This is a genomic window from Bartonella sp. AA1HLJMS (assembly GCF_042197445.1).
In the GTDB taxonomy this organism is placed as follows: Bacteria; Pseudomonadota; Alphaproteobacteria; order Rhizobiales; family Rhizobiaceae; genus Bartonella.
Map to the genome: position 1 here is coordinate 1 of NZ_JBHIRW010000010.1, position 57280 is coordinate 57280.

At 36.8% G+C, this 57280-nt stretch carries 40 protein-coding genes, 3 tRNA genes and 1 pseudogene; 23 read left to right on the plus strand and 21 right to left on the minus strand.

Translation table 11 applies throughout. From position 1 onward, the window contains the following. Positions 1–1160: 1160 nt before the first annotated feature. The 5 genes from ACFIQE_RS04350 to ACFIQE_RS04370 form a co-directional block, all read right to left on the minus strand. Positions 1161–1237: transfer RNA gene (locus tag ACFIQE_RS04350), tRNA-Arg, on the minus strand. A 39-nt stretch (positions 1238–1276) separates the two neighbouring features. Next, complete coding sequence (locus ACFIQE_RS04355; protein WP_375611556.1) at positions 1277–1582, minus strand: ETC complex I subunit; 306 nt, start codon at positions 1580–1582, stop codon at positions 1277–1279. An 89-nt stretch (positions 1583–1671) separates the two neighbouring features. After that, positions 1672–1748: transfer RNA gene (locus ACFIQE_RS04360), tRNA-Pro, on the minus strand. 710 nt (positions 1749–2458) lie between these two features. Continuing rightward, positions 2459–3148, minus strand: coding sequence for a DnaA regulatory inactivator HdaA (gene hdaA / locus ACFIQE_RS04365; protein WP_375707310.1), 690 nt, complete (start codon positions 3146–3148; stop codon positions 2459–2461). Continuing rightward, positions 3145–4356, minus strand: coding sequence for an AI-2E family transporter (locus tag ACFIQE_RS04370; protein WP_375621313.1), 1212 nt, complete (start codon positions 4354–4356; stop codon positions 3145–3147). Before ACFIQE_RS04370 ends, hdaA begins: the two co-directional genes overlap by 4 nt. Positions 4357–4514: 158 nt before the next feature. Between ACFIQE_RS04370 and purM the strand changes: the two genes are divergently transcribed. Next, a complete protein-coding gene (purM, locus tag ACFIQE_RS04375) occupies positions 4515–5606 on the plus strand; it encodes a phosphoribosylformylglycinamidine cyclo-ligase (protein ID WP_375621314.1) in 1092 nt (363 codons plus the stop codon). Next, positions 5603–6214, plus strand: a complete 612-nt coding sequence (purN, locus tag ACFIQE_RS04380; RefSeq protein ID WP_375707311.1) for a phosphoribosylglycinamide formyltransferase — start codon at positions 5603–5605, stop codon at positions 6212–6214. Before purM ends, purN begins: the two co-directional genes overlap by 4 nt. Positions 6215–6496: 282 nt before the next feature. Here the strand turns inward: purN and ACFIQE_RS04385 are convergent, their stop codons facing one another. After that, positions 6497–9031 (minus strand): response regulator, encoded by a 2535-nt coding sequence (locus ACFIQE_RS04385; protein WP_375707312.1) that lies wholly within the window; start codon positions 9029–9031, stop codon positions 6497–6499. A gap of 217 nt (positions 9032–9248) precedes the next feature. Between ACFIQE_RS04385 and ACFIQE_RS04390 the strand changes: the two genes are divergently transcribed. After that, the gene (locus ACFIQE_RS04390; RefSeq protein WP_375621317.1) at positions 9249–9725 is read left to right on the plus strand and encodes a hypothetical protein; all 477 of its coding nucleotides are present in this window, start codon (positions 9249–9251) and stop codon (positions 9723–9725) included. Between the two features lie 52 nt (positions 9726–9777). Here the strand turns inward: ACFIQE_RS04390 and dksA are convergent, their stop codons facing one another. After that, on the minus strand, positions 9778–10194 hold the full coding sequence (gene dksA, locus ACFIQE_RS04395) for an RNA polymerase-binding protein DksA (protein ID WP_015856486.1): 417 nt from the start codon (positions 10192–10194) through the stop codon (positions 9778–9780). 308 nt (positions 10195–10502) lie between these two features. Continuing rightward, positions 10503–11042 carry a flavin reductase gene (locus ACFIQE_RS04400; RefSeq protein ID WP_375611549.1) on the minus strand — a complete coding sequence of 180 codons (540 nt, stop codon included), beginning with the start codon at positions 11040–11042 and terminating at the stop codon, positions 10503–10505. 146 nt (positions 11043–11188) lie between these two features. On the opposite strand from ACFIQE_RS04400, the gene rpe reads away from it, so the two are divergent. The 10 genes from rpe (at position 11189) to ACFIQE_RS04450 (ending at position 20293) form a co-directional block, all read left to right on the plus strand. Then, on the plus strand, positions 11189–11875 hold the full coding sequence (gene rpe, locus ACFIQE_RS04405; RefSeq protein ID WP_375640409.1) for a ribulose-phosphate 3-epimerase: 687 nt from the start codon (positions 11189–11191) through the stop codon (positions 11873–11875). Beyond that, complete coding sequence (gene purB / locus ACFIQE_RS04410; protein ID WP_375613148.1) at positions 11875–13182, plus strand: adenylosuccinate lyase; 1308 nt, start codon at positions 11875–11877, stop codon at positions 13180–13182. The genes rpe and purB overlap by 1 nt, the downstream gene beginning before the upstream one ends. 68 nt (positions 13183–13250) lie before the next feature. After that, positions 13251–13799: an RBBP9/YdeN family alpha/beta hydrolase gene (locus tag ACFIQE_RS04415; protein WP_375611547.1), complete on the plus strand. Its 549-nt coding sequence runs from the start codon at positions 13251–13253 to the stop codon at positions 13797–13799. A 173-nt stretch (positions 13800–13972) separates the two neighbouring features. Beyond that, positions 13973–14737 (plus strand): phosphoribosylaminoimidazolesuccinocarboxamide synthase, encoded by a 765-nt coding sequence (purC, locus tag ACFIQE_RS04420; protein ID WP_273791179.1) that lies wholly within the window; start codon positions 13973–13975, stop codon positions 14735–14737. A 78-nt stretch (positions 14738–14815) separates the two neighbouring features. Beyond that, complete coding sequence (purS, locus tag ACFIQE_RS04425) at positions 14816–15055, plus strand: phosphoribosylformylglycinamidine synthase subunit PurS (RefSeq protein ID WP_375611546.1); 240 nt, start codon at positions 14816–14818, stop codon at positions 15053–15055. Between the two features lie 11 nt (positions 15056–15066). Further along, entirely contained in the window at positions 15067–15738 is a 672-nt protein-coding gene (gene purQ / locus ACFIQE_RS04430) for a phosphoribosylformylglycinamidine synthase subunit PurQ (RefSeq protein WP_375613086.1), read from the plus strand. A gap of 293 nt (positions 15739–16031) precedes the next feature. Then, a complete protein-coding gene (purL, locus tag ACFIQE_RS04435) occupies positions 16032–18242 on the plus strand; it encodes a phosphoribosylformylglycinamidine synthase subunit PurL (protein WP_375707313.1) in 2211 nt (736 codons plus the stop codon). A gap of 58 nt (positions 18243–18300) precedes the next feature. Continuing rightward, positions 18301–18534 (plus strand): BolA/IbaG family iron-sulfur metabolism protein, encoded by a 234-nt coding sequence (locus ACFIQE_RS04440; RefSeq protein ID WP_375611543.1) that lies wholly within the window; start codon positions 18301–18303, stop codon positions 18532–18534. 98 nt (positions 18535–18632) lie between these two features. Continuing rightward, positions 18633–18965 carry a Grx4 family monothiol glutaredoxin gene (gene grxD / locus ACFIQE_RS04445; RefSeq protein ID WP_375621320.1) on the plus strand — a complete coding sequence of 111 codons (333 nt, stop codon included), beginning with the start codon at positions 18633–18635 and terminating at the stop codon, positions 18963–18965. Positions 18966–19036: 71 nt separating this feature from the next. After that, positions 19037–20293 carry a multidrug effflux MFS transporter gene (locus tag ACFIQE_RS04450; RefSeq protein ID WP_375611542.1) on the plus strand — a complete coding sequence of 419 codons (1257 nt, stop codon included), beginning with the start codon at positions 19037–19039 and terminating at the stop codon, positions 20291–20293. Positions 20294–20760: 467 nt separating this feature from the next. On the opposite strand, the gene parC is transcribed toward ACFIQE_RS04450, so the two are convergent. Beyond that, entirely contained in the window at positions 20761–23010 is a 2250-nt protein-coding gene (gene parC / locus ACFIQE_RS04455) for a DNA topoisomerase IV subunit A (RefSeq protein ID WP_375621321.1), read from the minus strand. 777 nt (positions 23011–23787) lie between these two features. Beyond that, positions 23788–25581, minus strand: a complete 1794-nt coding sequence (gene aspS, locus ACFIQE_RS04460) for an aspartate--tRNA ligase (protein WP_375707314.1) — start codon at positions 25579–25581, stop codon at positions 23788–23790. A gap of 132 nt (positions 25582–25713) precedes the next feature. On the opposite strand from aspS, the gene rnd reads away from it, so the two are divergent. Both rnd and ACFIQE_RS04470 read left to right on the plus strand, forming a co-directional pair. Beyond that, positions 25714–26868, plus strand: a complete 1155-nt coding sequence (gene rnd, locus ACFIQE_RS04465) for a ribonuclease D (RefSeq protein ID WP_375613091.1) — start codon at positions 25714–25716, stop codon at positions 26866–26868. A gap of 645 nt (positions 26869–27513) precedes the next feature. Next, positions 27514–27698 (plus strand): annotated as a pseudogene (locus ACFIQE_RS04470) (DNA-binding protein). Between the two features lie 273 nt (positions 27699–27971). On the opposite strand, the gene ppx reads toward ACFIQE_RS04470, so the two are convergent. Together ppx and ACFIQE_RS04480 are read right to left on the minus strand one after the other, a co-directional pair. Further along, positions 27972–29489 (minus strand): exopolyphosphatase, encoded by a 1518-nt coding sequence (ppx, locus tag ACFIQE_RS04475; RefSeq protein ID WP_375707315.1) that lies wholly within the window; start codon positions 29487–29489, stop codon positions 27972–27974. A gap of 6 nt (positions 29490–29495) precedes the next feature. Continuing rightward, positions 29496–31676 carry an RNA degradosome polyphosphate kinase gene (locus ACFIQE_RS04480; RefSeq protein ID WP_375707316.1) on the minus strand — a complete coding sequence of 727 codons (2181 nt, stop codon included), beginning with the start codon at positions 31674–31676 and terminating at the stop codon, positions 29496–29498. 324 nt (positions 31677–32000) lie between these two features. On the opposite strand from ACFIQE_RS04480, the gene ACFIQE_RS04485 reads away from it, so the two are divergent. Beyond that, positions 32001–32249, plus strand: coding sequence for a zinc-finger domain-containing protein (locus ACFIQE_RS04485; protein ID WP_375611536.1), 249 nt, complete (start codon positions 32001–32003; stop codon positions 32247–32249). A 52-nt stretch (positions 32250–32301) separates the two neighbouring features. Continuing rightward, complete coding sequence (locus ACFIQE_RS04490; RefSeq protein WP_375630173.1) at positions 32302–33549, plus strand: FAD-binding protein; 1248 nt, start codon at positions 32302–32304, stop codon at positions 33547–33549. Between the two features lie 191 nt (positions 33550–33740). Here the strand turns inward: ACFIQE_RS04490 and dnaE are convergent, their stop codons facing one another. Then, the gene (gene dnaE / locus ACFIQE_RS04495; protein ID WP_375707320.1) at positions 33741–37208 is read right to left on the minus strand and encodes a DNA polymerase III subunit alpha; all 3468 of its coding nucleotides are present in this window, start codon (positions 37206–37208) and stop codon (positions 33741–33743) included. Between the two features lie 402 nt (positions 37209–37610). Between dnaE and recG the strand changes: the two genes are divergently transcribed. After that, positions 37611–39719 carry an ATP-dependent DNA helicase RecG gene (gene recG, locus ACFIQE_RS04500; RefSeq protein ID WP_375707317.1) on the plus strand — a complete coding sequence of 703 codons (2109 nt, stop codon included), beginning with the start codon at positions 37611–37613 and terminating at the stop codon, positions 39717–39719. A gap of 354 nt (positions 39720–40073) precedes the next feature. Here recG and glmS read toward each other — a convergent pair whose 3' ends face one another. The 5 genes from glmS to ACFIQE_RS04525 all read right to left on the minus strand — a co-directional run bounded on the left by glmS (position 40074) and on the right by ACFIQE_RS04525 (position 45619). Further along, positions 40074–41897 carry a glutamine--fructose-6-phosphate transaminase (isomerizing) gene (gene glmS / locus ACFIQE_RS04505; RefSeq protein WP_375621326.1) on the minus strand — a complete coding sequence of 608 codons (1824 nt, stop codon included), beginning with the start codon at positions 41895–41897 and terminating at the stop codon, positions 40074–40076. A gap of 173 nt (positions 41898–42070) precedes the next feature. Beyond that, a complete protein-coding gene (glmU, locus tag ACFIQE_RS04510) occupies positions 42071–43420 on the minus strand; it encodes a bifunctional UDP-N-acetylglucosamine diphosphorylase/glucosamine-1-phosphate N-acetyltransferase GlmU (protein WP_375610449.1) in 1350 nt (449 codons plus the stop codon). A gap of 14 nt (positions 43421–43434) precedes the next feature. Then, positions 43435–44223: a cytochrome c biogenesis CcdA family protein gene (locus ACFIQE_RS04515; protein ID WP_375610470.1), complete on the minus strand. Its 789-nt coding sequence runs from the start codon at positions 44221–44223 to the stop codon at positions 43435–43437. 43 nt (positions 44224–44266) lie between these two features. Next, complete coding sequence (locus tag ACFIQE_RS04520; protein ID WP_375645946.1) at positions 44267–45256, minus strand: carboxypeptidase regulatory-like domain-containing protein; 990 nt, start codon at positions 45254–45256, stop codon at positions 44267–44269. Between the two features lie 39 nt (positions 45257–45295). After that, complete coding sequence (locus tag ACFIQE_RS04525; RefSeq protein WP_273791197.1) at positions 45296–45619, minus strand: iron-sulfur cluster assembly accessory protein; 324 nt, start codon at positions 45617–45619, stop codon at positions 45296–45298. Between the two features lie 108 nt (positions 45620–45727). Here ACFIQE_RS04525 and ACFIQE_RS04530 point away from each other — a divergent pair, with 108 nt between their 5' ends. The 3 genes from ACFIQE_RS04530 (at position 45728) to ACFIQE_RS04540 (ending at position 51386) form a co-directional block, all read left to right on the plus strand. Beyond that, positions 45728–46930 carry a deoxyguanosinetriphosphate triphosphohydrolase gene (locus ACFIQE_RS04530; protein ID WP_375645792.1) on the plus strand — a complete coding sequence of 401 codons (1203 nt, stop codon included), beginning with the start codon at positions 45728–45730 and terminating at the stop codon, positions 46928–46930. 30 nt (positions 46931–46960) lie between these two features. Beyond that, the gene (gene argS / locus ACFIQE_RS04535; RefSeq protein ID WP_375707318.1) at positions 46961–48718 is read left to right on the plus strand and encodes an arginine--tRNA ligase; all 1758 of its coding nucleotides are present in this window, start codon (positions 46961–46963) and stop codon (positions 48716–48718) included. 151 nt (positions 48719–48869) lie between these two features. After that, complete coding sequence (locus ACFIQE_RS04540) at positions 48870–51386, plus strand: SPOR domain-containing protein (protein WP_375707319.1); 2517 nt, start codon at positions 48870–48872, stop codon at positions 51384–51386. Positions 51387–51566: 180 nt separating this feature from the next. Here the strand turns inward: ACFIQE_RS04540 and ACFIQE_RS04545 are convergent, their stop codons facing one another. Further along, on the minus strand, positions 51567–51842 hold the full coding sequence (locus ACFIQE_RS04545) for a hypothetical protein (protein ID WP_375630168.1): 276 nt from the start codon (positions 51840–51842) through the stop codon (positions 51567–51569). Positions 51843–52146: 304 nt separating this feature from the next. Between ACFIQE_RS04545 and ACFIQE_RS04550 the strand changes: the two genes are divergently transcribed. After that, complete coding sequence (locus ACFIQE_RS04550) at positions 52147–53253, plus strand: branched-chain amino acid aminotransferase (protein ID WP_375630167.1); 1107 nt, start codon at positions 52147–52149, stop codon at positions 53251–53253. Positions 53254–53358: 105 nt separating this feature from the next. Here the strand turns inward: ACFIQE_RS04550 and glpX are convergent, their stop codons facing one another. Next, the gene (glpX, locus tag ACFIQE_RS04555) at positions 53359–54345 is read right to left on the minus strand and encodes a class II fructose-bisphosphatase (RefSeq protein WP_375706703.1); all 987 of its coding nucleotides are present in this window, start codon (positions 54343–54345) and stop codon (positions 53359–53361) included. A 141-nt stretch (positions 54346–54486) separates the two neighbouring features. Continuing rightward, positions 54487–55803, minus strand: a complete 1317-nt coding sequence (locus tag ACFIQE_RS04560) for a homoserine dehydrogenase (protein ID WP_375621331.1) — start codon at positions 55801–55803, stop codon at positions 54487–54489. Positions 55804–57144: 1341 nt separating this feature from the next. On the opposite strand from ACFIQE_RS04560, the gene ACFIQE_RS04565 reads away from it, so the two are divergent. Beyond that, positions 57145–57219, plus strand: a tRNA-Glu gene (locus ACFIQE_RS04565). Positions 57220–57280: the final 61 nt, after the last annotated feature.

Sequence of the window (57280 nt, forward strand, 5' to 3'; positions counted from 1 at the left end):
CAAAAAAACTCAATAGAATCAAGATTCACCTATTCCCCCATATTAGACATAACTATTTTATTTTACTTGCTTTTTATATACCATTTATGAGCGCCAGCGTGAAGTGAGCTTTAAGAGATATCTCTTAAAACAAAGCCTGTAAAATGGCATTCTCCTCACACTGTATTCCTATTGAAATAATGATCACCTTGAACCGTGTGAGTTTAGATCTTCAGAGCTCATCTGCATAACATTTTAATGTGATTGTTATCCAATATTAAAATACTTTTCACATGATGTACAAACTATAAAGAAATAAGAAAAAACATTTGAAAATGTAAATATGAAATCTAAAAATTTAACTCTAAGATACAATCTATCTTCATTCATATAAATATACAGTATACATTCTTAAACCTATAAGACTAAGAAAACCTAAACATTGATGAAACCTATAACCCTACCTGAGAAACAGTGACAATCATGTTAAATCAAATTGTCCGCAAGTGTCTCTCATTGAAAAAAACAATATCTTATCTGGACGGCACATATAACATCTTTTTATACGAAAAAACTATAAAGAAGTAATTCGTTATGAATCACAGATTCCAAGACAAGAAGATATTTTCCACCTCTTGTGCCATCTGTAAATTCTCATCATAAACAGATATCGTTTTTATTCTTCAATGTTTCATAAACTGTTCTAAATCGAATCCATCATGCCTTGTATCTAATCAAAATCGATCTTACCAAAGATCATGCTAAAAAACCTAATAATATTATTCATAAAAAATAAAAAAAATCACAATAGATGTTTTTTGGCAATTTCACCAGCATTAACCGCAATGCTTAAATCTAATCTAAGAAATAAAATATTCATTTTCAGAAAGATGAAAAGAAGCTCATAAAAAAGAGTTTTTGTAATCTGTTTCCTAAAGCATGTGATATAGTAGCAACATGCGGCAAGAATATGCAATGCTAAAGTTTCAGCAATCAAAAGCAATTTTTACTGAAAAAAGAGAAAACAGCATCATTTTATACTAAAACAGTCAACAGAAAACGTGTAGCAACAAAATAAACCAAAAAACATCAAAAAGGTTCGGGATTATACAGAAAAATAAGCTAATAGAATAAAAGGAAAACTCTCTAACTTTTTATAGCCTATAAATATCATTTAAACATGGTGATCCCGACAGGATTCGAACCTGTGACCCACGGCTTAGAAGGCCGTTGCTCTATCCAGCTGAGCTACGGGACCCAACTGATTATTTTATCAATTCAAAATAGCATCTTCAATTCAATGTGTCCAAGAATGCTGCCGATCACTGCGAAAATTATCAGAATAAGAAATAGCACGTCGAATCGATGTATGTTTCTTTTCTACACGGTAAGAGATAGCATTCTTACGTGCAAAAGCAATCGCTTCTTCCTTCCTATTAAATCGAATCTTTACCTGATTATTCATATCAGACGTTGCCGTATAGCCCATAAGAGGTTCAAGCATTTTTGCTTTCATTGGCTCATACTCTAGAATCCAAAAACCTGTATTCCCCTTACCTGACTGCATAGCTGTCTTAGCAGGACTATAAATACGTGCGATCATGCCTTTTTCCTTCAGATTACACAACGCTTGAATGATAGTTTCTCACCACACGTACCCAATTGGGTCATTCTCACACACTCAATCAAATATGGTCGGAGCGATAGGATTCGAACCTACGACCCCCTGATCCCAAATCAGGTGCGCTACCAGGCTGCGCTACGCTCCGCCATTTACATTTACTTGATGCACATTTCCTAAAATTTTCATAACAGAAGTGCAAGAGAAAAACACACTTTTTTTAAATTTTGTTGCATTTCTTTACAAAAAAGCACATTTTTTAATTTTTTCCCCTACTCAATAACAAATTTATTGACAAATAGTAGAAAATAACCTCCGTAAAAAATCCAATCTATATTAAAAAAGAATGAATTTCTCTATAAGGACTTCATAATTTTTATCCTGTTTTAAGCAAGCTCTCACTGTATCAAAACGCATTTCACAGATACAGTTTTAGAAAAAAACGACTTAAATATCATAGATAAATTTTCCCAAAGAGAACATAAGCCAAAGAATTCAGCTGTATTAAGCTTTTTTCCCCTCTTTTTCTATCTTCCCAAAGACTCTTTTATTAAAAACTCTAGAATCTGCGACAATTCATATTCATAAACAACAAACATTTTTTCAAAGCACAAGGTTTTATTATAAATAAAATAAAGCGCTCTTTTTAGAAAAATTTTCAAATGCGAAGCTGAAAAGAATTCAACATCATACAATAAAATCTCAAAGTTATTTAAAATAAAAATACGACAAGAGTAAAAAAACACTATTTTTCTCTCTTATATAGATATCCCAAAAGAAGAAAATTTAAATGACTTGTCTTCCACATATTGAAACGATAATAGAAGAACAGAATAAGTAAGCCATGATAAGGAGTATTTACGGTTTTCTTCTATTTAAAACTTCAGCAATAACAGCACGTGTTATTTTTCTTTTTCTTTGTAATGCCAACTGATCAACAGAATCAATAACACGCTTCAATGAAAATAAAGAACGTTCACAACGGCTTACAAGATAATAAACCGTATCTGGATGTACAATAAGTTGCCTATCGGAAAAAAGCTTAAAAGCAACAGCTGTTAACAATGCATCATCAGGCTGATTAATTTCAACGAACATCACCGAATTAAGACGACTTTTTAGATCATTTAACGTTAAATTCCAAGCGGAAGGAAGTGTTCGTGCCGTCATCAATAAAGTAGCTTGTCGTGCATCAAGATTTATTTGCTTAATACTGTTAATTAAATGAAAAAGTTCTGTCTCATTGATTTCACCTGTATCAATATCCTCTATTAAAAATGATCTTCCTAAAGAAGCCATAGTAACAGCCTGACCAAGTTCATTGTACTGAATCCTGAAAGCATCTGCTTTTTGGAGCCATATATTAGAAAAGTGCGTTTTTCCAGATCCTTCTTTACCAACCAAAACTGCAATAGGTAAGCTCCAATTGGGCCAGTGATCAATAAGCTGAAAAGCCATACGATTACTTTCCGTTACCACTAAATCCTCAAATTGAAAAATCGGATCATAAGGAAAATTTAAAGATAATTGCGTTTCACGCCCATTCATTTTAGCGACTCCGAATTTCCGCTTCGCGAATACATCTGAGAACTCAGATAAGTATGAAGAGCAAAACGAACTAAAACGCCAACAGCCGCTGCCGCAGGAACAGCAACAAGCATACCAGTAAAACCAAAGAGTGAAGAAAAAGCAAAAAGTGAAAACATCAACCATACGGGATGTAATCCCACTGATGAACCCACAAGCTTGGGTTGAAGAATATAACCTTCAATAAATTGACCAATTAAAAAAAGTGCCATCACAACAATGATTCCCCCCCAATTATTGGGATAAAACTGGACCCATGCAATACCAACAGAAAGGACCAAACCACTCATTGTGCCGATATAAGGAACAAAGCTAATAAGACCAATAAACATACCAATCAAAAGACTAAAATTGAGTCCTGCAATCGTTAAACCAATAGCATAATAGCCTCCCAATATGAGACAAACTGTTCCTTGTCCACGAACAAAGCCTGCAATAGCTCTATCCATTTCATGAAAAATACTACGGACGGTTTCAAGATGATCACGCGGTATTAACGAATCGATTGCTGTTACCATACGTGGCCAATCTAATAACATATAAAATGCCACCACAGGTGCCACAACAAATAGGCTAACGATATTAACGATAGATTTTCCTGACTTTAAAAGTGAATTCAAAAGAGACGTAATAAAATCCGAACCTTCGCCCAAAAATCCTTTAATATTATTCCGTAATTCATTTGGATCACTTCCAAAATAGCGCCTTAACCAATCAAAATCATGCTCAACAAAAAAGGTTTGAATACGATTAATATAAACAGGTAAACCATCACTCATAAATTGCTGTATTTGCCAACTAATAACAGGAATCAAAATAACTAAAGCAGCAACAAAGGTAATAACAATAAATAAGGTAATAAGGACAGTCCCAAACACACGACGAATACCAAATTTTTCAAGTAATTGAACAATGGGATTGAGAAAATAAGCCAACACAATCCCTGCCACAAAAGGAAGCAAAATCGATCCAAAAACAAACATAAAAAGAATGAAAAAAATCAGCGTACCAAGCCAAAAAAAGATTTGTCTTTTCATATTATTCGGCAACGGTAATTGAGTATACGCTGGCACATAAGTCTTATAACGATCACGAGATGTATTCTCACTCACTTTCTTTCTCATAAGTTGCCAAGAAGACTGTCCGTGATTATCTGATATCTTGCTCATAAAATATCCTAAAAAAATCTTCACAAAAAATTATAAACAACTTCAAAATAAGCTACAAGAAAAGTTGCTTATTTTCTTATCAATATCTCTTGCAGAGAGAACTCTATCATGGCATTGCATAATATCAAAACCTGATTTTCCATTAAAGGAAGGCTCCAATGAGCAATCAAGATCTTATAAAGAATAAATCCAAAGTCGGCCTTACCTACGCAAAAGCCGGTGTAAACATCGATATGGGTAATGCCATGGTAGAAAAAATCAAACCCTTTATACGCGCTACAAAACGAGCCGGAGCAGATGCAGAAATTGGTGGGTTTGGTGGCCTTTTTGATTTAAAAGCCGCTGGCTTTACAGATCCTATCCTCGTAGCAGCCAATGATGGAGTGGGAACAAAATTAAAAATTGCTATCGAAGTAGGTCACCATAATACTGTAGGTATTGATCTCGTTGCTATGTGTGTCAATGATTTACTTGTACAAGGAGCTGAACCGCTCTTTTTTCTGGATTATTTTGCAACTGGAAAGCTCGACCCTGAACAAGGGGCTGCGATTGTTTCTGGTATTGCAGAAGGATGTAAACAAGCCGGTGCTGCTCTTATTGGAGGAGAAACTGCAGAAATGCCAGGAATGTATGCAGAGGGAGATTATGATCTAGCCGGTTTTGCTGTAGGAGCATGCGAACGTAGCAAGCTACTCCCTTCAAAAGATTTGATAGAAGGTGATGTTATATTAGGTCTAAGCTCCTCTGGAATTCATTCCAATGGCTTTTCGCTTGTTCGACGAATCATCCAGCAAAATTATCTCAAATGGAATGACCCTGCCCCTTTTTCCCCTGAAAACAGCCTTGGTATAGCACTTCTTACACCAACACGCATTTATGTAAAATCGCTTCTTCCTATCATGCGAAAATATGAAGGGATTAAAGCTCTTGCTCATATTACGGGTGGAGGCTTTCCTGAAAATATTCCACGTGTCCTTCCATCTTCTCTCTGCGCTGAAATTAATCTTTCTACCATCAATGTTCCAGCAGTATTTTCATGGATTGCCAAACAAGGTAAAATAGAAGAAAGAGAAATGTTAAGAACATTCAATTGTGGTATTGGCATGATCATTATCGTAGCACAGCATGCAGCTGAAACAATTACACAAGCTCTTGAAAGAAAAGGAGAAACTGTAACTCCCCTTGGTATTTTAACAAAATGCCAAGATCAAAATAAAGGAATACTTTATCAAGGGGTACTGCATTTATGAAAAAACAAATCGTCGTTTTCATTTCTGGTAATGGGTCCAATATGGTCGCCCTTGCTCAAGCTAGTCAACAAAAAGAATATCCTGCTGAAATTGTCGCGGTTATTTGCGATAATCCGCGTGCAAACGGTATTGAAAAGGCGCAAAACCATAACTTACCTATTCATATTGTTGATCGTAAAATTTACAAAACAAAAGAAGAGCATGAAGAAGATATTTTTACGATTTTAGATCAATATAAACCAGATTTTCTCTGCTTTGCAGGGTATATGCGTCTTATCTCACCACGTTTTGTAAAACTTTATGAAGGACGAATTTTAAACATTCATCCTTCTCTTTTGCCTTCATTTAAAGGCTTAAACACACATGAAAAAGCTTTACAAGCAGGTGTAAAAATCACGGGTTGCACTGTTCATCTTGTTACAGAAGACATGGATGCAGGAAAAATCCTTGCCCAAGCAGCCGTTCCAGTCTATCCCCATGATACTGCTGAGTGCTTAGCAGAAAGAGTTCTTAAAGTAGAGCATAAACTCTATCCTGAAGCTTTAAAAGCATTTATTGAAGGAAAGAGCAAAATGATAGATACGCAACAACAGCTTTTATCTTTTTGAGTGTATCAACAATCTATTAATCAGCATATTTCAATGCTTTACACATAGTTTCTGCTCAGTATCTACAATTGAAAATCTCTATGAAATGTTGACATAATAGAGCCCATCTCTTCATAAATTTTTGCACAAAACATGTGATTTTTTGAATTTTATTTCATTTTCAAAATTCTTCTTCTTTATTTAGTTCTATGACATTATCATAAGCTCTATTTATCAAAATGCTCTCGTCTTTAGCCTAAAAAATCTTAAAATACGCAATTTTTCTATTGCATAAATTTTTTCTCATGATGAAAGTGTTTCTTTAACTGTTACAGCTAACTGTTTGAGTGTAAAAGGTTTAGATAAAAAACCAAAAACAGCATCTTGTGGAAGATTTTTAGCAAAAGCATCTTTTGCATATCCAGAAACGAAAAGAAATTTGATACTAGGATAGTTTTTACGGACTTCCTTCAATAAAGTGGGCCCATCCATTTCTGGCATCACCACATCGGAAACAATAATATCAACATCTCCTTTTTGTTCCTCAAGAATAGAGAGTGCTTCCGCCCCACTTGCTGCCTCTAAAACCGTATATCCTCTCATTTGAAGAGCTCTTACCCCCCCCATTCTGACCGCATCTTCATCTTCAACCAATAAAACAGTCGCAGATCCTGTTAAGTCTATATTTTTATCTTTCTCTTCATCTTTTTCAATCTTTTGAGAAATTTCTCCTTTTATATTGGGGATATAACGGGGAAGAAAAATATGAAATGTTGCTCCTTCACCTTCTTTACTTTCACAATAAATATACGCACCGCTCTGCTTGATAATTCCATAAACCATTGATAAACCAAGTCCTGTTCCTTTTCCAACTTCTTTTGTTGTAAAAAATGGCTCAAACATTTTTTCTTGTATAGCAGCAGATATACCAGCCCCTGTATCTGAAATAGTCAATTGCACATACTCGCCAATTGCTAATCCAAGATGATTAAATTCAGCACTTTGTTGCTTTGTAATATTATTTGTTGCAATCGTAACAATACCTCCATCTAACATGGCATCACGCGCATTAATAACCAAATTCATAATAACACGCTGAAAAGATGCTTGATCAACTTCAACGCTCCACAAATCTCTTCCATGGATAATTTTTAACTGAATATTATTCCCCAAAAGTGGTAAAATAAGATTGCGGATATCTGATAAAAATTCAGTAAAATCGACTTCTTCAGGTCGAAGTGTTTGCTTTCTAGAAAAAGCTAATAATTGCTGGACAAGAGCAGCTGCACGATTAGCATTGTTTTTAATATTGATCAGATCAGCATGAGCAGGATCAGAACTACGATGCGTATTTAAAAGAAGATCACACGACATTAAAATTGCTGTTAAAACATTATTAAAATCATGAGCAATGCCGCCAGCCAATTGTCCTACAGCTTGCATCTTCTGACTTTGCATCATTTTATCTTCAAGAGTTTTTTGTTCGGTTGTTTCAATCACAGAGATAATAAGCAAATCTTGCAATGCATCACCGTGATAGGGCGGTACAGACATAATATGGAGCCGTAAATGGCATTCTTCATTTTTTTCTAAAACAGTTTCTAGAGAAACAAAATAATTTTTATTTGTCGCAATTCTCTGAAAAGAACGCTCTAACTGCACACAATCACGACGAGAAATAACATCATAAAAATTGACAGCTTTGTCCATACATCCCGTGAGTGATGAAAAAGCTTTATTCATATGAACCAATTGCCCTGCATGATCCACCACGGCTATTGCAAAAGGACTCGCATCAAAATATTCTCCTAATATACTGGGTAATTTTAATTGATCATCCTCTTCTTTTTGTATTTGTTGTGGAATGATCACAACACGATAAATGGCTTCCTCTTCTAAGAGAGAAGAAACAGATATAAGACAATGGAATATTTTCTCACAAGTCGTGTGTGAATTTAAACATAACGAAAACCTATAAGGTAAAGAGTAACCTGAACTTTGATATCTGTTGGTTTGTAAACAGATATCACTCCATGAGCTCTTAGCACCAACGCTATCAAATAACGAATCAAAATTATGTTGACCAATTGAGAAATTCGCTAAATCAATTGAAAACCATTCTGCAAAAGTCGCATTGGCATAAAGAATAGTTCCTTGTCTATTAACGGATACAAAACCAATAGAAGCTTGATCCAAGTGATTGATAGCCTCTTGAAGGTTCGAGAAAAAAACTTCTCGCGTTTGTTGTAAGTGCGAAATATCAGTAATACGCCAAAATAAAAGCTTTTTTTTCTGTTTTGTGATAGGTTGAATGGAAATATTATACCAAACAGATTTTTTTAATGTAGAATCGGTAAAAATTGGCTGTTCTACTCTTAATTCCTCTTGCGCTGCAAGATTATTACAGGCTGCAACCTTTAAGCGATACGAGAGTGCACCAGCTCCTGGTAGATCTGCAATAACCCTATAACAAGACACTTCAGGCTTATAGGTCAGAATTTTTCGATAGTTTTGATTAGAATAATAAACAAAACCAGAAAGATCAGAGATTACAATTGCATCATCGCTCCTATTAAAGATGCTAAAATCAAAATCTTCATGCGACCACACATGATATCTTAAAATTCCCATTCCACACAAAACGAGTGTTGCAACACCGATCATTGCTAGAATCAAAAAAGATATTGATATCGCCTGTTGCAAATAGTTTTGTGGATAAAAAAAACCTAAAATACCCACAATGAAAAGAAAACCTAATACAAAAACAACACCAAAAATCACAACTCTCCGGTGAAACGAAGACGCTGATCTTTCATTATTCTGAAAATCTTTATCCATCTCTCTTTGCCTTAGCTTATAGCTATTTCTTATGTCACAAACTTCCTTTATATTCGTTGTTATGTTGTTATAAAGTATATACTATGATATTATCTAAGATAAGCTCGCTTAATATTCAAAAGTTTATTTCTTACATTATAAGTGAATCTTTTGAGGGTATGTTTATAACTTTATCTCAATAAAAAATAATATTTCCATCCAAAATGGGAGAAAATCTATGTATATCTGGTTATCAGAGCAGATAGGTGTATCTGCTGCAAACATAACGATAAGCTTTTTGCTTTTTATAATAACAATCGCAGCTATTACCGTAATTATCGTGTTTTTACGTCGCTTAAGTACAGGAAGATACAGCATTAATAGAAAAAAAAGTCTATCACGATTAGCATTATGTGAAGTAATTTCTATAGATCGAGCACGCCGCCTTGTTTTAGTCCGTTGCGATAATAAAGAACATTTGCTCCTTATTGGCGGATTAACAGATGTAGTTGTAGAATCCGATATTACTGATACATCAAAAATACAAAAAAGAAAAATACACACACATCTAAATTCCGCCCCTCCAGAAAGAAACGATGTATCGGATAAAAGTCCCTCTCCTTTTACGAATCAAGCGGTAAAAGATTCAGCCATCACCGCCGAAATTGAGGGGCGGCAAGAACCATCTTTATTCATTCCTACCCATCAAAAATAAAAATATACAATTTTATCACCACGAATTTCGTTTGTTTATCATCTCAATAACCTTAATCATCGCGATAAACTCTTTCACGTCGTTCGTGACGTTCTTGCGCTTCCAATGACAAAACGGCTATCGGCCGAGCCTCAAGACGCTTGATACTAATGGGTTCGCCGGTTTCTTCACAAAAACCGTATGTCCCATTATCAATGCGCTCTAAAGCAGCATCTATTTTTGAAATAAGTTTCCTCTGACGATCACGAGCACGTAATTCGATTGTACGATCAGTTTCACAAGAAGCCCGATCAGTCAAATCGGGCTGACCAACATTCTCTTCCTGCAAATTTTCCAAAGTCTCACGAGCTTCTTTTAATATATCATTCTTCCAAGAAACCAATTTAGCACGAAAATACGCCTTTTGCCGCTCATTCATAAAAGGCTCATCTTCACTAGGGCGATATTGACCATCAATCTCTTCGCTCATGCAATAAAAAACCTCCACATATGCTATGTGCGGTCTATATATTGTGCAATACCCATCAACACAAGAGTAAAATGTTTTTTCATAACAATCGACGAATATATCTAAATGCACTGTTTAGGTTTGATCGCTTTTTTATGTAGATTGAATTCTTGATCAAATCTCATCCAGAATCATTTTTCTCGCTTATTGAAAAACTTTAAAAAGAAGGAAATCAGATATCAGAGCCATCCCTCCCCTACTCCCTACATTGTTAAAAATCTAAATGAAGCAACAATAAATCATTTCATCAATGCAAAAAAATAAAATCTTTATAAAGGCAAAGTGTGATATTCACGTTTCAAATACATCAAAGCATCTTTTTCTTTATTACAGTTGATTGCAACAACCTCACCAATCAAAACACAATGGGTTGCGTGTTCGTGCCAACAAATCAAACGACAATCAAACGACGCTAGAGCGTCTGAAAGACTAGGCGCCCCCGTTTGCAAAGCTCCCCATTGAGCAACATCAAAACGCTCATTTTGTGTAGAATTGCAACGCCTCGAAAAAACATCCGCTAATGAGCGATGTTTTCCTGCCAAGCTATTAACACAAAAATTTCCATTCTCCATAAACACCTGATTCTTTAAATTATGACGCATGAGACAAACAAGAAGGGTTGGAGGATCATCAGATAAAGAACAACACGCCGAAACAGTCACCCCACGTCTTCCCTTAATACCATTTGTTGTCACAATATGCACAGCTCCTGCAAAAAGACTCATGGCATCTCGATATTCTTGGGAAGAAACCGCAATAGTATGTTTATGTTGAAGTTCAGGCATCAAATATGTTTTATGATTCGACATATCTTTCACTTATAAAGCTTTAAAATTTCAAGCAATCTTTCCATAAAAAGACCTATAATACATATTTTTTCTTTTCCGTCATAACACAAAAAATATTTGTGTATACACAGTGATATGATAAAAACTGCCAATCTAAGGAGATTTTAATGCCCCATTCTCATCTCATTTCGCCTTCTCTCTTGGCTTCTGATTTTTCTAAACTTGGACAAGAAATGTTAGATGTTGTTGATGCTGGTGCAGATTGGCTTCATCTTGATATTATGGATGGGCACTTTGTTCCTAACATCACCTTTGGTCCTGAAATCATCAAAGCTCTGCGCCCATTAACAAAAGCAATATTTGATGTCCACCTGATGATCGCACCAGTAGACCCTTATTTAGAAGCTTTTGCAAAAGCAGGTTCAGATATTATAACTATTCATGCTGAAGCAGGTCCACATCTTCATCGTTCATTACAAACAATCAAAAAAATGGGGAAAAAAGCAGGAATCGCACTCAATCCAAGCACCCCTGAACATGTACTTGAATATTTGCTTGATCAATTAGATCTCATTCTCATCATGACGGTCAATCCCGGTTTTGGTGGACAAAGTTTTATTCCAGAAATAAAAGATAAAATTAAGCGCGTTAAAAGCATGATTGCAAACCGCCCTATTGATCTTGAAGTTGATGGTGGTATCACCGTTGATACAATTGGGATAGCTGCAAAAGCTGGTGCAAATGTATTTGTCGCAGGCTCTGCAATTTATAAAGATGGCAATAAAGAGCTTTACAAAACACGTATTAGTGCATTGCGCCAAGCCGCAATCCTCTCACAACAAGGAAAAAAATGATGATCGCACGTTATTCCCGCCCTGCAATGGTAACAATTTGGTCTCCTGAAACAAAATATCGTATTTGGTTTGAAATTGAAGCCCATGCCTGTGATGCTCTTGCTCACTTAGGGATTATTCCGAAAGAAGCCGCCAAAGTCATTTGGGAAAAAGGGGCAGCAGCTAAATTTGATGTCAATCGTATTGATGAAATTGAAGCAATTACCAAACATGATGTTATCGCATTTCTAACCCACCTAGCTGAATTCATTGGACCAGAAGCACGTTTTATCCACCAAGGTATGACATCATCTGATGTTCTCGATACAACGCTGAACATTCAATTGATGCGTGCGAGTGATATTTTGCTAGAGGATATAGATCAACTTCTTGAAGCATTAAAAAGACGTGCTTTTGAGCATAAAGAGACAATCACCATTGGGCGGAGTCATGGCATTCATGCTGAACCGACAACATTTGGAATCAAGTTTGCTCTTGCATACGCTGAATTTTCTCGTTGTCGCAAACGTCTTCTTGCTGCACGAGAAGAAATTTCTACTTGCGCGATTTCAGGAGCTGTAGGAACTTTTGCTAATATCGATCCACGCGTTGAAGAACATGTAGCAAAAGCCTTGAAAATGCGTACTGAACCGGTTTCCACCCAAGTAATACCAAGAGATCGTCATGCTATGTTTTTTGCAACACTTGGTGTTATTGCTTCCTCTATTGAAAGGCTAGCAATAGAAATACGCCATTTACAACGAACAGAAGTTCTTGAAGCAGAGGAACATTTCTCACCTGGGCAAAAAGGTTCATCGGCAATGCCTCATAAACGTAATCCAGTTTTAACAGAAAATTTAACTGGATTAGCCCGTATGGTACGTGCATTTGCACTCCCAGCCATGGAAAATGTAGCTCTTTGGCATGAACGTGATATTTCCCATTCATCTGTTGAGCGTTATATTGCTCCAGATGCGACTATTACACTTGATTTTGCTCTTTCTCGCCTCACATCTGTCATTGAAAATCTCATTGTCTATCCAGAAAATATGCAAAAAAATCTCAATAAATTCCGCGGTCTTGTTCACTCACAACGGGTTCTTTTAGCACTCACACAAGCAGGGATTAGTCGTGAAGATTCTTATCGGATTGTACAACGAAATGCGATGAAAGTTTGGGAACAAGGAAAAGATTTTTTAGAAGAACTCCTCAACGACAAAGATGTTACCAAAGCTTTAAGTGAAGAAGAACTTCGCGAAAAATTTGATCTTTCTTACCACACCAAACATATCAATACGATTTTTAAACGTGTTTTTGAAGAACAATAAAGCGACATAGAAAACCAAAATCCATTCAACCTATGATCAAAAATCTGTTGTAACAAAGAAAACAATTCATGAAAGCAAATCAACTCGATATTCTTATTGTTCCTGGCTACAAAGGATCTGGTCCAGATCATTGGCAAACACGCTGGGAAAAAAAATTGTCGACAGCCAGCCGCATTGAACAACTCCATTGGTCAAAGCCTGTTTGTGAAGAGTGGGTTAACAAAGTTAAAACCGCCATCGCAAAAGCTCAAAGGCCTGTTATGCTTATTGCTCATTCATTAGGAGTTCCCAGTGTTATTCATGCAACTGTACAAAATACAGAAAAAATTTGTGGCGCTTTCTTTGTTGCACCTCCAGATGTCGCCAATGAAAAAATACGTCCCAAACATTTAATGACATTTGGCCCCTATCATCGCCAAAAGCTTCCTTTTCCTTCTATTGTCATAGCCAGTCGCAACGATGAGTTTTGTCAATTTTCAGTAGCAGAAAAAATTGCCAATGATTGGGGATCACTCTTTGTTGATGCTGGGTATTCTGGCCATATTAACGCAGAATCCGGACACGGACCTTGGCCTGAAGGGCTTATGGTCCTCTCTCACTTTCTTGCAAAAATTTGATCCAAAAGAGGTGATCTTCTTTCTCATCGCTTATGTATCTTCACCTTTGGGTAAACGTGTAATGATAAAAATTATAAAAGTATCATAGCAATATCATTGAGAAATTCTATCAATTAGGATAGTATCATTTATCAATGTTATTAAAAACCTCTCAAGATAAACAGAGAATCATGATGAATCGTCGCCACCGTATTTATGAAGGCAAGGCTAAAATTTTATATGAAGGACCTGAACCAGGGACTTATATTCAATTTTTTAAAGATGATGCAACTGCCTTTAATGCAAAAAAACATGAAATTATCGACGGAAAGGGCGTTTTAAACAACCGAATTTCGGAACATATTTTTAGCCATCTTGGACGTTTGGGCATCCCAACACATTTTATCAAACGTATAAACATGCGCGAACAGCTTATTAAAGCGGTGGAAATCATTCCGTTGGAAGTTGTTGTTCGCAATGTTGCTGCCGGCTCTCTTGCTAAGCGTTTAGGACTGGAAGAAGGAACCCCGCTTCCGCAATCCATCATTGAATTCTACTATAAAAATGATTCTCTCGATGATCCTATGGTAACGGAAGAACATATCACAGCTTTTGGATGGGCTGTCCCACAAGAGATAGAAGATATCATGCAACTTTCAATTCGTATTAATGATTTTCTTTCTGGGCTTTTTGCCGGTGTTAACATCCAATTAATTGATTTTAAAATGGAATTTGGTCGCCTGTGGGAAGATGAAACAATGCGCATTGTTCTTGCTGATGAAATCTCTCCTGATTCTGCACGACTATGGGATATGCACACACAAGAAAAAATGGATAAAGACCGTTTTCGTCGTGATATGGGAGGGCTTATTAATGCCTATCAAGAAGTTGCCAAACGTCTTGGTATTATGAATGAAAACGAACCAACACGACCAAGTGGTCCCGTTCTCGTAAAGTAAAAACAAGGTAAAAAACATCACCTTATACAAACACCCCTCTTCAAAGGAGAGGTTCTTTTAACAAGCAGGAAGCAAAAAATGAAAGCACGCATTACGGTTACTTTAAGAGAAAGCGTTCTTGATCCACAAGGAGAAGCAATTGTCGGTGCTTTAAAAAGTTTGGCTTTCGAAGGCATTCAATCTATTCGTCAAGGAAAGGTTTTTGATATTGTTCTTGATGATTTACCTTCTGAAACTGCAAAGAAAAAACTTGAACAAATGTGTGAAGAGTTACTCGCAAATACTGTCATCGAAAATTATACAATCGAACTTCTGTAAGTGAAACGCTCATGAAAACTGCCATCATTCAACTTCCTGGATTAAATCGTGATCGAGATATGGTTGCAGCATTACATCATATAACGGGAGTTGAGCCACTAAAAATTTGGCAAACAGAAACAACAATTCCAGATGTAGATGTTATTATTATTCCTGGTGGTTTTTCCTATGGCGACTACTTAAGATGTGGTGCGATTGGAGCGCGAACTCCCGTCTTAAAAGCCATTCGTGAAAAAGCACAAGAAGGTACGACAATTATAGGTATCTGTAATGGATTTCAAATTTTGTTGGAAGCAGGATTATTACCCGGTACTTTAATGCGTAACGCTTCTTTAAAATTTGTTTGTCGTGAAATCAAGCTTGAAGTCGTCAACGCCAAGACAAAATTTTCTCGATATTATTCTAAAGGACAAATTATTCGTTGTCCTGTTGCCCATCATGACGGAAATTATTTTGTTGATAGTGAAACATTGAAACAAATGGAAGACAATGAACAAATTGTTTTTCGCTATGCAGAAAATACAAACCCGAACGGCTCAATGAAAGATATTGCTGGTATTGTTAATAAAGCTGGTAATATTCTTGGTATGATGCCCCATCCTGAAAACTTTATTGAACCCGCCCACGGAGGTACTGACGGTCGTTTACTTTTTCAAAGTGCTTTAGAGTTAGTAAATGGATAATGCTGCAAAAATACTCGCGCTCCATAATTTAAAAAAATAAGGATTTATACCATTTCTTGCTTCATAAAGCTATAAACAAAGCTCTTCACAAACAACAATGGATATTATTTTCTAAACACATAATTATTTAAGACCATTTTTAGTCTTAAATCCCACCAAACAAACGGACAAAATCTTCAGCTTACTGTCTATAAATATTTTTATTATTAAACAACATGATTGTTTATAATATAAGCTGCTAGGTTAAAAAAATAAAAATACTAAATTTCGATTAATTTGACGGATAAATACTCATGAAGCCTTGCAATAACATCACTATTACATCAGAACTCATTGCACAACACGGGCTAAAAGAAGATGAATATCAACGTATCCTAACGTTAATTGGTAGAGAACCAACATTTACTGAACTAGGAATTTTTTCTGCGATGTGGAACGAACATTGTTCCTATAAATCATCTAAAAAATGGCTAAAAACTCTTCCGACAGAAGGAAAATGTGTCATCCAAGGACCTGGTGAAAATGCTGGTGTTGTCGATATTGGCGAAGGACAATGTGTTGTTTTCAAAATGGAAAGCCATAACCACCCTTCTTATATTGAACCTTATCAAGGTGCAGCGACAGGTGTTGGTGGTATTTTACGTGATGTCTTTACAATGGGAGCCCGTCCTGTTGCTGCTATGAATGCATTGCGATTTGGTGCTCCTGATCACCCACGAACACGCCATCTTGTTTCTGGTGTTGTTTCTGGAATAGGTGGTTACAGCAATTCTTTTGGTGTTCCAACGGTTGGTGGAGAAGTAAATTTTGATGAGCGTTATAATGGCAATATCCTTGTTAACGCTTTTGTCGCCGGTATTGCAAAGACAGACGCCCTTTTTTATTCTAAAGCACAAGGTATTGGACTCCCTGTTGTTTATCTGGGTGCAAAAACAGGACGTGATGGTGTCGGTGGAGCAACAATGGCTTCTGCTGAATTTGATTCTTCAATCAGTGAAAAACGTCCAACCGTTCAAGTCGGTGATCCTTTTACAGAAAAATGTCTCCTTGAAGCATGTTTAGAGCTCATGGAACTTGGAGCCGTGGTTGCTATTCAAGATATGGGGGCAGCAGGACTCACCTCTTCTGCCGTTGAAATGGGAGCAAAAGGAAATCTGGGGATACAGCTTAATCTTGATACAGTTCCTGTTCGAGAAGAAAACATGACAGCCTATGAAATGATGCTTTCTGAAAGTCAAGAGCGTATGCTCATGGTCCTTAAACCAGAACTAGAAAAGCAAGCAGAAGCAATTTTTCATAAGTGGGGACTACATTTTTCTATCATTGGAAAAACAACCGATGATTTACGTTTTCGTGTATTTCATCAAGGGGAAGAAGTTGTCAATCTTCCCATCAAAGAGCTTGGTGATGAAGCGCCTGTTTATGATCGTCCTTGGAGTGAGCCGGCAAAAAAAACACCCTTGAAAGCAGAAGACGTCAAAAAAGTTGAAAATCTTGGTGATGCGCTTCTGTGCTTATTGAATTCTGCTGATCAAAGTTCTCGGCGATGGGTTTATGAACAATATGATACCCTTATCCAAGGAAATAGCCTTGTTTGTCCAGGAGGTGATGCAGGCGTTATCCGTGTAGGAAACAACAGCAAACGTGCTCTTGCTTTTTCTTCTGATGTAACACCTCGCTATTGTGAAGCAGACCCTTATGAAGGGGGGAAACAAGCTGTCGCAGAATGCTGGCGAAACATTAGTACGACAGGTGCAACACCACTGGCTGCTACAGATAATCTCAATTTTGGTAACCCTGAAAAACCTGAAATTATGGGACAGCTGGTTTTTGCTATTAAAGGTATAGGAGAAGCTTGTAGAATCCTTGATTTTCCTATCGTTTCAGGCAATGTTTCTCTTTACAACGAAACAAATGGGGAAGCCATTCTTCCAACCCCCACAATTGCTGGTGTAGGCCTTCTTAATGATTGGTCTAAAATGGTAACAATAAGTGGTATGCAAAATGGAGATATTCTTGTTTTAGTAGGAAATTGCGGCTCCCATTTAGGACAATCAATCTATGCACGTAACATTTTAAATATTGATGCAGGCGCCCCCCCACCTGTAGATTTACAACTTGAAAAAAAGCATGGTCAATTTGTTCGAGATGTCATACATCGTGGTTTTATTCACGCCGCCCATGACCTTTCTGACGGAGGATTAGCGATAGCACTTGCTGAAATGGTGATTAAAGCAGGTAAAGGAATCAAAGTAAAGTTAAGCAATAAATCACCCCATCATGCAGAACTTTTTGGAGAAGACCAAGGACGTTATCTTTTAGCCGTCAAACCTCACTCTCTTAATAGTCTTAAAGAGCTCGCACAAATCAATACAGTTTCTTTAACAAAGCTAGGTCAAGTTGCAGGTGATGCACTTGATATAGATGGAATACTAAAACTTTCTATAGACAAACTCACAAAAGCCTATGAAAACTGGTTTCCACAATTTATGGGTGAAGAGTAAAAATTGTTTTTTCTCTTAAACAGCCTTTATAAAAAATGAACAACATAGGAGAATAATGATGGCAATGAGTGCCCATGCAATTGAAACGCTTATTCGTGAAGGCATTCCTGATGCTACAGTAAGAATTCGTGATCTTGCTGGAGATGGGGAACATTATGCTGCAGAAGTTATTTCTGAAAGTTTTCGTGGTAAAACCCGTGTTCAACAACATAAAATGGTCTATGATGCCCTTAAAGGCAATATGGGAAATGACCTTCACGCCTTAATGTTGCAAACAAATGTCCCAAAATAATCTAAAATTTCTTCTTGCATTCACACATTTAATACGATTAAAAGCAGTATGAGTATAAATTACACACTGATAAAAATCTGAAATATCGAGGGATAAAAATGACCACTGTTCATGATTTTATTGACAACGAAATTAAAACAAACGACGTCATTTTATTCATGAAAGGAACACCTGACGCTCCGCAATGCGGGTTTTCGGGACAAGTTGTTCAAATTCTTGATTATTTAGGATTGAATTATAAAGGGATTAATATCTTAACTTCTAACGAATTGCGTCAAGGGATTAAAGATTACTCAAATTGGCCAACAATTCCACAGCTTTATATCAAAGGTGAATTTATCGGAGGCTGTGATATTGTTAAAGAGATGTTTCAAAACAATGAGTTACAGGAACTTTTGAAAGAAAAAAATATTTCATGTAATCAATCATAGGTATCTTTCATTTTATTCAGACTCTTAAAAAGAGCTGTTTTCAGACGAAATTTTTATTTCAAGGATGCCATATGTCATATTCAGTCGATGAACAAACGCATAGAGATGCGATTAGAAACAAAATTGGCTATAAAGAATTTGTTATTCTTATTGCTTCGCTCATGGCTATTAACGCTATAGCTGTTGATATTATGCTGCCAGCTATGCCCGATATTTTAGACGGCTTAAATGTTCTCAATGAAAATGATCAACATTATATCATTTCGAGTTATCTTATTAGCTATGGTATTGCTCAAATATTTTTCGGTCCAATAAGCGATAGGTATGGACGACGTAAACTTATTCTTCTCGGGCTCGCTTTTTATTCATTTACGGCGATTGGCTGTGCCTTTGTAACTGATTTTTCTCTCTTACTTATTTTACGTATCTTGCAAGGTATTGGAGGGGCTGCTATGCGAGTTCTTACAGTTTCCGTCGTACGTGATCTTTACAGTGGTCGAAAAATGGCAGAAGTTATGTCTATTGTTATGATGGTTTTTCTTGTTGCACCAATGGTTGGTCCCGCAACAGGACAGATCATTTTACTTCTTGGACATTGGCAATATATTTTTATTTTCATGGCAATGATTGGTTTAGGACTGATGATTTGGATTCAACTACGCTTGCCTGAAACTCTTTATGCGCAACGCTCTCTTTCCTTTTCTTCAGTTAAACACAACTTATGGATTGTAATAACCAATCGCACAACACTTTGCTATACACTTGCAACTTCCATTATTTTAGGCTGTATCTTTACCGCCGTTAATACATCACAACAAACATATGAAGGGATCTATAATCTAGGACTTTGGTTCCCTATTGCTTTTGCAGTTGGTGCTGCATTTCAAGCTCTATCATCATTCTTTAACTCTCAACTCGTTGGACGCCTTGGAATGCGGCGTATTGCTCATACTATGCTTTTGCTCTTTTGTGCCACTTCATGCATTTGGTTTATTGGGTCCATCTTAGCAGGTGGTGTTATCCCTTTTCCTTTTTATATGACGTTATATTGTATATTAATGTTTACCTGCGGTGGTATTATGGCCAATTTCAATACACTCGCTCTTGAACCTGTAGGAGAAATAGCTGGAACAGCTTCTTCTGTATCCGGCTTTCTTCAAACATCTATCGGTGCAGGACTTAGCTTTTTTATTGCCCAACAATTCGATGAAACAACCATCCCAAACTCAGCAGGATTTTTCTTTCTGAGTCTCACTGCCATACTTCTCGTCTTATGGGCTGAACGTGGTCATCTTTTTAGGCAATATCATAGTAATCCTAACGAATAAATATTATTACGAAAGATTAATAACATCTCTCTTGAACAATAAGAAAATAAACCTGTCAGACAAAATAAAACATCTCCAAATAGAACACTCTTGTGTTAAACATTCACATTGTTTGTTTAAAGGTACAGCTCTCGAAATATCAAATCATTTCACGACAGCACCCATAAATGGTATAATGTAAAAAAACAAACATACCTATTGTTGCAACAACTCTTGTCTGTGAAACGGTTTATTAAAAAATATTTTGATTCTTTTCTTCAATAGTTTTTATGAAGACGGGCTGGTCTCTCATCTCATGACAGGCAAACAAACAGTTTTGATTGGTTTAACCTAAACAAGATCGAAATAAGAGAAAAACTTACGCTTTAGGTCTTTCGTTCAATATAAAAAATAATAAATTATCTTTATAAATTAATATCTTACACAATCATAAAACCATAGGGAACTTTCCCATTTATAAAATACATTTAATTGATAAATTTTCCTGATTTTGGAAATCCTCTTGGAACCAAACGCCCGACGCCCGCACGCATTCCCATCCATTCAATGAGATCATCAGCTTGACGGTTAAAGATTCGTTCAGCTGTATCTTGCCAACTTAAGCCTTCTGATAAATTAAAAGTCTTGGCATCAACAACACCACCTTCTTTATAACGCTGTAAACGAACACCTTTACCGCGATTCATTTCTGGTATTTGTTCAATAGAAAAAATAAGCATTTTACGGTTTTCACCGACTACAGCAACATGATCACCATTTACCGGAACACAAAGCTTTACCTTATCAGGAGCTTTCACATTCATCACTTGCTTTCCTTTTCGTGTATTGGCGATCACTTCTGCAGAAGAAACAATAAAACCATTACCGTGAGATGAAACCAAGAGCAATTTTTCCTCGGCGTGATGCACAAACGCTGTGAGAACATCGTGCTCATCATCCATATCAACTAAGAGACGAATAGGTTCACCATGTCCCCGCCCTCCAGGTAAATTATTTGCACCAATAGCAAAAAACTTCCCCCCCGTACTGATCAGCACAATCTTGTCGGTCGTAAATGCTGGAAAGGCTAACTTTAAACTGTCTCCTTCTTTAAAAGAAAGTGCTTTATAATCGTTCAAGTGTCCCTTCAAAGCACGCATCCACCCCTTTTCAGAAATAACAATAGTAATCGGTTCTTTTTCGATCATTGCTTGTTGAATATCATCAAGATCATGTCTTGGTGCCTCTTCAAACGTCGTACGTCTTTTCCCCAAGAGTGTTTCAGGACCAAAAGTGTTTCGAACTTTTTTGATTTCTTCTGAAATTATTTTCCACTGTTTTATAGGAGAAGCTAATAAATTCTGTAGTTTTTCTTTTTCAGCTTTCAAACTTTCAAATTCTTTACGAATTTCAAATTCCTCAAGTTTACGCAAAGAACGCAAGCGCATATTAAGAATAGCTTCAGCTTGATTTTCTGTTAATTCAAACCGATTAATCAGCTTCTTTTTCGGTTCATCCTCTTCACGAATAATCTGAATGACCTCATCGAGATTTAAATAGGCAATAAGATATCCATGAAGAATTTCCAATCGGCTATCAATTTGATCAAGCCGATAATAAGAGCGACGAATAAGCACTTCTTGACGATGTTCAAGCCATTGCTGCAAACTTTCTCGCAAAGAAAGAACATTGGGTATTTTTCCCAAAGACAAAACATTCAGATTAAGGGGAAATCTTACTTCAAAGTCAGTCAATTTAAAAAGAGACTCCATAAGGAGCTCCGGATCAACCGACCGATTTTTAGGAACAAGCACGATTCTGATATCTTCTGCTGATTCATCTTGAATATCCTCAAGCATTGGCAACCGACGTGCAAGCAACAATTCCGCAGTTTTTTCAATAAGGCGTGACTTTTGAACTTGGTAGGGAATTTCAGTTACAACGATCACGTAAGAACCACGGCTACCAGGTTCCTGATGCCAACGTGAACGCAAGCGAAAGAATCCACGCCCAACACGATAGGATTCCTCAATACTTTTTTTAGGTTCAACTAAAATTCCCCCCGTCGGAAAATCAGGACCAAGAACGAATTGATTTAATTCCTCATCATTTACATCGGGATGCGCAATCAAATGGAGCGCTGCATCACAAAGCTCAGCAACATTATGGGGTGGAATAGATGTTGCCATACCAACAGCAATACCAGAAGAACCATTTGCTAAAAGATTAGGGAAAGCTCCTGGTAAAACAACCGGCTCTTCATCTTCCTCATTATAGGTTAAACGAAAATCAATAGCATTCTCATTAATTCCTTCAAGTAACAATGCAGCCACTTCAGTCATACGTGCTTCCGTATAACGCATGGCAGCAGCATTATCACCATCAATATTACCAAAATTGCCTTGCCCATCAACCAACGGATAACGAACAGCAAAACTTTGAGCCAAGCGCACCAAGGCATCATAAATAGACGCATCCCCATGAGGATGAAATTTTCCCATGACATCACCAACAATCCGCGCACATTTCGCATAAGACTGTCCAGGATTTAGTTTGAGAAGACGCATCGCATGAACAATCCGCCGGTGGACCGGCTTCAATCCATCACGTACATCAGGCAATGCACGGTGTGTAATCGTAGAAAGTGCATAAGCCAAATAACGTTCCTGTAAAGCAGAACGTAATTCTATTGGTTCAATATGTTCTTTATCAAAAGGTAAATTCATTTTATCAGACATAGATTAAAACAACAATTCCCACAATAATAAGAAATTATTTTATAGGATTTATTTAATGAAATCTTCTATGAGTCGACTTTTTTATTAAAAGTCAATTACATAAAAACAAACGCTGCAATTAGAACATGAACAGAAAATTATATCAATTTGAAAAATTTATACATGTCCTTCCCCCCTTGTCCTAAGTAATTTATTGAAAGCTTTGTCAAATTCGACGATAATTTAACTGCCCACAAAGAGTTATTTCATCTTTTTCTGAAATGACAAAAGCACCTTTCAAACATCATCTTTTATTATAAAGATAAATTGTATAACAACCCCATTCAGTTTTTCTACGAAAAACCAAAAAAATGTTCAAAGCTTATGAAATTTAAACTTTTCAGAGTAAGTCCATAGAATGGAAAACCACATTATTCTCATAAAAACGAAGAGACACAATTCTCTGCTACAACGTTGTAAAAACTTCAATAAAAAATAAATAATATATTGACACATAAAGATAATTCATTTTTTTCAACTAAAATGAGGCTCCCGAATATTATAGAATTCTTTCATTTCTAATTTATTCATGATCAAGCAATTGTAATTATTTCCTCACCTATCACAAGGGGAAAAGCCACTATAGAAACAAGGAATAAAAATGCCTCGTAAAGAATCAACACAATAGTGTTTTGCCTATCTAAATTTCACAAACAGTACACGCACACACCGTTGACTCTTGAAAGGCATCAAAACTTCACTCTACGTAGAAAAGATGAAACCAATCCATTATCAACTTTATGAGCTATTTTTGTGAGTAGGAGCCATGCGGATTCCTAAATCACGTAATTGTGTAGGAGAAACATCAGACGGAGCGCTCATTAAAAGATCAAGCGCCTGTTGGTTCATAGGGAATAAAGCAACTTCACGCAAATTTTTAACACCTTGTAACAGCATAATAATGCGGTCAATTCCCGCAGCCATGCCACCATGTGGCGGAGCCCCATAATGGAATGCACGATAAAGACCACCGAAACGATCTTTCACAACTTCCTTAGAAAGTCCTACAAGTTCAAAAACTTTAAGCATCATTTCTGGTAAGTGATTACGAATTCCACCTGATGCAATTTCATAACCATTGCAAACAAGATCATATTGAAAAGCTTTAATAGTAAGAGGATCTTGGCAGGCAAGGGCATTTTCTCCCCCTTGAGGCATGGAAAAAGGATTATGTCCAAAATCAATCTTTTTTTCATCTTCATTCCATTCAAAAAATGGAAAATCAACAATCCACGCCAAAGAGAAACTATCTCTATCAAGAAGATCTAATTCTTCCCCTATCCTTGTGCGTGCTGCTCCGGCAAAAGATGAAAACTTTTTTGGATCGCCAGCTACAAAAAAACAGGCATCCCCACTTTCAAGACCAAGCTGTATACGGATTGCTTCAGTCCTCTGTTCACCAATATTTTTGGCGATAGGCCCTGCTCCTTCAAATTTTCCTTCTTCTTCACGCCAGAAAATATAGCCGAGCCCTGGTTGCCCCTCGCCTTGTGCCCATACATTCATACGATCACAAAAAGCACGACTTCCACCCGTTTTAGCTGGAATAGCCCACACTTGTGCATTCTCATCATTCGCTAAAATTTGAGCAAAGACTTTGAAACCAGAATTATAAAAATGCTGAGAAACATCTTCCATAATGATCGGATTACGCAGATCAGGCTTATCAGAACCATATTTTCGCATTGCTTCATCATAGGAAATGCGAGGAAAGCTTTGTGTCACAGTCTTTCCATCTGCAAATTCTTCAAAAATAGAACGCATAATAGGTTCCATAGTTGCTAAAACATCTTCTTGCTCAACAAAACTCATTTCAACATCTAATTGATAAAATTCACCAGGAAGACGGTCGGCCCTTGGATCTTCATCTCTAAAACATGGAGCAATCTGAAAATAACGATCAAAACCTGACATCATCAACAACTGTTTATATTGCTGTGGCGCTTGCGGTAACGCATAAAATTTTCCCTGATGAACACGACTTGGAACCAAAAAATCACGTGCGCCTTCCGGCGATGAAGCTGTCAAAAGTGGCGTCGTAAATTCCGTAAAACCATTATTTTGCATAGCCCGTCTCATAGCCGCAATAATTTCAGTCCGACGCATGATATTTTTGTGCATAGTCTCCCGACGCAAATCAAGAAAACGATATTTTAATCGAATATCTTCTGGATAATCAGGCTCACCAAAAACCGGTAAAGGAAGCTCATCAGATTTTGAAAGAATTTCTACCTCTTGTGCAAAAATTTCAATCTCACCTGTTGGAAGCGCTGCATTAATAACCTCATCAGCACGTGCACATACCTCCCCATCCACACGAATAACCCATTCAGAACGCACTTTTTCAATCACTTTAAATGCTGATGAAGCAGGATCTGCAACAATTTGTGTGATTCCAAAATGATCACGTAAATCCACAAAAAGAATCCCTCCATGATCACGAACACGATGAACCCACCCCGAAAGACGAACTTGTGTTCCTACATCACATCTACGAAGAGCCGCACAATGATGACTGCGATAACGGTGCATGTTTTTTGCCTTTGATTATAATATTCACATGCGCTACAAACGCTTTTTAATAACCATTTGTCAAGATATGAGAATAAAAACTTAAAAATAAAGTCACCAAAGGACAAATTTAATTTATCGAATTATAATAAAATGATGAATCTTATTACACAAACAACAGATCTTGAAATTGCACTTAACGCTCTACGTACCTCTGATTTTGTAACAGTCGATACTGAGTTTATCCGCGAAACAACTTTTTGGCCTCAACTGTGTTTAATACAGCTTGCATCACCAGATGTTACAGTTTTGATTGATCCCATAGCACCAGATATTGATTTACAACCATTTTTTGACCTTATGGTTGATAAAAAAGTTGTAAAAGTTTTTCATGCTGCGCGCCAAGATATTGAAACAATTTATCACCTTGGAGGTGTTATTCCTTCCCCTCTCTTTGATACACAAATAGCAGGATCCATTTGTGGATTTGGTGATTCTATCTCCTATGATCAAATTGTACAACGCTGTACAGGGCATCATCTTGATAAATCCTCCCGCTTTACAGACTGGAGTTACCGCCCTTTGTCGGAAAAACAACTGCTCTATGCACTTTCCGATGTAACTTACTTAAGAGATGTTTACTTGTTATTGAAAAAAAGGTTAGAGAAAAATCAACGAGCTCACTGGATGGATGATGAAATAACAATCCTTTTAAATCCTAAAACCTATGATATGCCAGAAGATGAAGCATGGAAAAAAGTGAAAGGAAAAATTAAAAAGCCACGTGAACTTGCTGTATTACAAAAGATAGCAGCTTGGCGGGAACGTGAAGCACGAAAATACAATATGCCACGTCGTCATATCATAAAAGATGAATGTCTTATAGAAATAGCAACCCAACAACCAAAAGATGAATCTGCATTAAAACGGTTGCGCAGTCTTAATAAGAACTGGGATAAACTCTCAATTGCTCAATCATTAATCAAAGCTGTCCACGAAGGATTAGAGGTGGATCTTTCTACTTTACCCCCCATTCCTAAACATAATCCACTCAATGATACGACAGCCGCTGTTATCGATCTGCTCAAAGTGTTATTAAAAATTGTTGCAAATGAAAACAGCATTGCCCCTAAAATTATTGCAACATCTAATGATTTAGAAAAAATTGCCAATGGAGGAATAAAGAAAAATATTCCCGCTATGAATGGCTGGCGCTATGAAATATTTGGACAAAAAGCCGAACAACTTCTAAAGGGCCAGATAGGGTTTTACTTTAACGATGGAAAAATAAGCACAAAACAGCTTTAATTTACATTTTCATTTTGAAAAATCCATTACACTACTCATTATCTACATCAATTGGTATGCCTTATAGGCCAACGCAAACAGGATAAATAAAGCCTACTTCTGACAAAGTTAAAAAATTAAATAGTAAACTCTTATTAAAATGATAGCTAAATCTTTATCAGGTCAATCAAATAGCAATCCCATTAAAAATAATCTAAAAAAACAAACAGCTCCTTATTTAAAAGTTTTGAAAAGAAAAAGTTCTGATAATAAAAGCGCATTCATTACAAAAATAGCAGCCTAGAAATAGGAACAAACAAAGATATAATGCCTCACGTCACCATATCGTATTAAAAAACTACCAAGATTGCAATCTAACAATCAAAAACGAGCCAGCATAACAACTAAAATACCTAACAAAAGCAATATATTGATTTTTAACGATAATCTAGCGTTATTTATATTGAATTAGACCTCCGAATATCGTAAGATCCTCTCATTCCATCTCAATAAGACTCATAAAGTTTCACATAAGAAATTATATGATAAAGCGCTGTTTTTTATAAATTAAACACCTTTCAAAGGATTCAAAAATCATGGTTAATAAATAGTTGTGATTTATTTCTATTTTTTATAGTGAAAGGATTTTATAATGACTGAAATGATATTCTTTTGACAGACCGTGAAAGTGCAAAACTGTTTCATATGAGTATTTCAACATTCCAGCGTCATGTAACCAATAGATCTCTCCCAAAATCTTTAAAACTTGTTTTTTATCGCGTTGGTTACAATCGAATCTTATCAAGATAATCGAGCAAGCTAAACAGAAACGTTATAACGACGCAGCATAAAAAGAAAACCCTTTCACGTAAAAATGGACAAAACTTTTCATTTTCACATGAAGCTTATGAAGTGAAAAATCCATCCTGTGATGCAAGTAACAGAATAAAAAATTATGTTTTCTTTTATGAATGCTCAGGCATTACAAATGCTTTGCGTGGTGTCTAACATGGGCGTTATGGAACAAGTCCTATTATCCAGCTCATGATGATAGGCTACCTAGTTTATCCCTCGTCAATGGCCCTATTATTAAGACATAAAACACGAATAAATTAGGAAAAAAATCAAAAAATTTCAAAAGCGAGAGGTTGTTTTATTATTTTTGATAACTTCTGTAATCGTCCAAGAGGACGTTCTCCTAATAACCCAGCGTAATTCTTTGGGATCTGCAGGATAATATGATCTGCTTTTTTATGCCACAATAAATGAGGTAAAATTCCTGCAACAGAAGCACTAAAAAGATGAGCAATACGCATAGTTTCGCCAAGAATACGTGCTTTTTCAATTATATTTTGAGTTGCTAATTGAAAAATGGGAAGAGATTCTTTATCAACCAATAAACTCGTATTGCGAAAAAAAACAGCAAGTGCCGCATAAAGGCGCCCTTCATGAGAAATTCCTGGATAAGATCCTAAAGCTATTTGATTTGCTGCTTCATTGCCTCGATAATCTGGATGTATACGCCAACCAATATCCGCAAGAAGACAAGCGGCTTGACGATAACGGCATTCATTTTCGGTTTCTGAAATTCCAAAAACTTCAAAAGCATTCGTCGTAAAATCAATGAGTTCTTCTGCTTGTTTTGGTGAACGTGCCCGTAAAATAGCCATTTCTGTGCATGCTGCAATGAGAGGGTCTGAAAGTCGAATCGCCTGCGGCAATCGTGAATAAAGAAAACCTTCACGAACGCCAGCACCAGAAAAGATTATCTTTTCAAACTCCATACACTGAATGAGTTCAATAAGAACTATTGCCCCATAAGATAAAAGTTTTCGACGATTCTGAGAAACCGCTGCAATCCCTCTCATATTATCAATATTGCCACGTGCTACAAGACGTAAAAAGTTCTCCATTTCAACGGCATCAACTTCATAGCCATGCATAACAGGGAGCCGATAGTGTTTCATTGCCATATGGAGTTTTGCCAAATTACGCCATGTCCCCCCTACTGCATAAAAATAACGTGCTATACCTTTACGAGCACGAACAACAGACGATTTATAAAATTGCTCATGTACAATTTTTGTAGCTACAGCACTATCATTATTTGACATATACTGTAGCCTTAAACCACCCAATGGGAGCGTTATCCCTTCACCAACATCAGAATGATCAATATCAATCAGCTCAAGACTTCCACCACCAAGATCCCCAGAAATACCTTTTGGTTGATAAAAAGTAGACACAACTCCATATGCTGAATACATAGCTTCTTCACTTCCTGAAAGAAGATATATTTTATTTTGCAAAATATCTTCAGCATGCTGAATAAATGCTACGCCATTCTGTGCATCTCGTGCTGCTGCTGTTGCTAAAGTATAGACCTCATCTGCCCCAATCTGTCGACAAAGCGTACGAAACCGTTTCAGTGTTTGCAACGCCATTTTCATCGATTTTTCTTCTAAAAATCCTGTTTTCGCCACACCATGACCGAGACCACAAAGAATCTTTTCATTAAACAAAACTGTTGGTGATCGAACAAGCCCCTCATAAATAACCAACCGAACAGAATTTGAGCCAATGTCAATAACAGCAACAGGCTTACACCCTTTTAACCGACCTTGAGCATCTCTATATGTCATTGGATTTCAGTCTTTATGTATTTCGGCTTGTTGCCGATGCAACGCAACCAAGCGCGAAACAGAAGACTCAAAAGACTCATTTTCCCCCGCAAAACTTGTATTGGCCATAAAATACTCCTGCGCATTAAATAGACTTTCACCTATCTGCGGTGTAATACGTTTTGATGTTCCATCCTTAAGTATATCAAAGCTTTGTTGATTATCAATGATATTAGCTAACATAATCTGTAAAAGAATTTTGTGACGCACTATTTTATTAAAAACCGGAACTAATATTTCAATACGATAGTCCAAATTACGAGGCATCATATCAGCAGAGCCTAAGTAAACGAGTGCATTTTCATTAGGCAAATCTTGACCATTCCCAAAACAAAAAATGCGACTATGTTCAAGAAAACGCCCAACAATTGATTTTACACGAATATTATCCGAAATTCCTAGAATACCAGGCCGTAAACAACATATCCCCCGCACAACCAAATCAATTTGCACCCCTGCTTGACTGGCACGATATAAAGCATCAATAATTTCAGGATCAACCAATGCATTAACTTTCATCCAAATAGCAGCAAACCTTCCCTGTTGTGCATGAACAATTTCTCCCTCAATATGCTCTAAGATACGACCACGCAATGTTAAGGGTGAAAAAGCAATCTTCATTGTTTCATTTGGACGCTCATATTGCGCAATATAATTGAATAATAACGCAACATCATGAGCGATATCATCATCCGTGGAAAAAAAAGAAAGATCGGTATAAGTTTTAGCATTAATGGGATGATAATTTCCTGTTCCAAGATGAACATAAGAGCGAAGACGTTTTCCCTCACGTCTTACAACCAATGACATCTTAGCATGCGTTTTTAATGCAATAAAACCAAAAATAACTTGAACCCCAGCACATTCAAGATCCCGGGCCCAACGAATATTTGCTTCCTCATCAAAACGTGCTTTAAGTTCTACCAAAGCAGTTACAGACTTTCCCTGTTCAGCTGCTTCAATCAAAGCGCCAACAATTGGACTATCATTTGATGTACGATAAAGTGTTTGTTTTATTTCTACAACATCAGGATCGCAAGCAGCTTGACGTAAAAATTGGACAACAACATCAAATGTCTCATAAGGGTGATGAATCACAATATCATTTTCACGAATAGCCGCAAAACAATCCCCTTTATGTTTACGAATACATTCTGGAACAAGAGAAATATAAGGAATAAATTTAAGATCATCGCGGGGAATAGAAACAATTTCTGATACCGTATTAAGCGCTAAAAATCCGTCAAGGACATTAATACAATTATCAGGAACAGCGAGACTATTCGCTATAAATTGGCGTAAACTCTCTGGCATTTTTGCGTCAAACTCAACTCGAATAACCTGCCCACGGCGCCGCCTTTTGAGAGCAGTTTCAAAAAAATGAACAAGATCCTCAGCTTCTTCTTTTACTTCAATATCGCTATCTCGGATTATTCTAAATGTACCAATTCCTTTAACCTCATAGTTAGGAAATACATGTTTAATAAAAAGGCAAATAACATTTTCAGATGCGATAAAACGAAAATGATTACCTTCTTGAGGAAGAAGAACGAAACGCCTTAAAAGCATTGAAATAGACAACAACACTGTGTGTGAATTCTGATCAGTTTCTCCAGACAATTGAAGCCCAATAGAAAGCCCTAAATTAGGAATAAATGGAAAAGGATGAGTAGAATCAACAGGTAAAGGTTTTAAAACAGGAAAAATTGTCTCAAGAAAATATTTTTCAAGCCATGATTTTTCAATTTCTGAAAGATCATCAGAACAAATAATCTCAATATCATTCTTTTTTAATTCATCACGTAAAACATTCAATTCTCGTAGTTGGTGAGCCTGCAGCTTTGAAATCTCAGCTAATACAATATCAAGTTGTTCCTGTGGAGTGTGCCCATCTGCACTGCACGCTGTAACGCGAGCACGAATTTGAGCTGCTAGTCCTGCAACACGAACCATAAAAAACTCATCAAGATTTGCAGCTGAAATAGAAAGAAATTGTAGACGTTCTAATAAAGGATGTTTCGAATTAGCCGCTTCCATCAAAACACGATTATTAAATTGTAGCCATGAAAACTCTCGATTAATAAACCGTACCGGATTTTTCATTGTTATATTCGATATAGAAATTTTATCTACCACCCTCTGTTCCATATATCCTAATAATTTTCTTTTATATTTTCTAAAATCCTTGACGAAATATCTCACATGACATTTGATATTATGTTATCATCATAATAATATATCAATGCCTAACTTCCCTCATCATTTTTCTATTTAATATTTAAAAATACTTGGAATTATTGCTATGCGCAAAGCACTAAAAGTAAGACAACTATTCTAATATAGCATAAAAGAGTAAAAATTTGTCTTAAAAAGCAGCTTGCATTATTATACGCTTTATTACAAACTCACGCCTATAAAATAGAAGAGCCCAATCATAGCTGATGAGAAAATTTATTCTGGAGTTTGTATGCCATGGCTGATCACAATATTCCTCATTTCCAAAATGACCTTGGATATAAAACAATCGAAATTGGTGTGAAAGAATTTATGTGTGTAGGCGCTACACACCCATTCGATCATCCTCATATCTTTATCGATATGGGAGCAGCAGATGAGAAAATTTGCCCTTACTGCTCAACCCTTTATCGTTATGTTCCCTCGCTATCATACGATCAAACAAACCCAACAGGATGCTTATATCATCCAGAAAAGCTATTATAATTGCGTTTTTTGGCTTTCTTAATAACCCCTCTTTTAATTCTGCTTGTTTAATATGAAATCATTTGTGGAACAATCACCCATCATCGTTGGAGGAGGAATTGCTGGTTTAAGCACTGCTTTAGCACTCGCTCATAAAGGAATTGCAAGCACCATTATCGAAAAGTGTAAGCAACTTGAAACGATAGGCGCTGGTATTCAACTGACACCAAATGCAACATCTATTCTTGCTCGCTGGAAACTTCTTAACAAACTCACTGAAGTCGCGACAATCCCATATTTTTTTGAGTTAAAAGATGGATTATCTTTAAAAATACATCTACGGGCTCATCTTATTAATCTAACAGAAAAATATTGGAAAGCCCCTTATATGACGATTCACCGCGCGGCTTTACAAAAAATTTTATATAATGCAGTGATTGAAAATCCTTTGATCAAATACAAAGCAGGCGAAACGATTGTATCTTCTACCCAATCGGCAACCAACATTAAAATCACGACAATAAAAATAGATACGGCAACAGAACAGCTTTATTCAACGCCCCTCCTGATCGGATGTGATGGCGTTTGGTCAACATTACGGCAACAATCTCCTTTTCATGAAAAAGCAAATTTTAGTGGCTTTATTGCTTGGCGTGCAACAACAACATCTGATAATCTTCCTCAAAACTTTCGTTCTTCATTGCAAAATATGAAGACAATTACGGCTTGGATGGGACCCAAAAATCATCTTGTTGTCTACCCCATTCAATCGTCAGAAAAAATTTTTAATTTTGTCGCCATTACGCATGGAGAAAATTCAAAAGAAGGATGGGCCCATAAAGGAGATAAAGAAAAACTCAAATCTCTTTTTAAAGATTGGAATTCAAAAATCTTACAAATCTTCGATCATATTGATGAATGGAGTTATTGGCCACTTTTTCAAATGAAACAAAATCGTTTTATCGGTTTAGAGAGACAAGTATTTGTTGGCGATTGCGCACATGCTGCCTTACCTTTTGCAGCACAAGGCGCCGCTATGGCAATCGAAGATGCCGCCACATTAGCAAAAGCACTTTCATTGAAAGATTTTTCATTAACGAAAGCACTTTCGCTTTACGAAACAACACGCACCCCGCGTATTGCAGCAGTAAAAAAACGCGGAGATTTCAATAGATTAGCCTATCACGCAACCGGTCCCATAGCAATTGCACGCAATCTCATGATGAAAATTCGTACACCAGAGAGCATTATGTCAGATCTCAATTGGCTTTACATGTATGATGCGATGAATTCTATAAAAAATAATGATAAAAACTTATAAAATTCTTCCGGCACTTTGAATATTACGAAAGAACGAGATTTTTTTAATTTTATGACACTAAAAAATATCATAATTTACTCTAATAAAAGCAATACTTTTCGAAACCTACAATCTAATTTTAAAAGCTTAATTTTTAGCTCTCCTAAAAGCAAAAACACCACTCAAAATCAGCTCCCATCTTTAATCTTTCTTTAACTCAATTCTACATCAACAACACCCTGAATTAATTTCATAGCATTTGCGACATGTGAATTTACCTTATATCGCTTAGGAAGCGCAATTTCGACTTCTCGCAATCCATCCTCTTGAATTAAAATAAGCCCAACCTCTCCATTCCCCCCAAGATTTAAATTTTGTTCAATTTGTGGAAGCATATCAACTGTTTTTATAAAGAGACGCATCATTTTATGCTGTTGTAATGATTCATTTTCCAAAGACTGAATTGTTTCAATTCGCAAACTAACTCCTTCAGAACGATTTTCTGCGCTCACCGTAATAATAAAAGATTTTCCGGGTTCTAGCATCTCTTCATAATCCGAGAGTGCCTCAGAAAAGAGAACTGCTTCATATTGTCCACTTGTATCAGAAAAATGAATAATTCCCATTTTTTTACCAGATTTTGTTTTGCGCACGTTTTTTGCCACAACAGTTCCAGCAAGCCGTGCAGCCGTTGCTCCCCCTTTAACGGCATTAGCAAAATTACCCCAAGTCTGAATGCGTTTTTTGTTTAGAATAGCTTGATACTCCTCCAAAGGATGCGCAGAAAAGTAAAAACCTATAGCTTGAAATTCTCGATAAAGTTTCTCAGCCGGTAACCAAGGGGTTGTTTGCGATAAAATCAATGGTTCTTTTAATCCGCCTGCCATTCCAAATATATCAACCTGCCCGCTAGAATTGTCATCGAGAATACGAAGTGCACGCGCATGAAGGGTTCCAAGATTGGCTAATAAAACCTCACGTGCAATGTTAAAACAATCAAAAGCACCAGCACAAACTAAACTTTCCATCGCACGCTTATTAACAATACGAGGATCAACACGCGCACAAAAATCTTCCAAATCCTTAAAAACCTTATTCCCACGACAAGAAACAATATGATCTACAACAGTTTCTCCCACACCTTTAATGGCAGCAAGAGAATAATAAATACAGTTATCACCAACCTCAAAAACACGATGAGATGTTTGTATAGAAGGTGCAATAACTTCAATACCCAACCTTAATGCTTCACGCCGAAAATCATTGAGCTTATCTGTATTCGTCATATCATATGTCATTGAAGCAGCTAAAAACTCAACGGGATAGTTTGCTTTCATATAAGCTGTTTGGTAAGAAACAATTGCATAAGCAGCAGCGTGCGATTTATTAAAACCATAATCGGCAAATTTTGCTAAAAGATCAAAGATAATATCAGCTTGATCTTTATCCACACCACCTGCAACGGCTCCATTAACAAAACGCGTACGCTGTTTTTGCATTTCAGCATGAATTTTTTTCCCCATAGCACGACGTAATAAATCGGCTTCCCCAAGCGAATAGCCAGCAAGCACCTGAGCAATCTGCATCACCTGTTCTTGATAAACAATAACACCTTGTGTTTCTTTGATCAGATGATCTATTTTAGGATGAATAGAAGCAATTTCCTCTTCCCCATGTTTGCGTGCATTATAGGTTGGAATATTCTCCATTGGACCTGGACGATAAAGTGCAACCAGCGCAATAATATCTTCAATACGGTCTGGCTTCATTCCAATCAACGCCTTGCGCATACCAGAACTTTCCACCTGAAACACGCCAACCGTTTCACCACGTGCCATCATAGCGTAGGTTGCTTCATCATTCAGAGGAATATTTGATAAATCTATTTTAATCCCCTTTCTGGCAACAAAATCGACTGCCATTTTCAAAACAGTAAGCGTTTTTAATCCAAGAAAATCAAATTTTACCAGCCCCGCTTGTTCAACATATTTCATGTTAAATTGTGTAACAGGCATATCAGAACGAGGATCACGATACATCGGGACAAGCTCCCAAAGTGGACGATCTCCGATAACAATCCCAGCAGCATGAGTTGAAGCATGACGATAAAGTCCCTCCAACTGAAGCGCTATATCTAATGCGCGTCCAACAACGGGATCTTTTTTCTTTTCTTCTTCAAATTTAGGTTCATCCTTAATAGCATCTGCTAATTCTACCTGACTTCCTGGGGTGGCAGGAATTAATTTTGTAAGATAATCCACCTGACGATAAGGAACTTCTAAAACACGCCCCACATCACGCAAAACTGCACGTGCCTGTAACTTACCAAAAGTAATAATTTGAGCAACTTGATCACGTCCATATTTTTTTTGAACATATTGAATAACTTCTTCGCGCCGCTCTTGACAAAAGTCGATATCAAAATCTGGCATCGAAACACGATCTGGATTCAGAAAACGTTCAAAGAGAAGAGAAAACCGCAAGGGATCCACATCAGTAATCGTCAATGCATAAGCAACAAGTGAACCAGCACCAGAACCCCGGCCTGGTCCAACGGGAATGTCATGAACCTTTGCCCATTTTATGAAATCTGAAACGATAAGAAAATATCCAGAAAATTGCATACGCGTAATAACTGAAATTTCATAATCAAGCCGCTGTTCATAATCTGCAATCGTATACCCTTCAGCCAACCCTATTGTTTCAAGCCGAATCTTCAAACCATCTTTAGCCTGATTTAATAACTCACTATCTTCTATTTCTAAAGTAGTTTCTGAATTAACAGATTGTTCTATAAAACGAGGCAATATCGGTTTTCGAAGAGGCGAGGCAATATGACAACGCAATGCAATTTCAACACTATTTTCCAAAGCTTCTGGAAGATCAGAAAACAGTGTAACCATTTCATCTTGTGACTTCAAATAATGATCTGGTGTCACACGTTTGCGATCTGGATTAGAGACAATTTGTCCTTCTGAAACAGCCATCAGCGCATCATGCGCTTCATATCCTTCTCTTTTCAGAAAAAAGGCTTCATTCGTTGCTACAAGAGGAATTTCATGCGCATAAGCCAATTCAATAAGATCAGCTTCTACTCTCCGGTCATAAGAGCCATGCCGTTGTAACTCCACATAAAGACGATCAGCAAAAGATTTTTTCAAATAAATTAAGCGCTCAACAGCATGTTCTTTTTTCTCTTCTGCCAAAGAAAGATTAATAGGTCCTCCCTTTCCACCCGTTAAAGCGATTATGCCTTCACTGTGTTCTGACAACCAATCAGCTTTAATATGAGGAGGATCAGTATCACACTTATCAAGATAAGCACGGCTCACAAGACGAACCAAATGAGCATAACCGGTTTCGCTAGCAGCCAAAAGAACAATAGAGCAAAAATCTGAAGGATTACGCCATTTAGCCAAACGTGAATGATCATTTTCATCACAAAAATCAACAGTAAGCTGACAACCAATAATAGGTTGGACCCCATGAGAAAGACAATGCTGTGAAAATTCCAAAGCACCAAATAAATTATTGGTATCGGTAATAGCAACCGCTGGTGCATGATCTGAAATCGTCTGTTGAATAATTTGGGGGATTTTTAAAGCCCCTTCGAGCAAGGAATAAGCTGAATGCACTCTCAAATGAATAAAGCGAGGAAGAGAATTTTTGTTCTCTTGCATTTGCATTTTATTTTTTACCACTCTCACAATTTCCCACTACAAAATAAATGCTAAACAGCACCCCTTATAAAAGAAAAAACTTCTGTTTATCATCAAACTTTAAAGCTATAAATTCATCATCCTACATAGGAGCAATATCCCAATTTTATTAATATTTATAAGAGAGTTCTATCAAGAAAATGCTTCTATTCACAGCAAATAAACACCTAAAATAAAAAGAAAAACAATATACCTCATCTAAGCACTTTAATTTTTGACCATTTAATTGTATTTTTCTTTAAATATTAATTTCTCTTCCTAAAGTTCAATGTGTAAATAAAGCAACCTCCTCTTTATGACTTTATCCCCAAAAAGCTCTTCTAAAGGTCTAGAAAAAACAAAAAGGGCAGGTTAAATTTGCTCATGCCTCCAAGTCTTCTTACCCCACTTTTTAATTCTATCCGAACTCTTTCTGGTATTACACCTAAAGTCTATGGTTTATTGACCAAACTCTTAGATGTTAATCCCACACAACGCGAAGCAACCCTTATTGACCTTCTTCAATTAATGCCCCATTCCGTTATAGACCGCAGAATGCGTCCCAACATTGCTTCTGCAAAAGAAGGAGATACTGTTACGCTCGAAATTATCATCGATCAACATCAACCACCACCCCGTGGTCACAACCGAATTCCCTATCGTGTTATTGCCCATGATCACACAGGAAAAATAAATTTAGTCTTTTTTCATGCTCAACCTCTTTGGCTAAAAAAACAACTCCCCGAAGGAAAAAAAGTCATTATATCAGGAAAAGTTGAATGGTTTAATGGACAGCTTTCAATGGCGCATCCAGACTATATTGCCCCAAGCGAACAATCAAATCAGATACCTCTGATCGAACCTGTCTATCCCTCTACTGCCGGACTAACTGTAAAGACACTAAGACGCGCCATACAAAACGCTCTTGATTTTATTCCTCTTCTACCAGAATGGATAGATGAAAATGTAAAAAAGCAGCAAAATTTTCCTTCTTTTTCCGTTGCTTTACGCCGTATCCATGCACCCATTAACCCCAATGATCTATCCTTAGAAAGTACAGCACGCAAACGTCTTGCCTATGATGAATTGCTCGCTTGTCAATTGGCACTAGGACTCGTGCGTTTGAAAACTAAATCTCTTGTTGGCACTTCTCGACCATCAACAGGAATTTATACTAAAAAATTACTCAATATCCTCCCCTTTCAACTCACAACCGGACAAAAAAAAGCAGTAGAAGATATCGCAAATGATCTTGCTTCACCAGAACCGATGCTAAGACTACTTCAAGGTGATGTAGGCACAGGAAAAACTGTTGTTGCATTGATGGCAATGGCACAAATTGCTGAAAATTCAGGACAATCAGCTTTAATGGCACCAACTGAAGTGCTTGCTAGGCAACATTTTGCCACCATCGCTCCTCTTGCCGAAAAGGTCGGATTACAAACAACGCTTTTAACAGGACGAGAAAAAGGGAAATTGCGGACAAATATCGTGAATGATATTCTGTCAGGTCAAGTTTCTATTGTCATCGGAACCCATGCTCTCATACAAAACAGTGTTACTTATAATAATCTCGCTTTAACCATTATCGATGAACAACACCGTTTTGGTGTCCATCAACGTATCGCTCTTACAGAAAAAGGCAATAAAGCTGATATGCTGGTTATGACCGCCACGCCCATTCCGCGCACACTTGTCTTAACAGCTTTTGGTGATATGGATGTCTCTAAAATTACCGAAAAACCAATGGGACGACAACCCATTACAACAGCAACGCTTTCTTTGAAACGTCTTCATGAGCTTATAGCGAGAATCGCAATTGCATTAGAAAAAGGAGAAAAGCTCTATTGGATTTGTCCTTTAGTAGAGGAATCGACAGCTCTTGATCTCACTTCAATTGAAAACCGCTTTGCATTTCTCCATGAGCGCTTTGGAGCACACGTTGGTATGATCCATGGAAAAATGTCTACAGCAGAAAAAGAAGCCGCTATGGCATCTTTTAAATGTGGAAATACACGTATTTTAGTTGCAACCACAGTCATTGAAGTGGGAGTAGATATTCCAGATGCTTCGATCATTATCATCGAACACGCGGAACATTTTGGCCTTTCACAATTGCACCAATTACGTGGACGTGTAGGACGAGGCGATAAAAAGTCTTCCTGCATTTTGCTCTATAAAGATCCACTGACTAAAACAGCAGCAACACGCCTTAATATTATCCGCAATACAGAAGATGGTTTTGAAATCGCTGAAGAAGATTGGCGCCTACGAGGCGAAGGAGAGCTTTTAGGTACAAAACAATCTGGAGTCCCTGAATTTCATATAGCAAACCTTGCAGTTCATAGCGATCTTTTGTCAATGGCAAGAAAAGATGCTCGTTTATTTTTACAACGCGATCCTCATCTTTCTTCTGAGCAAGGACAAGCTTTACGGTTGCTCCTTTATCTTTTCGGACACAACGATGCTGCACGCCTCTTACGAGCAGGATAACAAAGACCCTCTAATAAAAAACTTAAATATCTCTCTGTTCAAATATGGTTTTTTCTTAGAATTACCCATAAATGATCTACGCAGTCTCTTACCATCTTTATGCTTCATGAACGAATAACAAATCAACTGCATTAAAACAGTAGAAGCAATATTGCGTCTTTTTTACCATTATGTTCACATAGCTGATCCATTTTTTGATAGGTAAGAAGATATTTTTCGTTTTATCGTAAAGGATTGAGAAAGAAAAAAACTGTCTACAGCATTCTCGTTCAACAGAGAAAATGAAAAAATAAGTTTCATTATAAATCAATTTCTTACACTTGATTATTCTCCAAAAGATTCAGAAATATACTTTTATTCAACCGTGACTGATTTTGCTAAATTACGGGGTTGATCAACATCTGTTCCTAATAAAACAGCCGTATGATAAGCGATTAACTGAACAGGGAGTGCATAAATAATAGGAGAAATAAATTCTGGAACATCTGGCAAAGTGATCGTTGATAAAGTCTTAAGACAAGCCACCTCTGCTCCTTTTTTATCGGTTATTAAAATAATACGACCATTACGCGCTACCACTTCTTGCATATTAGAAAAAGTTTTTTCAAACCACCGATCATAAGGTGCAACAACAATAACGGGTATTGTCTCATCCACCAGAGCAATTGGTCCATGCTTTAATTCACCTGCCGCATAACCTTCAGCATGAATATAAGAAAGCTCTTTCAGTTTAAGAGCTCCCTCCAAAGCAATCGGATAAGAAGTTCCACGTCCCAGATAAAGAACACTTTTTGCATTCACCAAATCACGACAAATACATTCAATTTTTCTCTCTAATTTTAAGACCTCATTTAAAATACGTGGAACTTCTGCCAACTGTTGAACCAATTGCTTTTCTATTTGAGCCGAGAGATAGCCACGTTGTTTAGCCGCACTAAGAGCGAGTGAAGCAAGCGTTGCCAATTGACAGGTAAAAGCTTTTGTTGAAGCAACACCTATTTCCGGTCCAGCAAGTGTTGGGAGAATAAAATCAGCCTCCCTTGCCATTGTTGATTGCTCTACATTCACAATTGTTGCTGTTTTTACACCCCGCTCACGACAATAACGCAAAGAAGCCAATGTATCAGCTGTCTCACCAGATTGAGAAACAAACAGCGATAACACATCAGACGTTATAGGAGGTTCACGATAACGAAACTCCGAAGCAACATCATTATCAACACTTAAAGCGGCAAATTTCTCAAACCAATAGCGCGCAACTAAGGTTGAATAATATGCCGTTCCACAACTCGCAAAAAGAAGCCGATGAATATTTTTCCAATCAATCAAATTCTTAAGCGGTCGAACGACATAATTTCCAAGATCAAGATAATGTGCCAAATTATGAGAAATCACTTCAGGTTGTTCAAACATTTCCTTGTGCATAAAATGACGATGATTACCCTTAGAAATCAATAAAGCCCCTTCAAGTAATGTCGTCACAGGACGTTTGACCGGTTGGTTATTAGCATCATAAATTGTAACACCTTCCCGTGTGAGAACAGCCCAATCCCCATCTTCCATATAGCTAATATAATCAACGAATGGTGCCAAAGCTATGGCATCTGACCCCACAAAAAATTCATCTTTTCCATAACCAATTGCCAGAGGTGGACCAGAACAAGCCGCAATCATAAGGTTATCTTCACCTTCGAAAATAAGAGCAATAGCAAAAGCCCCCTGCAGCCTTTTCCAACTGGTACGTATGGCTTCTTGCGGAGAAAGACCATCTTTTAATGCACGCGTTATTAAATGTGCAATAACTTCCGTATCCGTCTCTGTTTCAAAGATACAACCATCCTCTATGAGTTCCTTTTGCAGTTCTACAAAATTTTCAATAATACCATTATGAACAATCGCAAGCTTTTCAGTCACATGGGGATGCGCATTGCGTTCAACAGCAATTCCATGCGTAGCCCAACGGGTATGACCAATCCCTAAACTTCCCTCCAGAGGTGTTTTTTTTAATTTTTCTTCTAAATGAACAAGCTTCCCCTCAGCACGTACACGATAAAGATGCCCATTATGGACCGTTGCCACCCCAGATGAATCATACCCTCTATATTCAAGACGTTTTAACCCCTCAACCAAAGAGGACGTAACACACCTCTTTCCAAGAACTCCAATAATTCCACACATTAAAAAGCTCCAACCCACATCTTAAGATTCAAATTTTACAAAACAATCCAACAGCCTTTATTTAAAACTATAAATAATAAAAATAATTCAAACATGGAATACGGCAATCTTTAAGAATAAATCTTCCATCCATCGTTAGATTAACACGAAACAAAAGAATAAGCTGAAAATAATCATTTTTTCTGTTTGTTTTCTAACAAACGCTCTCGAAATTTTGTCGCATAGCCCTCTTTTATAACCTGTCGTGCACGCCCAAAAGCCATACTGTTCATAGGAATATTTTCAGTAATAACACTTCCTGAAGCAACATAAGAGCCATCCCCTATTACCAATGGGGAAACAAGTGCCGTATTAGACCCAACAAAAGCATGATCACCAATCATGGTTTTATATTTGTTAAATCCATCATAATTGCAAGTAATCGTACCGGCTCCAATATTGGTATGTGCACCAATTTCAGCATCACCAATATAACTTAAATGATTGATTTTAGAAGATTCTCCTACCTTAGCTTGTTTGACTTCACAAAAATTTCCAATCTTTACGGACTTAGCCAACTCTGTTCCAGGACGCAAACGTGCATAGGGACCAATCTGTGCATCTCTACCAACCACAGCACCTTCGAGATAACTAAATGCATGAATAACCGCACCAGATTGTACTTTTACGTTTAACCCAAAATAAACATTTGGTTCTATCACCACCCCTGGTGCAATTTCTGTATCATAAGAAAAATAGAGTGTTTCTGGCTTTAAGAGTGTAACACCCGATAACATTAAATCGCGCGCTTTACGTTTTTGCCACAAAGAATCAGCCTCAGAAAGCTCAAAACCGTTGTTAATTCCTACAATATCTTCAAAAGGAACTTCAACAACACGCACATCTAATCCTTCGCGTGTTGCAAGAGAAGCAATATCTGTTAAGTAATATTCTTTTTTCACATTATTATTACCAACTTTCTCTAAAAGAGAAAGTGCATGTTTTCCACGCATAGCGAGTATTCCACCGTTACAAAAAGAAATCTTTTTTTCTTCATCGCTAGCGTCTTTTTCTTCTACAATTGCAATCAATTGACCATTTTTCTCGAGAAGACGTCCATAACCTGTTGGATGTTTGGTATGAAAACCTGCAAAAACAACATCTGCTCCATCAGCAAGCTGTGCACGCATTTGGTGCAATGAATCTTGCTGAATGAGAGGAGTATCCCCAAAAACAATGAGCACATCATCCACCTCCTTTTGCAAAGCTAAACGAGCAGACAAAACAGCATGGGCAGTTCCTAAACGCTCTTTTTGTTCAAAAATCATTACATCTTTTACAAATGACTGAACAACGTGCATAACCTCCTTAGCACCATATCCCACAACAACCGCTAATTGTGAAGAGCCTGCCAATTCTATTTGTTTTAGAACATGGCATATAAGAGGCAATCCAGCAATTTTATGAAGTACCTTAGGCAGAGACGATTTCATGCGCGTCCCCTCACCTGCGGCAAGAACAATAGAAAGACAACTTCTAACCATAAAAACACATAAGACTAACGAGAAAATCCAAAAAAATTCATAATACTGTGCCAACGAATATCTTCAATATAACTCAACGAAGGATAATGTTCTAAAAGCCAAAATGAAAGATCCTGCATAGAACCTGTTAAAAACAAAATCCCTGTAAGAATAAGAAAAACACCAATGATTTTTTCAACTTTTCCTAAATGAATACGAAAAGCTCCTAAAAATCGCATAAAACTGCTCGAAAATAAAGCTGCTAACATAAAAGGAATAGCAAGACCTAATGCATAAACCGCTAAGAGAACAGCTCCCTCTCCCACAGTTTCTTTTGTTCCAGCAAGCGTTATAATAGGACCTAAAATAGGGCCAATACACGGTGTCCAACCAAAGGCAAAAGCTAAACCGATAATATACGCGCCTAAAGGACCAGCAGGTGTTTTTTTGGTCTGAAAACGCGCCTCACGAAATAAAAAAGCGATCTTGAAAATCCCCAAAAAATTTAAACCAAAAATAATAATGACAATTCCAGCAGCAAGGGCAAACCAATCACGATAATAACCGATGAATTTCCCAATTGTACTAGCACTGGCACCTAAAGCAACAAAAACAGTCGTAAACCCAAGAACAAAAGCAATAACAGAAGATAATAAAGCCCACCGGATAAAAACTTTCTCATCAGGCTTTTCTGAACGAAAATCATCAATACCAACCCCTGCCATATAGCACAAATAAGGAGGAACTAACGGCAAAACGCATGGTGACAAAAAAGAGAGTGCCCCAGCAAAAAACACACCAACTGTTGAAATTTCAATCAAAATTCATACCCCGTCTTTCATCATAGTTTACCCCCATGAACAATGATCAATCCACATCTTCATCAATTTGTTGCATATTTTCTTCATTCGCTATCACACTTATATCTTCATCATGACCAGAAACGACTGAAAAAACTTTTTGATAGATTTTATCTTTATTTTTAGCAATTGCAATATACTCTCCCTCTGCTAACACGAGTGAAACATACGCACCAACTGTTTCATAAACGATATCACCAGAATCATTGGCAAGAGACCAACTTGTATCTGCAAGCGCTTCTCCTCCTTCTTGTCGCACCAACTTTAAGACAATCTGAGCGGCCTGATGTTCAAGAGTAACTTCTGTTATTTTACCCGCATCCACTTGAATATCGGAACGAGCCGTCGCATTAATAGAACCATAATGGGAAGCAACATGGTAGCGGCCAGCTTTTAAACGCACAACTGAGTGGGGTTTAACATTTGATATAATCACTCCCGTATCATCATTTTCTTTTTCATCCTCATAAATGGTAAAACGGAGTTCCTTTTCATTCATTACGCCATTGAGCAGTGTTGCATTTAAAATGACACCACCAGCCTCAAGATTAAAGTTTTTTACAAGACTCTGCCCATTTTCTAAACGAATATGGCGCACAGCACTCATATGACCAAATGAGACATGAACAAGATAATTTCCTGGTTCGAGATTAAAACGTGCACCTCCCCCCTTATAGGTTGCCACTAATGGTAACTTATTATCAATCCCTAGAATAGGGGCATAAACCCGCCAGACAAGCCCTTTTTCAATATCCGGATGACTATTTGTTAATCGAGCATTCAAAATGAGTTGTGTTTGAGATGCTAAGTTTTCATTTTCCTGCTCTTGAGTCTTTACAATAAAACTCCTTGATTGTCTCTGCTGCTGATCTTGCCCTTCTCCTGCTTCAGAAAAAGCACAGTGACTCCAAGTCAATAAAGCAAGCACCACGCACAACCATACACATCGGTGCACTATTTTTATAAGAATACCCATTTTTGCATTGTTGACCAACATGATCTTTTTTTCAAGAAACAATATCACACAGCCATCATTTTAAATTGAGAAACTTACACCACAACCACATGATGAAACAGCATTGGGATTGTGGATTTGAAAAGACTGCCCCATAAGATCATCAACAAAATCAATCTCAGCTCCTTCCATAAAAGGAAGTGATAGTAAATCAATAAACACAACTGCCCCGTCTTTTTTGAGAACGAGGTCATCTTCACACATTTCAGAAACCAAGTCATATTTATAAGAAAAACCAGAACACCCACCACCTTCAACAGAAATACGTAATGCTATTTTATCGGGTTCACGCAAAAGTATCTGTGCAATTTTTTTGGCAGCAACATCTGAAATTTTCACATTCATTTTATATATCCTTGCATTAAACCATCAAGAAAGAGTATCCTACACTCAAAGAGCAGTTTATTTCTCATAAACCACTCTCAATTTTAAGATGATAATAGACAGCTTGCAATGGATATAGGAAATATCAACTTCAATTACCAATCTCGAGCAGTATACAGTGCTCATCCACAAACAAGCCGTGGTCGATTATACCATGAAACGATGAGCACCACACGCTCACCTTTTCAACGAGATAGAGATCGTATTATCCATTCTAATGCATTTCGACGTCTTAAACATAAAACGCAAGTGTTTATTGCTGATGAAAGCGATCATTACCGTACTCGCCTAACCCATTCCATAGAGGTTTCTCAAATTGCAAGAACATTAGCCCGTGCCCTGTGTCTTGATGAAGACCTTGCCGAAGCCATTGCCCTTGTTCACGACTTTGGACACACACCCTTTGGCCATGCTGGAGAAGATGCTCTTAATGAAGCCATGGTACATTGTGGCGGCTTTGATCATAATGCACAAGCATTACGCATTGTAACAAAACTAGAACAGCGCTATGCAAATTTTGATGGACTTAACCTTACATGGGAAACCCTCGAAGGACTTGTAAAGCATAATGGTCCCCTTTTAGGTCCTCACGCGAAGAATAAGGAGGTTCCTATCGATATTTTACAATACAATGTAAAGCAAGACCTTGCACTCGATTGTTTTGCAGGACTAGAAGCGCAATGTGCTGCTATTGCAGATGATATCGCATACAATGCGCATGATATTGATGATGGTCTACGTTCGCAATTTTTAACACTCGATCAATTTGAACATGTTTCACTAACAGCAGCAATATTAAAAGATATAACAGATGAGCATCCCCAGCTCGACCAAACGCGTCGCGGTTACACGCTTGTACGAAGACAAATAACAACCATGGTTGAAGATGTTATCAAACAGTCACAAAAAAATTTAGCACGCATCAAACCAACAAGCATAAACGATATTCACCAAGCAAAACAAACTATTGTCACCTTTTCACCGACAATGACCGTTTATGAAAAAGAACTAAAAAACTTTTTATTTAAAAATCTTTACTACCATGAACAAGTTCTTAGTCGTCGCAATGCAGCAAAATGCATTGTACAAAAATTATTCAATTGTTATTATGAAAATCCAAATACAATGCCTGAAAGTTGGCAGAGCAAAACAGTGCACTTAAAAAATCAAGAGTTAGCACGTTTGATTGCAGACTTTCTTTCAGGCATGACGGATCACTACGCTCTACGTGAATATCAGCGTTTATTTGACCATACAGATAATTTCGTTTAATGGCTTTTGGCATCATCATGGAAGCTAAATATGAATATCTTTAAAAACTTCGAAAAAAAAATTAAAAGATCAATTGAATTATCTGATATAAAAGGGAAAAATGGAGAAGATCTAGATTTATCAAAAATCACTGTTGATCCTCCGCGTGATTCCTCCCATGGTCATTTATCAACCAATGCTGCTATGGTGCTTGCAAAATCTATTGGGCTCAATCCCCGTGCACTTGCCGATAAAATCATAGAACTTCTTAAAAATGATTCCTCTATCGAAAATATAGATGTTGCCGGTCCTGGTTTTATAAATATAAAGCTTACAAAATTATTTTGGCAAAATGCTATAAAATCCATGCTTGAATTAGGCACTTCTTATGGTCGTATTCCAATGGGACAAGGAAAACGCGTCAATGTTGAATATGTCTCAGCAAATCCGACAGGACCAATGCATGTAGGACACTGCCGTGGAGCGGTTGTTGGGGATGTTCTCTCCAATTTGCTGCAGTTTACGGGCTATAACATTACAAAAGAATATTATATCAATGATGCTGGTCAACAAATCGAAGTCCTCGCCCACTCTGTACTATTGCGCTATCGTGAGGCTCTTGGGCAAAAAATTAATGAAATTCCAGAAGGACTCTATCCTGGAGAATACTTGATACCATTGGGTCAATCGCTTGCTCAAGAGTTTGGTGACCAACTCCTCACGATGGATAAAGATGAAGCCTTATCTCTTGTGAAAGAACGTGCAATTCATGCAATGATGTCCATGATTCGCGAAGATTTGGCTGCTCTTAATATTTATCATGATATCTTTTTCTCTGAGCGAATGCTTTATGCAGATAATGCACGCGCCATTCGTAACACCATCAACGACCTCACTTTAAATGGTTATATCTACAAAGGAAAACTCCCCCCTCCCAAGGGACAAAATATAGAAGACTGGGAACCAAACGAACAAACTTTGTTCCGTTCAACAAATGTCGGCGATGACCAAGACCGTGTTTTAGTCAAATCTGACGGTTCTTACACTTATTTTGCTGCTGATGTTGCTTATTTTAGGGATAAATTTAATCGTCATTTTGATGAAATGATTTATATTCTAGGTGCAGACCATGCTGGCTATGTAAAGCGGCTAGAGGCAATGGCAAAAGCAATTTCTGGGGATAAAGCTAAATTAAGCGTCTTCTTGTGTCAATTGGTAAAACTTTTTCGCAACGGTCATCCTGTACGCATGTCAAAAAGAGCAGGATCTTTTGTCACGCTACGCGATGTTGTCGAGGAAGTTGGTCGTGATCCTGTACGTTTTATGATGCTATACCGTAAGTGTGAAGCGCCTCTTGATTTTGACTTTGCAAAAGTAACAGAACAATCAAAAGATAACCCCATCTTTTACGTACAATATGCAAGTGCACGTTGTCACTCAGTCTTTCGTCAAGCACAAGAAGCGCTTCATATTAAAAGCTTTTCAAATGATACATTGATTGCCCATCTTCATCGATTAACAGATGACCATGAAATATTGTTAATACGCAAACTTTCTGAATATCCACGTATCATTGAACAGGCCGTAGTTCATAAGGAACCGCATCGATTAGCGTTTTATCTTTATGACCTTGCTTCCAGCTTTCACACCCATTGGAATAAAGGGAGTGAAAATCTCAATTTACGCTTTATTCAACCTGATGATAAAGAATTATCCTTTGCAAGATTAGGATTGATACAAGCTGTTATCAATATTTTATCATCAGGGCTTACCATCATAGGAGTCGAAGCACCCATAGAAATGCGTTGAAAAAGTTCTATAAATACATACAATAGGTACTCTATTGATAAACTTTTTCATGTATCCTTGCATGAGAGGGGGAAAATTTATAATTTTAATATAACAAATCAAAATCAACCAGTGATTGCACGTAAGTGCAAACTATCATGTGAGAAAAGCTATGAGCGATAACGATCGCAAAAATCTACACGAAACAAAACACGATCATGAACACCATGATCCTTTAGAAAGGCTTACGCGCATTTTTAATCCGCACAAACAAAGCGGAAACCAAAATGAGCAATCTTCTTTAAAAACAGAACGATCAACATCTCACCCCGAAACATCATCCCATGATGATGATTTTGATTTCTCCTTTCTAGAAGAGGAACTTGAAAAAAATTTAGCACATGACTTACCGTTTGATGATCAAAAAAAACAATGGGACTTGCATGCAACCAGCAACGCAACAGCCTCAGATATTGCACAATCTTCTTCTTTCAACCATTCAAAACAAAATAATTTATCTGAAGAGAAATATTCTTCACCTAGCAGTCATGATGAAGAACAAATTTTAGATGAGCTTTCTCCATTACCAATCCCAAAAAATCAATCACATCAACAGAAAAAAACAGCAACCAGTGCTGATCCTTTTCTTGAAAAAAGTAATCTTATGTCACAATCAGAATCAGAAAATTTCTTTTTTGATAAATCTGAAAGGCACGAAAATAAGAGAGAGACGCCAGAAGATGTTGAACAAACCAATCGTTTTTCACAAATAAATTCACAACAACCTGAGACTACGAATATACAAAAAACTTATGAGGACAATCAAAACCTCTATGACACTCCTATAAACCATCCCTATAAAATTTCAGCTGATCAAGAAAATTGGATTAAAAAGGATTATCCTAATGTCTCCTCTTCTACAGAGGAAAATGAGTTTTTCTCATCTTCTAATCTTGTGTCAAAAAGACAAAACACTGCAAGAAATCAAACAACAAGTACCTTCTCCTCACCTTTAGATTCTCCACCAGTTGATAGACAATCTTATTTAAAGGGGGCTTCACAAGAAGATCATACAACCAATTATCCCCATTTTTTTGCAGAAACCCCCTCACAACAAGAAACTTATGGCGAAAAAGTTCCGATATATGATGAGGCTCGAGCCCAATACATCAATAACGCCGAAGGTGCCTCTAACCCAAATAGAGAAATTTCATATAATGAAAATAATTTAGATGAGTTTCTTTCCTCATCCCCCTCTTTAAATACAAAACAAACGGATGGCTTTTTTGCCCATAACTATACGCACAGAGATACTCCCCCTCCCAATGTTGATACTTATAAATTTTCAGAGGAAATCGTAGAAAAAACTGGTCCTATTATGGTTCCAGAAGTCCCGTATGAAGCGCCAGAATATGATGTGCCAACTAATGGTGGTTTAGAAGAAGAATTTGCTGATGTACTCAATGTAGGGAATGTCCCAACGGATAATTTTTCTCAAAAAAAACAGAAAAACGAGGTTTTTAGTGAAGTTTTTCATCAGTCTATACAAAATTCAAAAGAAGGTGTTTATATAAACTCTAAAGAACAAAATGCCGACTATTTTTCTTCTGCCAATATGGAATATAATTTTCCCTCTTTTAGCGAGAATTCATCATACACAAGCTCAGATGAGGTTCCCACGCCTCCATCAGCTCCTCCTCCCTTAAAAAGTTTTATTTTTGGTAAAACTTTCATTAAAGGTTTTTTTATACTTATTTTAATAGGACTTGGGTTTGCTGGTTATTCTCATTTTTTTATGCCATCACAAAAAAATGAAGAAACGATCATTATCCACGCTGATAATACGCCTTTTAAATTCAAACCAGAAACAACTGGAACGAAAAATGATGTTGCACATAATTTAGATATCTATAAACAAACAACTGAACAAAATGAGAAACAAGAAAATACACAACAATTTCTTATTGATAACTCTGAACAACCTGAAAATTTAAAAGAATTAAACCCTGAAGAATCTTCAAACGTTTCCTCATCGTCTTTAAATGAATCTGATGTTGAAGATGCAGTCACAGAAGCCATAAACCATACTATTCCAATGCGAGAAATACAAACTGTTATTGTCAATCAAGATGGTACAGTTACACTAGCCCCCGCGCATCAAACAAACAGCAAAACTGCTGCTCAATCTGAAGAAAGCATTGATCAAACTTCTAATGAACTTCAAGATTCGTCCCTTGTTTCGTCGCATGATTCTGATATAAACGACCAAGAAAGAGATCATGATCTCAAAAATAATATTGATAAAATAATCGCAGAAAATAATTCTAGCTCAAATATTGAAGAAAAATTTATCCCTATCCCTTCTCATGCAGAAAGAAATACACAAGTTGAAACACCAGCCGCGTCTCGCCCCATATCACCAAACAGAGTCGCAGCACAAAATTCAGAAAGTTATTACGTACAACTTGCATCTCAACCAACGTATGAGCTCGCTAGAAATTCTTTAAAAAATATGAAATCTAAATTTGGATTCCTTATCGGTGCCCGTTCTTTAAATATTCAATCCGCTTTTATACCAGGAAAAGGTACTTATTACCGTGTTCGACTTCAAGCGCAAGACCGTAATGAAGCCATAATCCTTTGTGAATCCATTAAAAGTTCTGGTGGAAGCTGCTTCATCACACGCTAAACCAATAATGCAACGGTTTTAACAACCGTTGCATTATTTATTTCCATACCATTTAATTACTTATCAAAAACTTCAGAAATTAAAATCGTCCTATCTTTTTCGCTTATCTGTTTGCACTGACTTTATTCTTTAATCTACGTCGATTTTCGCCCTATCTAAAAGATTATATTTACGAAAAAATTACTCCGTACCCTTATAGGTATAAGGTACAGGAGGAAGCGAATTTAAATCTTTTTTCGGCGTTGTTACACTTTGGCTTGTTTCTGGGGTATTATAACGCGAACTATGTTCAGGAGATTTTGCAAAAAAAGATCCTAAAAAACCAAAAATAAACCAGATAATAACCATCGCAAGAAGAATAGCAAAAATACCCTTAGCAATTGAAACACGTTGTTCACTATCTCTTCTTTCTGCTGCCATACGTTCTTCATATGTGTGATAATTTTTATCAATCATAGTGGATTCCTTTTCTCAATTCCCTTACCTTTAAATTTCTAGAAAATATGCATATATGAAATTATTCAGATACTTATTGTGAGAAAACGATAATTATAGACAAAAGTTCCAGCTTACTTCATAAAGTTGAGAAAAAGAGGTAGGGATAGAATTAAAATACCTACCATACCTTTGAATTCTATAATAAACTCCTTTATGTTCTATAATAAAACATTGACACAAAGGTTTTGTTAATAATAGAGTTATAATCAAAATATTTCATTATTTTTATTAATAAAAATGAAACATACTCAAAAGGTTTTTTATGAAATCTCCCATATCATCGCTTCCCTTTAAAATAGAAAAACACCCATCTCCTCTGTCAGAAGAAAAATATGAAGAAATTTTAAAAAGTCCCGGTTTTGGTCAATTTTTTACAGACCACATGTGTACTATTCAATGGACTGAAGACAAAGGCTGGCACAATGCCATCATTTCTCAATACAAAGCTTTAGAAATTAACCCTGCAAGTACCGTTTTACATTACGGACAGGAAATTTTTGAGGGTTTAAAAGCATATCGTGCAAAAGATGGACGCATCTTGCTCTTCCGTCCTGATGCCAATGCACAACGCTTTATAGAATCAGCACAACGTTTAGCTATGCCAGAATTGCCAAAAGATATTTTTCTGGATGCCGTTCATCAATTAGTAAAGATTGATCAAAAATGGGTTTCTGATCAGCCCAACGCTAGCCTCTATATCCGTCCATTTATGTTTGGCAATGAAAACTTTTTGGGAGTCCGCCCTTCTCAAGAATATCTTTTTTGTGTCATAGCCTCTCCAGTTGAATCCTATTTCAAAGGAGAAGAAAAATCTGTCAGCGTCTGGATTGAAACAGATTATAGTCGTGCTGGTCCAAGAGGAACAGGGGCTGCCAAATGTGGTGGAAACTATGCAGCAAGCTTACTTGCACAAAAAACTGCAACTGAAAATAATTGTAGCCAAGTACTCTTCCTTGATATGATTGAACATAAATGGATTGAAGAACTTGGTGGTATGAATGTCTGCTTTATTATGGACAATAATACACTTGTAACCCCCCCACTTAATGGAACTATCCTTCCAGGGATAACCCGTGATTCAATCTTAAGGTTAGCTCAACAAATGGGATTAAAAATAGAAGAGCGTCCTTATTCTTTTGCAGCGCTTCAAGAAGATGCAAAGAGTGGACACCTTAAAGAAGCCTTTGCTTGTGGTACAGCTGCCGTTGTCACATCAATTGGTCGTTTTAGATATAAAGGGGGAGAATTTATTATTGGAAATGAAACAGTTGGAGAAGTTACAAAGCAGCTTCGTACACAATTGGTTGGCATTCAAAAAGGGAACATAGAAGATAAAAATGGCTGGGTACATTCTGTCCAGCTCTCATAATATTTAAGGTATTCTCATATCTATAAACGCTTCCATGAAAGTAGATTCATGGAAGCGTTTTTCCTAGAAAAACTCCCTCTATTTTTAGTGACAAAAAAGAAAGCACTAATCAAATTTCGAATGATTTCTATGCTTTGCTTTAATATTACGGACTGTACCCGTATGGGAGCGCATTACGAGAGTTTCCGTTTGAATGTAACGAGATGTAAATTTAACACCAGAAAGCATATTGCCATCTGTCACCCCTGTTGCTGAAAACAAAACATCACCCTTTGCCATTTCTTCCATTGTATAAACCTTATTGGGATCACTAATCCCCATTTTAGCTGCACGAGCAATTTTCTCTTCTGTATCTAGCAGCAAACGACCTTGCATCTGTCCTCCAATGCAGCGCAAAGCAGCAGAAGCTAAGACACCTTCAGGTGCTCCACCAATCCCCATATAGATATCAATACCTGTTTCTTCTGGATCAGTTGTATCAATAACAGCAGCCACATCTCCATCCCCAATCAAGCGAATCGACGCCCCTGTCGCTCGTACTTCATTAACCAATTTTTCATGACGAGGTCTATCCATAATACAAACAACAATCTGATTAACAGTCACTCCTTTAGCCTTCGCAAGAGCATGTATATTATCGGTAGGACAAGCATCTATATCGACTACTCCCTTTGGATAACCAGGACCAATAGCAATTTTGTTCATATAAACATCAGGGGCATAAAGGAGATTACCCTTTTCAGCAATTGCAACTACTGCCAAAGAATTGGCAATATTTTTAGCACAAAGTGTTGTACCCTCTAGTGGATCAAGTGCAATATCGATCGCCAATCCACTTTGAAAACCTACTTTTTCTCCAATATAAAGCATAGGCGCTTCATCCCGCTCACCTTCACCAATCACCACTGTACCATCAATAGGCAATCGATTAAGTTCCTGCCGCATTGCATCTACAGCAGCTTGATCCGCTGCCTTTTCATCGCCACGTCCGCGCCAGCGTGCAGCAGCAACAGCAGCACGTTCAGTAACACGTACCAATTCAAGCGTCAAAATACGATCAAGTCCATTTAAAATCTTCTGAGTTGTGGGCATATGAAAAAATCCTACCGAATGAATACCAGAAAAATATGAGTCCTTATTAAATACTAAGAATAAAGTTTTTTGGCAAAGATGAAAATTTTCCACAAGAGATAAAAGAACTCAAGCGTGCTTTTTTTATTATCAAGAAAGTTATCAATTCTTTGCCATAGGTTCAATACGAATAAATTGAGATTTTGCAACAAGATGTCCATCTTTTTCAATTTCTGCAAGTGCCTGTCGTACATTCACCTCTGTTGTTTCATGCGTAATTAAAATAATTGTTTTTTCAATTTGATCTTCTACAAAAGATCTTTGAACAATCGACTCCAATGAGATGTGATTATCAGCCATATGCCTTGCGACCGCGGCAAAAACACCAGTACGATCATGAACATTTAAACGAATAAAATAACCACCTGCATGATGCGAAATACGTGCTTTTTTATGAGGAGTAAGTTCTAATGCTGGACGTCTTAAAACAGGTGCATACTGAAAACCAGAACGCGCTTTTGCTATATCAGCCAAATCACCAATAACGGCTGATGCTGTTGCCTTTCCTCCGGCGCCAGGACCAGAAAACAGTAATTCACCTAATAAATCACTTTGAATAGAAAGAGCATTGGTTACACCATTTATCTGTGCAATCATTGAGGATGCTGGTACCATTGTTGGATGAACACGTTGCTCTATTCCAGAATCCGTTTTTAATGCAACCCCTAAAAGCTTAATCCGATACCCCAATTCATCAGCTGCTCTAATATCAATTTGCGAAATATTATGAATTCCTTCAACATAAACATCATCTAACGAAACAGCTGTTCCAAATGCCAAGCTTGTCAACAAAGCTAATTTATGAGCAGTATCATTTCCCTCAATATCAAAAGCTGGATCTGCTTCAGCATACCCAAGTCTCTGTGCATCTGCTAAACAATCTTTAAATGAAAGACCTTCCGTAAACATGCGTGTTAATATATAATTACAGGTTCCATTGAGAATACCATAAATTCGCGATATGCGATTACTAACAAGTGATTCTCTCATCGCTTTGATGACAGGAATCCCCCCTGCAACAGCTGCTTCAAAATGAAGAAAAACACCTTTTTTTTCTGCAATTATAGCCAGCTCTACTCCATGTCGAGCAAGAAGAGCTTTATTGGCTGTTACAACATGATGTCCCGCCTCAAGCGCTCTCTTAACAGCGGTATACACCACATCCAATTCACCACCAATTAACTCTACAAAAACATCAATCTCATCAGAAGCAGCCAACTCCACAGGTGAATCAAACCATTTTATATCACTGAGATCAAGTCCACGATTGCGGCCTTTATCGCGCGCACTAACAGCAACAACTTTGATGAATCGCCCACATTGACAAGCTAAACTATTCGCTTTTTCACATAGAGTTCGAACAACTGAAGTACCAACTGTACCAAGTCCCGCAACACCAACTTTTAAAGCTTCTGCCATTATTAACCACTGATCCCTATCTTCACTGAAAAATCGTTTAAATGATGTGCCAATCAACACAAAAAGTACTTATGTTCATAAGAACAAAAGAAATACCCTGCTCTATTCACTTCATGTTCTCCAATAGAATGATCCCCGCTTGTTCAATCAACATTCCTAAAAATATAATATTTATTGTCTTCAAAGATTTCAGAATCTTTATAAAACATCTAATTCAGAATGAAAATCTGTAAAACTGATAAATGCAAGTTGCCATAAAGAAAAGTTCTAAAAAATAATCAATAACAAGTTAAAGAATATTAAGGATTAGTAAGAAAGAATAAAAACATCTCTTCTAAATTAACAAATACGGAACAAAAAACATTCTTTCATATGATAAATTAAAAGAATGGATAAAACAAATTAGATCAGTAAATAATAACACATTCCTTCCTACCATTCCATAGTTTGAAATATAAATCTTTAATGCAAAAATATTAATGAACCCATATATCAAAATAGAATCTTACATTAAATTAAAAAACAAGAATTAATATTTGTATACCATAATTCTGAAATATTATAAATATGGAGAATAAATTTACAAAACTCGAATATTTTATCTAAACTTATTGCCACCTCTTTGAAAAACTAGCGAATTGAAATGAGAAAAAACTCAATCTACCCTTTATCCACGCTAATTCATTTTCAAATCAAGAACCTTCCCAATATGTAAAAGAGCAAATGAATGGTTTTTAATTTTAAAAATTTTACAGACATGTAAAAGTAAATATAAAAAAATATTTTTTTCATATATTATATAAAAATTGCTTTAATATTTTCATTTTTATCATACAGATATCTATTTATATTTTTTTAAACTGCAAATAATCTATGGATTATTCATCAAAAAAATTTTGTATGATTGGTATTATTTATTAATTTGGTAATAAATATTGTCTTTCTACTTCATAAATTATACAGTTTTTGTTTTATGATAAGCTCAAATGAGAAATCTTCTGTATAAAGGCTCTTTCAAGCAAGTTAAATAATATTCTCATGTGGTGAGCAAAGATAACAAGCGATAAAATATGCAAAAAATAAATACATAAAAATGCTGTTTTTGATCATTTTTGCCTACTCCTCAAACTGAAAATATCATTCCCTGAGATGATTCCCACATCAAAATTTTCTATCAATCATGATAACTTTATATTTTTTCTACAAAAAATCTTAGAAAATAAAATGATCCAAACAGGAATCGCTCAAAAATTATTCAATAAAACACTCTTTTTTCAAAAAAAATGACACAGAGGGCTTGCGAAGTAAAAAGATCCTCTCTATAAGCCTCATCATTGGTTTGCGCCCATCGTCTAGCGGTTAGGACATCGCCCTTTCACGGCGGAAACAGGGGTTCGATTCCCCTTGGGCGTACCATGTTTCTTTTTTATATGTGTAATATATTCATTTTATTTGTGTTTTTAAAAATGAGGAATGC

Bases quoted from the DNA above. Each gene is read 5' to 3' on its own strand.
- ACFIQE_RS04440 (WP_375611543.1), top strand. From the start codon at position 18,301: ATGGCAATGAGTGCCCATGCAATTGAAACGCTTATTCGTGAAGGCATT.
- ACFIQE_RS04540 (WP_375707319.1), top strand. From the start codon at position 48,870: ATGAGCGATAACGATCGCAAAAATCTACACGAAACAAAACACGATCAT.
- ACFIQE_RS04525 (WP_273791197.1), bottom strand. From the start codon at position 45,619: ATGAATGTGAAAATTTCAGATGTTGCTGCCAAAAAAATTGCACAGATA.
- hdaA (WP_375707310.1), bottom strand. From the start codon at position 3,148: ATGAATGGGCGTGAAACGCAATTATCTTTAAATTTTCCTTATGATCCG.
- purN (WP_375707311.1), top strand. From the start codon at position 5,603: ATGAAAAAACAAATCGTCGTTTTCATTTCTGGTAATGGGTCCAATATG.
- ACFIQE_RS04400 (WP_375611549.1), bottom strand. From the start codon at position 11,042: ATGTCGAATCATAAAACATATTTGATGCCTGAACTTCAACATAAACAT.
- ACFIQE_RS04520 (WP_375645946.1), bottom strand. From the start codon at position 45,256: ATGTTGGTCAACAATGCAAAAATGGGTATTCTTATAAAAATAGTGCAC.
- purS (WP_375611546.1), top strand. From the start codon at position 14,816: ATGAAAGCACGCATTACGGTTACTTTAAGAGAAAGCGTTCTTGATCCA.
- dksA (WP_015856486.1), bottom strand. From the start codon at position 10,194: ATGAGCGAAGAGATTGATGGTCAATATCGCCCTAGTGAAGATGAGCCT.
- ACFIQE_RS04560 (WP_375621331.1), bottom strand. From the start codon at position 55,803: ATGGCAGAAGCTTTAAAAGTTGGTGTTGCGGGACTTGGTACAGTTGGT.
- ACFIQE_RS04490 (WP_375630173.1), top strand. From the start codon at position 32,302: ATGAAATCATTTGTGGAACAATCACCCATCATCGTTGGAGGAGGAATT.
- rpe (WP_375640409.1), top strand. From the start codon at position 11,189: ATGCCCCATTCTCATCTCATTTCGCCTTCTCTCTTGGCTTCTGATTTT.
- purC (WP_273791179.1), top strand. From the start codon at position 13,973: ATGAATCGTCGCCACCGTATTTATGAAGGCAAGGCTAAAATTTTATAT.
- ACFIQE_RS04370 (WP_375621313.1), bottom strand. From the start codon at position 4,356: ATGAGCAAGATATCAGATAATCACGGACAGTCTTCTTGGCAACTTATG.
- dnaE (WP_375707320.1), bottom strand. From the start codon at position 37,208: ATGCAAGAGAACAAAAATTCTCTTCCTCGCTTTATTCATTTGAGAGTG.
- ACFIQE_RS04415 (WP_375611547.1), top strand. From the start codon at position 13,251: ATGAAAGCAAATCAACTCGATATTCTTATTGTTCCTGGCTACAAAGGA.
- rnd (WP_375613091.1), top strand. From the start codon at position 25,714: ATGATGAATCTTATTACACAAACAACAGATCTTGAAATTGCACTTAAC.
- ACFIQE_RS04390 (WP_375621317.1), top strand. From the start codon at position 9,249: ATGTATATCTGGTTATCAGAGCAGATAGGTGTATCTGCTGCAAACATA.
- glpX (WP_375706703.1), bottom strand. From the start codon at position 54,345: ATGCCCACAACTCAGAAGATTTTAAATGGACTTGATCGTATTTTGACG.
- ACFIQE_RS04385 (WP_375707312.1), bottom strand. From the start codon at position 9,031: ATGGATAAAGATTTTCAGAATAATGAAAGATCAGCGTCTTCGTTTCAC.
- ACFIQE_RS04550 (WP_375630167.1), top strand. From the start codon at position 52,147: ATGAAATCTCCCATATCATCGCTTCCCTTTAAAATAGAAAAACACCCA.
- purB (WP_375613148.1), top strand. From the start codon at position 11,875: ATGATCGCACGTTATTCCCGCCCTGCAATGGTAACAATTTGGTCTCCT.
- ACFIQE_RS04355 (WP_375611556.1), bottom strand. From the start codon at position 1,582: ATGATCGCACGTATTTATAGTCCTGCTAAGACAGCTATGCAGTCAGGT.
- ACFIQE_RS04480 (WP_375707316.1), bottom strand. From the start codon at position 31,676: ATGGAACAGAGGGTGGTAGATAAAATTTCTATATCGAATATAACAATG.
- aspS (WP_375707314.1), bottom strand. From the start codon at position 25,581: ATGCACCGTTATCGCAGTCATCATTGTGCGGCTCTTCGTAGATGTGAT.
- glmU (WP_375610449.1), bottom strand. From the start codon at position 43,420: ATGGTTAGAAGTTGTCTTTCTATTGTTCTTGCCGCAGGTGAGGGGACG.
- ACFIQE_RS04485 (WP_375611536.1), top strand. From the start codon at position 32,001: ATGGCTGATCACAATATTCCTCATTTCCAAAATGACCTTGGATATAAA.
- glmS (WP_375621326.1), bottom strand. From the start codon at position 41,897: ATGTGTGGAATTATTGGAGTTCTTGGAAAGAGGTGTGTTACGTCCTCT.
- ACFIQE_RS04450 (WP_375611542.1), top strand. From the start codon at position 19,037: ATGTCATATTCAGTCGATGAACAAACGCATAGAGATGCGATTAGAAAC.
- argS (WP_375707318.1), top strand. From the start codon at position 46,961: ATGAATATCTTTAAAAACTTCGAAAAAAAAATTAAAAGATCAATTGAA.
- purQ (WP_375613086.1), top strand. From the start codon at position 15,067: ATGAAAACTGCCATCATTCAACTTCCTGGATTAAATCGTGATCGAGAT.
- parC (WP_375621321.1), bottom strand. From the start codon at position 23,010: ATGTCTGATAAAATGAATTTACCTTTTGATAAAGAACATATTGAACCA.
- purM (WP_375621314.1), top strand. From the start codon at position 4,515: ATGAGCAATCAAGATCTTATAAAGAATAAATCCAAAGTCGGCCTTACC.
- ACFIQE_RS04530 (WP_375645792.1), top strand. From the start codon at position 45,728: ATGGATATAGGAAATATCAACTTCAATTACCAATCTCGAGCAGTATAC.
- ppx (WP_375707315.1), bottom strand. From the start codon at position 29,489: ATGACATATAGAGATGCTCAAGGTCGGTTAAAAGGGTGTAAGCCTGTT.
- grxD (WP_375621320.1), top strand. From the start codon at position 18,633: ATGACCACTGTTCATGATTTTATTGACAACGAAATTAAAACAAACGAC.
- recG (WP_375707317.1), top strand. From the start codon at position 37,611: ATGCCTCCAAGTCTTCTTACCCCACTTTTTAATTCTATCCGAACTCTT.
- ACFIQE_RS04545 (WP_375630168.1), bottom strand. From the start codon at position 51,842: ATGATTGATAAAAATTATCACACATATGAAGAACGTATGGCAGCAGAA.
- purL (WP_375707313.1), top strand. From the start codon at position 16,032: ATGAAGCCTTGCAATAACATCACTATTACATCAGAACTCATTGCACAA.